The sequence below is a fragment of the Streptococcus rubneri genome, assembly GCF_004785935.1.
Lineage (GTDB): Bacteria > Bacillota > Bacilli > Lactobacillales > Streptococcaceae > Streptococcus > Streptococcus rubneri.
This window is the reverse complement of record NZ_SRRP01000003.1, coordinates 57,371-112,640: the sequence shown is the minus strand read 5'-3', so window position 1 is coordinate 112,640 and position 55,270 is coordinate 57,371. Positions and strand designations below refer to the sequence as shown.

The window sequence follows — 55,270 nt, the reverse complement described above, 5'->3', positions numbered from 1 at the left end:
TAGTTATAGTGCCCTGCACATTGGTTCGTCTTGTTCAGTTTTCAAAGGTCTTTGTCGCTCTCGCGCGACAACTATATTAGTATATCACGCATCACTCGTCTTGTCAATAACTTTTTTCTATTTTTTTTATTTTTTTAACAAATTAGAAAAAACGCTTGATATATCAGCGTTCTTCTAATTCTTCAATTATTGACTCAAGATACCATTCTTCACCTTTTTCTCTTTTTATCAACCCATTTTTTGCAATTTCTAATAGATCCTTTGAAAAGTGTTTGATTTTGATTACCTCTTCACTTGATAATGTTTTTTTAGAATACTGTTTTCTTAATTCTTTAGGGCTTTCTTTTTGAAAATCAAAATAAGGATTGTTTTTTAGGTAAGCATCTAATTGATGATTATTTTCATAAAGGCCAACATGAAAAGCTATTGGAGTGAAAGTCCGACTTAAGGGTTGAGTGCAAGTGCTCCTAAATTCAATCGTCCCTCTTGTTGTTAAGTCTTGAAAATGGTAGCTTCTATGATTGTGAAAATCATCTTCTTTCGGTTGTATTTCTTTACTGGAACCATCTAACCGATAAGCTAAGATTTTATCTTGCTTTAGGTATTCTTTGGCTCTGATTGGTTTAAAATAAAGAATCTCTTCTCCACGATAAGCATAAAACAGTGACGTTTGTAGTAAATATTCAACATAAGCTTGATCTGTCGTATAGTCTTCTGGATTTACTCCGACATTTTCTGGGTAATAACCATGCATTGATGCTTCCCAAAAAATATCTCTTGAAATCCTAGTATCCCAGTTTTCGCCTTCAAAAATTGAATTAGCAAATAGATAGGCTTTTGCAGCTTCTACTTTATTCATTGCATTAATGATCTTTAAATAATTACTTTTTGAAACATCTAATTGCACCTGGTTTCCACAAATAAAAGTTCCATAATCTGGATACCGATGGTATTTCTCCTGATTTTCATTTTCAGCCAGCTTAAGAAATTGAACCAACATCTTATAGCGATCAATTTTAACTGGGCTGTTATCATTTTCCTTCCAGTATGGATGTATTCCTCTTCCTTCAATTTGGTGCTTTCTCTCTCTTAGAAATGGCTGAATAAGGTTTAGGTAATGAGTGAATCTCTTTTCAACTTCTTGAATGGTTTTTGATTTCTCAAACGCGAATTCGATTGTATTATAAGAGAGTTCAAATACAATTTGATCCTTATTTTTATCATGACTTAATTGAACAGGATTTCCATCATCATCTTCTTTAATTATTTTAAAGTCTTCGACTTTTAGCAAGTACCTGAACAAGTCTTTAGAAACCCTTGTATCTGTTTTTCCACCCAATAGATTAATAATCGGAAATTCTAACTCGATTCCAATATACTTTTCGGGTTCTTCCTTAAGAGAGGTAAGGTATCTTTTGGTCAGCAGTGCCTCAGCACAAACTTCTTTTTTTTGTTTTTCTGTCATAACTGTTCTATTATATCAAAAAACGCCTGCTTACGAAATTGTTTTAAATTAAAGCAATTTCGTAAACAAGCGTCTACCATTTACCTCAATATGATGAGTGTTACCGCTAGGATAAATCCTAGCGGCAGACCAGAGCTAGACTAAGAAGAACCGTTTAGTCCTTCCAACATCATAACACTCAACAAAATTGATGATTTTATACTAATTCGATAATTGCCATTGGCGCAGCATCCCCACGGCGTGGTTCAGTTTTAAGGATACGAGTATATCCACCATTGCGCTCAGCATAACGTGGTGCAAGTTCAGAGAACAATTTTTGAAGTGCAGTTGTTTCTGAGTATTTACCAGTTTCTTCATCAAAGTTTTGTGATGCAACTTCGTTACGTACGTAAGCAGCTGCTTGACGACGTGCGTGCAAGTCACCACGTTTACCTAAAGTAATCATTTTTTCAACTGATTTACGGATTTCTTTTGCACGTGCTTCAGTTGTTACGATTGCTTCATTGATGATAAGATCAGTTGTCAAATCACGAAGCATTGCTTTACGTTGTGAGCTAGTGCGTCCTAGTTTACGGTAAGCCATGTATTCCTCCTCTATTTATCGTTTTTTAGCCCAAGGCCTAAATCGGCAAGCTTAACTTTAACTTCTTCGAGACTCTTACGTCCAAGGTTACGAACCTTCATCATTTCTGGTTCAGACTTTTCTGTTAAATCGTACACCGTATTGATACCGGCACGTTTCAAGCAGTTGTATGAACGAACAGAAAGATCCAATTCTTCGATGGTGCGTTCTAGTACTCGATCGTCTGATGCTGTATCCGCTTCCTTCATAACATCTGTCGCAATTGCGATTTCTGTAAGGTTTGTAAAGAGGTTAAGGTGTTCTGTCAAAATGCGAGCAGAAAGACCTAGAGCATCTTCTGGAATAATTGTTCCATTTGTTAAGATTTCAAGGGTTAGTTTGTCAAAACCATCGTTGCTACCAACGCGTGCTGGTTCAACTTGGTAATTAACTTTTGTCACTGGCGTATAGATTGAATCTACAGCAAGTGTACCTACTGGTGCATCATCTTTTTTATTCTGATCAGCTGGGACATAACCACGACCGCTATTCACTGTCAAAGTTGCTTTAAAGCTTGATCCTTCACCGATTGTAAAAAGATAATGATCAGGGTTTACAATTTCAATGTCACTATCTGTAAGAATATCTCCAGCAGTTACTTCTGCAGGACCTTCTACATCAAGTTCAATAATCTTTTCGTCTTGGACGTAAGATTTTACAGCGATTCCTTTAACGTTAAGAATGATTTGCATAACGTCTTCACGGACACCTGGAACTGTATCAAATTCGTGCAATACACCTTCAATGTTAATTGAAGTAACAGCAGCACCTGGAAGTGAAGCTAATAATACGCGACGAAGAGAGTTCCCCAGTGTTGTACCATAACCGCGTTCAAGCGGTTCTACTACAAATACACCGTAATCTTTATTTTCATCAATTTTTGTTATATTTGGTTTTTCAAACTCAATCATTTGCTATACTCCCTCTGAAACGAAAAGCTGTGTAATTGTTGATGATTATACACGGCGACGTTTTGGAGGACGAGCACCATTGTGTGGCACAGGAGTCACATCGCGGATCGCAGTAACTTCAAGACCAGCAGCAGCAAGCGCACGAATAGCAGACTCACGACCAGATCCAGGACCTTTAACAGTAACTTCTACTGATTTAAGACCATGTTCTTGAGCAGATTTTGCAGCAGCTTCTGAAGCCATTTGTGCAGCAAATGGTGTAGATTTACGAGAACCTTTGAAACCAAGAGCACCTGCAGATGACCATGCAATTGCGTTACCATGCACATCAGTAATCATAACAATTGTGTTATTAAATGTTGCGTGAATATGAGCAATACCTGATTCGATATTCTTTTTCACACGACGTTTACGTGTTGGTTTAGCCAAGATTTTTACCTCCTTATTTTATTTTCTTATTTTTTCTTACCTGCAATCGCAACAGCTTTACCTTTACGAGTGCGAGCATTGTTTTTAGTGTTTTGTCCACGAACAGGAAGTCCACGACGATGACGGATACCACGGTATGAACCGATTTCCATCAAACGTTTAATGTTCAAGTTCACTTCACGACGAAGGTCACCTTCTACTTTAATTGCGTCAACTTCACGACGGATAGCATCTTCTTGATCTGGTGTAAGGTCACGAACACGAATATCTTCAGAAACACCTGCAGCAGCAAGAATTTTCTTAGATGTTGGAAGTCCAATACCGTATACATAAGTCAATGAAATTACTACACGTTTGTCATTTGGAATGTCAACTCCAGCAATACGAGCCATGTTTTCTCCTTTCTATCTTATCCTTGACGTTGTTTGTGTTTTGGATTTGCTGGGCAAATTACCATAACACGACCATTACGACGAATTACTTTACAGTATTCGCAAATTGGTTTGACCGATGGTCTTACTTTCATTTTTATCCCTCCAAGTTTTTCGATTATTTAAAGCGGTATGTGATACGTCCACGTGTCAAATCGTACGGACTCATCTCCACAGTAACACGATCTCCCGCTAAAATACGAATATAGTTTTTACGAATTTTACCAGAAACTGTTGCTAAAATCTGATGTCCATTTTCAAGTTCAACCGTAAACATAGCATTCGGCATGGTATCAACTACTTTGCCTTCTACTTCAATCACATCGTCTTTTGCCACGCAAAAGTACCTCCATAAATTTCGATTCATTCCTCTGAGCACAGAGGTAACAATTATAAGTCAGACTAATTCATTGTATCACTTGTTGTCAAATATTGCAAGTGACTAAAACGTTTTTATTTCAAATTCTCCAAGACTTCTTGGATATCTTTGAAGACGTCGTTAATGTCTTGATTCCCTTCAATATCATGAACCAATCCTTTAGCACGATAATGAGCAAGAATTGGCTCTCCTTGAGCAATGTTCACATCCAAACGACGTTTAACCGTTTCTGGTTTATCGTCTTCACGTTGGTAATAGTCTTCTTCCTTGTAGTCAGCCGGCGGATTGAATACTTTGTGGTAAGTTTCACCTGTTTCACGGTGAATGATGCGACCACTCAAGCGTTCAAGAAGGCAAGATGGATCTACTACGATGTTAATTACTCCCTCAAGGTCAAGACCAAGGTCTACCAAAATTTGATCCAAAGCGTGTGCTTGTTCAATGGTACGAGGGAAACCGTCTAAGAGGAACCCTTTTTCCTTAATATCATCTTGAGCTAGGCGTTCTTTTACGATTCCATTGGTTACATCATCAGGTACTAATTCACCTTTGTCAATGTAGGACTTCGCTAAAACACCCATTTCTGTTTGGTTAGCCATTGCAGCACGGAACATATCCCCTGTTGAGATGTGCGCAACTTGAAATTGTTCCACAATCTTAGCCGCTTGTGTTCCCTTACCTGCTCCAGGTAATCCCATGATTAATAAATTCATAATCATTTGCTCCTTATTTTGTTTTTAAATAAGTCTGTTACGAACTAACAAACTTATTCAAAAACAAAATAGAAGGTTGACAATGTCAACCTAATTCTATTCTGTTGTTCTATCCATGAAACCAACGTATTTGCGTTTCAACAAGTAACCTTCTAGTTGTTTCATTCCTTCAATACCTGTCGAGATAATGATCAAGAGACTAGTTCCTCCAAGAGCAACTGTATCTGTTAGACCGAAGACATCACGAGCAAGAATTGGGATGATGGTGATAAATCCGAGGAAGAGAGAACCAACAGTTGCCAATCGTCTAAGCAGACGAGACATGTATTCTTCCGTTCCTTTCCCTGGACGAACACCTGGGATGTAAGCTCCACTCTTTTGTAGATTTTCCGCAGTTTTTTCTGGGTTAATCTGCACAAAAGTATAGAAGAATGTAAATAGAATGATCAACAAGGCATACATCGCTACACCAGTAGGTGTATTGGTTGCTAGCATAGATTGAGCCGTTCGAACCCACCCAGCATTATAGCCCATAGCGCTAATAACTTGGAAAATCGCTGCTGGGGCAGCAGTAATCGAACTTGCAAAGATGACCGGAATAACCCCGGCTGGGTTTACCTTCAATGGAAGGTATGAACTAGACGGTGCACCCTGAGCAATCTTTGTGTATTGAATTGGAATTTTGTACTGTGCTTGTTCTACAAAGGTTGTAAAGTAGATAATCACTAAAATAGCTAGAATTAAAACACCTACAAAAGTTAAGGAATTGGTCAGCTGACCCGACCGAACGTTTACAAATGAATTTTCGTAAACTTCTTTGATCATTTCTGGGATAGATGAAACAATCCCTGCGAAGATGATCATGGATACACCATTCCCGTATCCCTTATCTGAAATTTGCTCTCCCAACCAAGTCACAATCATCGAACCAGTTGTTAAAATCGCACCAATCAAGATGTAAGTTTCAACATTTGGTGTAGCTACTAATTTAGCTTGTGACAGTGTGTGGAATGTTGCAGTAATCCCAATTGACTGGACAAAAGCAAGAACCAGGGCTATATAGCGAGTCGCTTGATTCAACTTTCTCCGTCCAACTTCACCTTGTTTCCCCCATTCAACAAACTTCGGAAGCAAATCCATTTGAAGTAACTGAACAACGATGGAAGCTGTGATGTAAGGACTTACCCCAAGGGCGAATACAGAGAAGTTTCTCATAGCATTCCCTGACACCAAGCTCATCATATTCAAGAAGGAAACATCTTGTAAGTTGTTAAGGATTTTCGCATTCACACCAGGAACCGTAATAGTTGTCCCGATTCGGAAGACAAGTATGATAAAAATAGTAAATAAAATTTTTGATCGTACTTGTTTTACCTTAAATGCATCTTTTAATAATTTAAAGAACATAGGTCACCCCTCTTAGATGACTTCTACTGAACCACCTTTAGCAGTGATAGCTTCTTCAGCTGATTTAGAGAATTTAGCTGCCTTAACAGACAGTTTCTTTGTCAATTCTCCGTTACCAAGAATTTTAATTCCTGATTTTTCAGCTTTTACAATACCTGCTTCTACAAGTACTACTGGTGTTACTTCAGCACCATCTTCGAAGACGTTCAACTGATCAAGGTTTACAATCGCATATTCTTTAGCGTTGATGTTTGTAAATCCACGTTTTGGAAGACGACGGAACAATGGAGTTTGTCCACCTTCAAAGCCAAGACGTACACCGCCACCGCTACGAGCTTTTTGACCTTTTTGACCACGGCCAGAAGTTTTACCATTACCAGATGAAGTACCACGACCAACACGGTTGCGGACTTTACGTGAACCTGTAGCAGGTTGTAATTCATGAAGTTTCATTATTTAATTTCTCCTCTTTTGTAAATTGCTAACGCATGCAATCAGGAAAAGGTGTCCCGACTACAAACTCGCCTATACTTATATTTAGTTTTAGGGGTTGAGAAACTTCCCATACCCCTGAAAACTTTTTTCTATTATAAATAGATTATTTTACTTCTTCAACTGTTACCAAGTGAGATACTGCAGTGATCATTCCACGTACCGCTGGGTTATCTTCTTTAATAACAGAGCTGTTCAATTTGCCAAGTCCAAGTGCTACAACAGTTTTACGTTGTGACGGGATGCGTCCGATTGGAGACTTAGTCAAAGTAATTTTAATTTGAGCCATTTGAATCTCCTTTCTTAAGCCAAGTCAGAAACTGAAATACCACGAAGGGCAGCAACTTCTTCAGCACGTTTCAATTGAGCTAATCCTTCCACTGTTGCACGAACAATGTTGATTGGAGTGTTTGATCCAAGTGATTTAGATGTTACATCTGCAATACCTGCCAATTCGACAACGGCACGAACTGCACCACCTGCAGCAACCCCCGCCCCTTCGATAGCTGGTTTCAACAATACACGAGCTCCACCAAATACTGATGTTACTTCGTGAGGAATTGTTGTTCCAACCATTGGAACTTCAATCAATTTTTTCTTAGCATCTTCTACTGCTTTACGGATTGCTTCTGGTACTTCTTGAGCTTTACCTGTACCAAAACCAACACGTCCGTTACGGTCACCAACAACTACAAGAGCCGCAAAGCGAAGACGACGTCCACCTTTAACAACTTTTGTAACACGGTTGATGGCAACTACACGTTCTTCAAGTTCAACTGCATTGTCTTTAAATGCCATTTTCTAGTGTCCTCCTATTAGAATTTCAATCCGTTTTCACGAGCTGCATCAGCCAAAGCTTTAACACGTCCGTGATATAGATATCCACCGCGGTCGAACACCACTTCAGAAATACCTTTAGCAACTGCACGTTCAGCAACAAGTTTGCCGACAACAACGGCTTGTTCAGTTTTAGTTCCTTTTGAAACTTCTTTGTCAAGAGTTGAAGCGCTTGCGAGCGTTACACCCGCTACGTCATCAATTACTTGAGCGTAGATGCCTGTATTAGAACGGAATACGTTCAAACGTGGGCGATCAGCAGTTCCAGAGAGTTTTCCGCGAACGCGACGGTGGCGTTTTTGACGGATTTTATTTTTATCTGGTTTCGAAATCACAATTTTCACCTCTTAATTTTAAAATCATGTGCTAAGCACTGAGTTGGAAAATAGGTGGGTGGTTGACATACAACCACTCAACATTATTTACCTGTTTTACCTTCTTTACGGCGAACGAATTCACCAACATAACGGATCCCTTTACCTTTGTAAGGTTCTGGTGAACGAAGGCTACGTACATAAGCAGCTGTTTGACCAACTACTTCTTTTGAAATTCCGCTGATAACGATAGTCGTTGGGTTTGGAAGTTCAAAAGTAATTCCTTCTGGAGCTTCAACTTCGTCTGGATGAGATTTACCTACAGCCAAAACAAGTTTTGATCCTTGAAGTTGTGCACGGTAACCAACCCCGCGCATTTCAAGTTCTTTCTTGAATCCTTCTGAAACACCAACAACCATGTTGTTCAAAAGGGCACGAGTAGTTCCGTGGATAGTTTTCATTTCTTTTGAATCGTTTGGACGGTGAAGTGTTACTTCAGTTCCTTCCACACGGATTTCAATATCCTTTGAGAACTCACGAGTAAGTTCTCCTTTAGGTCCTTTTACAGTTACAACGTTGCCATTGTTAGTGAGTTCAACACCAGCAGGCAACACGATAACTTTATTACCAATACGTGACATGTTTTTATTCTCCTGTTAAATTGTCAGGCCTTTGAAGGCCAGTTTTCACGGGGTTTAAATCTTTTTGATTTAAAAGTTAATGTTTAGGTCTCAATTTCTAAGTGAATCGAGGCATTGTCTCGCAGACATAACTTTGGGTTAGGCAAGAGACAATAACGAAGAGTCACAACGAAATTGGGAGCTAAATATTACCAAACGTAAGCGATAACTTCCCCACCAACGTTCTTTTGGCGTGCTTCCTTATCGGTAAGCAAACCTTCAGAAGTTGAAAGGATAGCAATTCCAAGTCCGTTAAGAACTTTTGGAAGATCTTCACGTTTTTTGTAAACACGCAAACCTGGTTTAGAAACACGTTTCAAGTTTGTGATAACTTTTTCACCGTTTGTTCCGTATTTCAAGAACACGCGGATGATTCCTTGTTTGTCATCTTCGATTACTTCAACGTTTTTTACAAAACCTTCGCGTTTAAGGATTTCAGCAATCCCTTTTTTGATATTTGATGCAGGTACTTCAAGTACTTCGTGTTTTGCTTGGTTAGCATTACGAATACGAGTTAGGAAGTCTGCGATTGGGTCAGTCATAACCATTTTTATTTCTCCTCTTACTAGTAGTTTGAATGTTTCACTTGCTAGTTAATGATTGAGCTGGGCTCAGAAAGTTTTGATACCTACAAATGAGAATGTTTCATTTGAACACGAGCTACAACCTATGCAAAAAAGATAGATTTGTTTTGGAGCGACGCCCCTGCACCAAATCTCCTATTTTTACTGTGGTTGTTACGCTCTTTGTATCATGATATTACCAAGATGCTTTAGTGACACCAGGGATTTGTCCTTTGTATGCCAATTCACGGAAGCAAACACGGCAAAGTTTAAACTTGCGGTAAACTGAGTGTGGACGTCCACAACGTTCACAGCGAGTGTATGCTTGAGTAGAGAACTTCGCTGGGCGTTTGTTCTTAGCAATCATAGATTTTTTAGCCATTAGTTTTACCTCCTATATTATTTTGCAAACGGCATACCAAGGCCAGTAAGCAATGCACGTGATTCTTCGTCTGTGTTCGCAGTAGTTACGATTACGATATCCAAACCACGAGTTTTATCAACATCATCAAAGTTGATTTCTGGGAAGATCAATTGTTCTTTCACACCAAGTGTGTAGTTTCCGCGTCCGTCAAATGATTTTGTTGGAACACCATGGAAGTCACGAACACGTGGAAGTGAAACTGAAACCAATTTGTCCAAGAATTCGTACATACGTTCGCCACGAAGAGTTACTTTCGCACCGATCGCTACACCTTCACGAAGACGGAAGCCGGCGATTGATTTTTTAGCTTTTGTGATAAGTGGTTTTTGACCTGAGATCAATGCCAATTCTTCAGCAGCTTTCTCAAGGTTTTTAGCGTTAGAAACAGCATCTCCAACACCCATGTTCAAAACGATCTTATCAACTTTTGGCACTGCCATAACTGATGAGTAGTTAAATTGTTCAGTCAAAGCTGGAACTACTTCATTAAGGTATTTTTCTTTTAAACGATTAGCCATTATACTTCTCCTTTCCTTCGTGATTAGTCAAGCACTTCGCCTGATTTTTTGTTATAACGAACTTTTTTGCCATCTACGAATTTGTAGCCAACACGTCCAGCAACTCCGTTCTTGTCCAAGACTTGAACGTTTGATACATGGATTGGAGCTTCTTTTTCAATGATAGCACCTTGAGGGTTTTCGTTATTTGGACGTTGGTGTTTCTTAACAAGGTTTACACCTTCAACAACAACTTTATTTACTTTTGGAAGAGCAGCAACGACTTTAGCTTCAACACCTTTGTCTTTACCAGCAATTACACGAACTTTGTCGCCAGTTTTTACAAACATTTTATTCTCCTTTTATTCTTACGCCCGATGGGCACCCTGGCCGTTGAGCCAGGGGACTGTGTTTGTGATTTTTAAATTAAAGTACTTCTGGAGCAAGTGATACGATCTTCATGAAACCACCGTCACGCAATTCACGAGCAACTGGGCCGAAGATACGAGTTCCGCGAGGAGTTTTGTCGTCACGGATGATCACTGCAGCATTTTCGTCGAACTTGATGTATGAACCATCTTTACGACGAGCACCTGATTTAGTACGAACGATAACAGCTTTTACAACGTCACCTTTTTTAACCGCACCACCAGGAGTAGCTTGTTTTACAGATGCCACAATAACATCACCGATGTTTGCAAATTTACGTCCTGAACCACCAAGAACTTTGATAGTCAAGATTTCGCGAGCACCGCTGTTGTCTGCGACTTTCAAACGAGTTTCTGTTTGAATCATTTCAGTTTTCTCCTTTCAGGTTTGATTAGATGATGACCGCTTCTTCAACAACTTCTACAAGACGGAAGCGTTTTGTAGCTGAAAGCGGACGAGTTTCCATGATACGAACGATATCGCCTTCTTTGGCAACATTGTTTTCATCATGAGCTTTGTATTTCTTAGAGTAGTTAATACGTTTACCATAGACTGGGTGGTTACGTTTAGTTTCAACTACAACTGTGATTGTTTTGTCCATTTTGTCAGACACAACACGTCCAACAAGAACTTTACGATTATTGCGTTCCATTGAAATTCTCCTTCCCTAGTCTATTATTTAGCTTCTGATTGAACAGTTTTGATACGAGCGATTTGTTTTTTCACTTCTTTCAAACGTCCAGTTTGTTCCAATTGACCAGCAGCCGCTTGGAAACGAAGTTCAAACAATTCTTTCTTCAATTCATTTTCACGCTTCGCGAGTTCTTCTTGAGAAAGACCACGAAGTTCTTTAACAAATTCTTTTACTTCTGTAAGTTTCATGACCTCTCCTTATTTTGCTTCACGTTTTACGAATTTACATTTAACTGGCAATTTGTGGCTTGCAAGACGAAGCGCTTCGCGAGCAATCTCTTCAGATACACCAGCAACTTCAAACATTACTTTACCACGTTTAACTGGTGCTACCCAACCTTCAGGTGCCCCTTTACCAGATCCCATACGTACCCCGATAGCTTTAGCGGTGTATGATTTGTGTGGGAAGATCTTGATCCAAACCTTACCACCACGTTTCATGTAACGAGTCATGGCAATACGAGCAGCTTCGATTTGGCGGTTAGTGATCCAGTGGCTAGTTGTAGCCTGAAGACCGTATTCACCGAATGATACTTCTTTTCCACCTTTTGCTTCACCGCGCATTTTACCACGGAATTCGCGACGGTGTTTTACACGTTTAGGTACTAACATTGGTTATTTACCTCCTTTAGCGTCTTTACGAGCTGGAAGAACTTCACCACGGTAGATCCATACTTTAACACCAAGTTTACCGTAAGTTGTATCTGCTTCTTCCCAAGCGTAATCGATGTCTGCGCGAAGTGTGTGGAGTGGAACTGTACCTTCTGAGTATCCTTCAGCACGGGCGATATCTGCACCGTTCAAACGACCTGATACTTGTGTTTTAATTCCTTTAGCCCCAGCGCGCATAGTACGTTGAATCGCTTGTTTTTGAGCACGACGGAAAGCCACACGTTGCTCCAATTGACGAGCAATTCCTTCACCAACAAGGTGAGCGTCCAAGTCAGGACGTTTGATCTCGATAATGTTGATGTGAACTTGTTTACCTGTCAATTTGTTAAGAGCTGCACGAAGTGCATCGACGTTTGCTCCACCTTTACCGATAACCATACCTGGTTTAGCAGTGTGAAGAGAAACGTTAACTTTGTTTACTGCGCGTTCGATTTCGATAGTAGAAACCGCTGCGTCAGCCAATTCTTTTTGAATAAATTTGCGGATTGCAAGATCTTCATGAAGGTAATCCGCGTATTCTTTTTCAGCATACCATTTGGCATCCCAATCACGGATGATGCCGACACGCATTCCAATTGGATGTACTTTTTGACCCACGATGTTACCTCCTTATTTTTCTGTCACAACCACTGTGATGTGGCTAGTGCGTTTGTTGATTGGTGAAGCTGAACCTTTCGCACGTGGACGGAAACGTTTCATTGTTGGTCCTTCGTTTGCGAATGCTTCAGATACTACCAAGTTTGCTTTTTCCAAACCAAAGTTGTTTTCAGCGTTTGCTACTGCTGAGTTCAACACTTTCAAGATGATTTCAGCTGCTTTGTTTGGAGTGAATTTCAAGATTGCTACTGCATCGGCTACGCTTTTACCACGGATGTTGTCAAGAACAAGACGTGATTTACGAGGTGAAACACGCACTGTACGAGCCATTGCTTTAGCTGAAGTAATTTCTGCCATTTATGTTCTCCTTATTTTCTACGTGTCTTCTTGTCATCTGCAGCGTGACCTTTGTAAGTACGAGTTGGTGCAAATTCACCAAGCTTGTGACCTACCATGTCTTCTTGGATGTAAACCGGTACGTGTTTACGTCCATCATAAACTGCGATAGTGTAACCAATGAAACTTGGGAAGATCGTTGAACGACGTGACCAAGTTTTGATAACTTTTTTCTTTTCGTCGTTAGCTTGAGCTTCAACTTTTTTCATCAAATGCTCATCGACGAAAGGTCCTTTTTTAAGACTGCGTCCCATTTTATTATTTTCTCCTTTAAATATAGTACCACAGCGGCTTGCGCTCACAAGGAGCGCTACCGAGCTGGCGGATCATCTAGCGCTTAAGCGACTAGTTTTAAATTATTTCTCGTTGCGACGACGAACGATAAGTTTGTCAGATTTCGCTTTCTTGTTACGAGTTTTAAGACCAAGAGCAGGTTTGCCCCATGGAGTAGATGGCGCTTTACGACCAACTGGTGCTTTACCTTCACCACCACCGTGTGGGTGATCATTCGGGTTCATTACAGAACCACGAACTGTTGGGCGGATACCTTTCCAACGGCTACGTCCAGCTTTACCAAGATTTACAAGTCCATGTTGTTCGTTTCCGACAACACCAACTGTAGCACGGCAAGTACCAAGGATCATTCGAACTTCGCCTGATTGAAGACGAACAAGAACATATTTACCTTCTTGACCCAATACTTGAGCAGAAGCTCCAGCAGCACGTACCAATTCTCCACCACGACCTGGTTTCAATTCGATGTTGTGGATCAAAGTACCAACTGGGATGTTAGCAAGTGGAAGAGCGTTTCCGACTTTGATATCTGCTTCTGGACCTGAAACGATGCGTTGACCAACTTCAAGACCTTTTGGAGCGATGATATAAGCTTTCACACCATCAGTGTAGTGTACCAAAGCGATGTTTGCAGAACGGTTTGGATCGTACTCAATTGTTTTTACAACTGCTTCAACGTTATCTTTGTTACGTTTGAAGTCGATCAAACGGTAATGACGTTTGTGTCCACCACCTTGGTGACGAACTGTGATACGTCCGTTATTGTTACGACCTGCTTTGCTCTTCAATGAAACGAGCAAAGATTTCTCTGGTGTGCTTGTTGTGATTTCAGCGAAATCCAAAGAAGTCATATTACGGCGACCGTTTGTTGTTGGTTTATAAACACGAATTCCCACGATATTTCCTCCTTAGATTATTCAGCTTCAGTAGCGAACAACTCGATTGCTTTTGAATCAGCTGCAAGCGTGATGATAGCTTTTTTAGTTTTTGAAGTAAAACCAGTGTAACGTCCAACGCGTTTTGCTTTAGGTTTTACGTTTACAGTGTTCACATTCGCAACTTTTACACCTTCAAAGGCAGCTTCAACAGCTTGTTTGATTAAAAGTTTGTGAGCGCGAGTGTCAACTTCGAATACATATTTGCCTGCTTCAAGTTGAGCCATTGACTTTTCAGTGATAACAGGTTTTTTGATAACATCATACAAATTCATTATGCAAGAACCTCCTCGATTTTAGAGATAGCTGCTTGAGTAACAAGAAGTTTGTCACTATTTGCGATGTCAAGAACACTTGCAGTTGTAGCAGTCGCAACTTTCACATTTGGAAGGTTACGAGCTGAAAGAGCTGCGAATTCGTTTCCTTCTTCAAGAATAACAAGGACTTTAGAATCGATGCTCAAAGCTGCAAGAACTTTTGCAAATTCAGCAGTTTTTGGAGCTGTAAATTCAAGAGAATCAACGGCTACAAATTTGTTTTCAGCAACTTTTTCTGAGTAAACAGATTTAAGTGCAAGGCGACGAACTTTTTGAGGAAGTTTGTACGCATAGCTACGTGGAGTTGGTCCGAAGACAATTCCACCACCGCGCCATTGTGGAGAGCGGATAGAACCTTGACGAGCACGTCCAGTTCCTTTTTGACGCCATGGTTTGCGTCCGCCACCTGAAACGGCTGAACGGTTTTTAACTGCGTGAGTTCCTTGACGAAGGCTAGCACGTTGGCTGATGATCACATCAAATACAACAGCTTGGTTTGGTTCGATACCAAAGATCGCATCGTTAAGAACAACTTCGCCCGCTTGTTTACCAGTTTGGTCGAATAATGTTACATTTGCCATTTTGACTGTATTCCCCTTTCCTTATTATTTACCAGCTTTAACTGCTGACTTGATAGTGATAAGAGATTTCTTAGCACCTGGTACGTTACCTTTAATAAGGATAACGTTCTTTTCTGGAACAACTTGTACAACTTCAAGATTTTGAATCGTTACACGATCGCCACCCATGCGTCCTGCAAGGTTTTTACCTTTGAATACACGGTTTGGCGCAACAGGTCCCATAGAACCTGGACGACGGTGGTAACGAGAACCGTGAGCCATAGGTCCACGTGATTGTCCGTGGCGTTTGATAACACCTTGGAAGCCTTTACCTTTAGAAGTACCAGTTACATCAACGATGTCTCCAGCTTCGAAAGTGTCAACTGTGATTTCAGCACCAACTTCCAAGCCTTCAACGTTTTTGAATTCACGAATGAAGCGCTTAGGAGCCGTGTTAGCTTTTGCTACATGTCCTTTAGCAGGTTTGTTGCTCAATACTTCGCGTTTGTCATCGAAACCGACTTGGATAGCGTTGTAACCATCTGTTTCAACAGTTTTAACTTGAAGAACAACGTTTGGAGTTGCTTCGATAACTGTTACAGGGATCAATTCGCCAGCTTCAGTGAAGATTTGAGTCATTCCCACTTTTTTCCCTAAGATTCCTTTTGTCATGAGAAAATAGTTCCTTTTCTATAGTTTTTATACAAAAAGTTTTTAACGAGCGTTTTTTATGCTCAAGGTATCAAGCTTTAGATTAAAGTTTGATTTCTACGTTTACACCACTTGGAAGATCCAATTTCATCAAAGCATCAACTGTTTTTTGAGTTGGGTTGATGATATCGATCAAACGTTTGTGTGTACGCATTTCGAATTGTTCGCGAGAATCTTTGTACTTGTGAGTCGCACGAATGATTGTGTAGAGGCTACGCTCAGTTGGAAGTGGGATTGGACCCGCAACTTGTGCACCTGTACGAGTAGCTGATTCTACGATTTTTGCAGCCGCTGTGTCAAGTGTACGGTGCTCGTACGCTTTCAAACGGATGCGGATTTTTTTGTTTGCCATCTTTTTCTCCTTTTCGTCTATTTAAGATAATAGGCTAGCTCCACAAGAAAACCGACGCGCGTTGCGTGGCAATGCAACCGAGCGTGTCGCAACCTCTTGCATCAAAGCTAATAGCTGTTTTTCACAGCACCATAGTAGTTTAACACAATGGAAGCCCCAATGCAAGGGATTTGAGCAGTTTTTTTCGTTTTTTTTGATGAAAGTGTTTTCGAAAGAAAAAGCGTACTAAAAAAGTCGCTATTATATAGAAAAAAGGGAGTGGGACAGAACGAATTTTGAATAAAAATCGTTCGTTGTCCCACCCCCGCAAGGCTGATTAGGTCATCTTTGGAGCTTAAAAGGCGAACAAAGATGCCAATCAGCTACTGCGTCTTGCAGTTATAACTATCATATATAAGAGACTGGACACTTTATGCCCAGCCTCTTTTCAGAATACAGACAAAGTTATCTTAGAAACTCTCCTTAGGTGAGGACGGACGTCAGCGAACTTCGAAGAAGTTCCATGACTTAGTTAAGATACAAAGGGCGTCTGCGGATAAAGTCAAAATAGGAAGTTTGACGCAGAATCTTTTGATTCTAGGAGAACTTATCTTTTTGACACGATCCGCAGCCCATGTTCAATTAGTTTTGGATCTAAGGCTCCAAAACTCCCGAGTGAGAGTGGGACAGAAATCGATAATTCGTTAGAATTCGATTTCGTCGTCCCACCTCCGCATAGTTGAGTAGGGCTGTAAAAGCTGATGAAATCAGCGTAGTAGAGCCCACTCAACCACTGCGTCTTGCTCGACAATCCAAAGACAATTGAGAGACCGGACTTTTGTCCCAGCCTCACTTTTCTCACAGCGGAAAGTTTCAGTATTTGTTTAAATGAACCTACTAGTCTATTATTTAAACTTTTTTCAGCTTCACTTAAATTATTTTTGATAAAGAAATTGTTTGTCAACGTTCTGAATACTGCTCCCCTGTAGAACTTTTCATTCTTTTTCAATATGAAACTGATCTTGTGATGTCTTGAAAAGACTGTCTACTTCATCTTTTTTTCCAAGATGGTCTATAATCTTTCGTGATCCATCCTAGAAATTCCGGCCTGACTTGTTATAGCCGTATTTTTCGACGAAATGTTCCCGGAATTCTAAAAGATTGTCGTCCATAATGGCTTGACGGACCTGCTTCATGAGGTTAATCAAGAAATAGAGGTTGTGATAACTGGTCAAACGAATGCCGAAGGTCTCATCTGCCTTAAGGAGGTGGCGAAGATAAGCCCGGGTGTAATTCTTACAAGTGTAGCAATCACATTCGTGATCTAGTGGCGTAAAGTCTTCAGCAAATTGTGCATTTTTTACCACCAGGCGTCCTTGACTAGTCATACAGGTACCGTTTCGCGCAATCCGCGTCGGCAAGACACAGTCAAACATATCCACTCCACGAATCACCCCATCAATCAGACTGTCTGGAGCTCCTACTCCCATGAGGTAGCGAGGCTTGTTTTCTGGTAGGAGAGGAGTTGTGAAGTCAAGCACGGCATTCATCTCTTCATGGCTTTCCCCAACAGCTAACCCACCAATAGAATAACCTGGGAAGTCCATGCTAACGAGATCACGCGCAGACTGACGGCGCAAGTCTTCAAAGCCAGCCCCTTGGACAATCCCGAAAAGACCTTGATCATGAGGGCGACGGTGAGCTTTTAGCCCACGTTCTGCCCAACGACTGGTCCGTTCGATTGATTTTTTTACATAATCGTAGGGTTGATAGAACTGGGGACATTCGTCAAAGGACATCATGATGTCGCTCCCTAGATTGTTTTGGATGGAAATGGCCTTTTCTGGAGAAAGGAACATTTTCGAGCCGTTGAGGTGGTTTTTAAAGGTCACCCCTTCTTCGGTGATATTGCGGGTATCTGCTAGTGAATAGACCTGGAAACCTCCACTATCCGTCAAAATGGGCTGGTCCCAGTTCATGAACTGGTGCAGACCACCTGCTTTTGCGACCAAGTCATCCCCTGGACGAAGCCAGAGATGGTAAGTATTAGCCAAGATAATGCCTGAACCCATCTCTTTAAGTTCTTCTGGTGATTGGGTCTTAACAGTTGCCTGAGTCCCTACAGGCATAAACATTGGGGTCGGGAAGGTCCCGTGGGGGGTGATAATTTCTCCCAACCGAGCTCCTGTATGCTTTTCTTTTTTAATCAATCGATATTGAATCGGTGAATCTGTCATGGTTACCTCCGTACTGGGAAATACAGTCCCAGCCTTCTTATTCCTGTCACAGGATCTCCTGTGAGCACCTGTACGATTGTACCAAATTTTACCAGCTCTGTCACGGACTTGTGTTATAATAAAGGGTACTACTACCATGAAAGAGGACATTATGAATATCAAATTGGTTCGCACTCAAGCTCGGCAACTGCAATTGCAACATCCCATGGTCTTCTCCTACTTTGCCTTGCCGACCTTCTTGACGATTTTTGCAAGTTACATTTTAACAGGTACGGATATAACAGAACTACTCACCCAAATGGAGCTCAGAGAAGCAGTCCTTTTTCTCCTTAGTCGACAGATTTTCCCCTCTATCATCGGATTTATCCTCTCTTTCCTCTATCTAGGAGCCACCTTTCGCTATTTGATCTCCGCCTCTAGTAAAGGAGAAAAAAGCTTTGGTATTTTCACCATCTTTCAGAACCAGTATTTTACTCCCGTATTTCTGACACTGTTCATCAAGCAACTGATCTTATCTTTTTGGGGCAGTCTTCTCTATGTGAGCCAACTTCTCTTAACAGTGGTCAGCTCTCAAGTACTTGCCATCAAAGAGTCAATCCCTTCGACGGCAACTCTCACAACGGATACTCCAGAAGTTCAAGCGATTCTCAAGTTAGCTCCAACCATGACCACCGGCCTCCTAATGGCCCTAGTCGGACTTCTTCTCTTTCTTCCTTTCTACTACCAGTATAGCTTGGTCGAATTGATCCTCTACAGCCGTCTCATGACGGGAACCTACGACGGTCCCTTGTCCATCCTTCGTCAAAGCAGGGAAGAGATGAAAGGTTTTAAGAGTCACCGCTTGGTACTTGATCTAAGCTTACTTGGTTGGCAAATCCTTTCTTTTTTTAGCTTAGGTGTGGCCGATTTTTATGTCAAACCTTATACAACCAGCTGCCAAATCATCTTTTACCATACTCTACTTCAGACACGGATGCAGGTAACCGGATGTTTTCGACAAAATGCACCAGATTCTCCTGATTCTGATCCACTTGCTTAAGCAAAAAATAACAAAAAACCACCTAAAGTTGGAATTCATTCTCCAAGTTACTAGGTGGATTCTTTTTTTATTTTCAGAGAGATTTGTTCGCATCTGTTCGATCAACTCTCTATTCTTCCAAATATGATGTAACTGTCCCCCAAGTTCTTAGATGAAGCTACATCAATTCATACAGCTAGACTTATTACTATCCCCGCTGATTTCCTTGAAATCAACAGTGGATTGTTACAGTTTCCTCATAGCTACGATTCATCTTGAACAAGGTCTCCCTTTTTTAAGTTACACCCCGTAGACAGATTCTCCCATGACCAAACGAGTATGCTCCCGTTTGATACAGCGGTTCATGACAATATCTTCGCGACCGGCTCCACGAAGAATATCTTCTGCTTCTTGGTTTTCCAGCTCCAATTGCGCCCAAAAAATCTTTGCATCTGTCTCGATGAAGTCACGCGCTACATCTGGCAAAAACTCACTGCGACGGTAAACATCGACGATATCTACTGGGAAAGGAATTTCCTGCAAGCCAGCGTACACCGTTTCTCCTAGGATCTGGCCACCGGCTGCACGAGGATTAACGGGAATAATCCGATAGCCCCGCTCTTGCATCTCCTTGCTGACACGATGACTGGTTGTGTCTTCACGATCAGATAATCCGACTACAGCAATGATTTTGCTTGTTTCTAAGTAATGTTTGATAACACCATCACTAGGATTGCGAAATGAATAGGCCATATGAATCTCCTTTTGTATGCGTTTCCTTTCTTTAAATAGTATAACAATACGGAGAGCATTGCAAGTGTTTGTCGTTAAAAGCGGTAGGAAACTTAAAAGTCTCCCACCGCTTTCTGTTTTGAACAAACTCAATCTTATTTGGCTTCATACCATGTTTTGCCTTCATTCTCATCGGCTTCCAGTGGTACCGCAAGTTCAATAGCAGATTCCATGGTCTCTTTGACGAGTTCTTTGATCGTTGCAAGTTCATCAGTTGGTACTTGCAGAACAATTTCATCGTGAACCTGAAGAAGCATCTTGGTCTGATAGCCACCCGCCACCAGTGCTTGGTCCAGTTGGATCATAGCAATTTTCAAGATATCGGCTGCGGATCCTTGAATCGGTGAGTTGATAGCCGTCCGCTCCGCAAAGCCTCGAACATTGAAGTTGCGAGAATTGATATCTGGAATCTCCCGACGACGCTTGAAGAGAGTCTCCACATAGCCTTTGTCACGCGCTTCCCGCACCACTCTCTCCATATAGTCCTTGATGCCAGGGTAGCGTTCGAAGTAAGTCTCAATGTAGGCCTTAGCTTCTTTTCGGCTGATCCCTAGGTTGTTAGACAGTCCAAAGTCGGAAATCCCATAAACCACACCGAAGTTTACTGCTTTTGCATTGCGACGGTCATTCGGCGTCAAATCTTCTGGTTTTTCAATATTGAAGACCCGCATAGCAGTCGATGTATGGATATCTGCCCCATGATTAAAGGCGTCAATCAAATGTTCATCTCCTGAAATATGGGCTAAAACGCGCAGTTCGATCTGTGAGTAATCCGAACTGAGCAAGACACTGTTTTCCTCTTCCGGGACAAAGGCTTTGCGAATGAGACGGCCTTGTTCCAAACGGACAGGGATGTTTTGCAGGTTAGGATCCACACTGGACAGGCGACCTGTCTGCGTCAAATCCTGTACATAGCGGGTATGGATTTTCCCATCTTCCAAAATCCAGTCTTGAAGACCGATGACATAGGTTGACTGGATTTTTGCGATCTGGCGGTATTCAAGAATCTTAGACACGATTGGTGCGATGGGAGCTAGGCGTTCCAAGACATCAACAGCTGTTGAATAGCCAGTTTTGGTCTTTTTTGTATATTCAAGAGGGAGTTCCAATTTTTCAAAAAGGATGACGCCCAATTGTTTTGGAGAATTGATGTTAAATTCTTCTCCTGCCAACTCGTAGATTTCTTGAGTCAGGCGCTCCAAGACTGCTTCGTTTTCAACCTGCATGTCTTGGAGGGTCTGGCGTTCCACCTTAATCCCTGCGATTTCCATCTTGGCCAAAACAGCTGCTAGTGGTTGCTCCATATCATAGAGCAGATCTAGTTGGTCGTGAGCTTTTAGTTGCTCCGTCATAGGCTCTTCAGTGTCTAGTAAAACAGCGACTTTTCGTGCCAAATGCTCTAATAGGACCGCCTTTTCTGGAATGGCTTTTTTGGCTCCCTTGCCATAAACAACTTCGTCCAGCGGTAGTGCAATCTGACTATAGAGACTCGCAATGGTGGAAATTTCATTGTCCTCTACGGTCGACAAGAGATACTTGGCCAAACGACTGTCAAAAGCTGGATTTTGCAAGGTAATATCCAAGTGGCTAAGCAAGACCTTGGCCCGCTTGAAGTCATAGACCTTGAGGGACGTTTTTTCGAGGAATTCTTTAAAAACTGGCGTTTGTAACAAACTGGTATCTGTGCTAGTGTAGAGCTTACCTTTTGTTCCCCAGGCAAAGCCGATGATCGGTTCTGTATGGTAATTGTCCCCAAAAATCTCAAAATGGAAAAAACTATCATCCGTGAGCATATCCGAGGTAACCTGCTCTACTTCTGTGTAGTCAATGGCTACCGGAGCTGCTGCTTCCCCACTCAAATCCAAAGCTTGGCGGAGTTGCTTGAAGCCCATCTCCTCATAAAACTTAGCCAGATTTTCAAGATGGGGACCAGTATAGATGATATCGTCCAGGCCGATCTCGATTGGCGCATTGGTATCGATGGTCGCGAGAGTCTTAGATAGGTAGGCCTGCTCCTTATCGCTGATAAGATTTTCCTTCATCTTAGAAGCCTTCATCTCATCGATATGCTCGTAAATACCATCGAGAGACCCGTACTCTAGGAGTAGTTTGATTCCGGTCTTTTCTCCAATCTTGGTAACACCTGGGATATTATCCGACTTATCTCCCATCAAGGCCTTGAGGTCGATAAACTGCTCTGGTGTCAGTCCCATCTTTTCTTTCAAATAGACTGGAGTGAATTCTTCAAACTCTGCCACTCCTTTTTTGGAGATTTCAACCACCGTATTGTCATCTGTCAGCTGGATCAAATCTTTATCCCCAGAAACGATGGTGACATCAAAAGGAACAGAAGTTGATTCTGCCAACTTGTCCAGCGTTCCAATAATATCATCTGCTTCATATTGAGCTAGCTCATAGTGGCGGATTCCCATATGATCCAGTTGCTCACGAATGAAAGGAAACTGCTCACGGAACTCATCTGGTGTTTTTGCCCGCCCCCCCTTGTAATCGGCATACATCTCTGTGCGGAAAGTGGTCTTTCCTGCATCAAAAGCAACTAGGACATGAGTCGGTTGAACCCGCTCCAAGAGATGACTCAACATGAGGTTAAAACCATAGATGGCATTGGTATGAAGTCCATTGGCATTTTTAAAGCGGTCGATTTGATTATAAAGTGCAAAAAAAGCACGAAAAGCGACGGACGACCCGTCGATGAGTAATAATTTGTTCTTATTTTCCATGCCTCTATTATATCATGAATCCAACGTAAAAGAGTTAGGCAGGCATAGAAAAAGAAGCGGGACCTGGATCCTTCTAATCCAAGTCCGCTTCTTCTTTAGGAGATTGTTATGAAAAAAGTGATGATGCTATTGGTCACCGTAACAGGTTCCGTTTTTGGCGTCTGGCTTAAATTCTTTTGGATAGTTTACTGAGATTTTCATTTGCTGTACCTCATTTTTTATTTGATGAATTTAGTATACAGCTCAAACCTAAACCATTCCTTATAGAAAGCTTCAAGAAAACTAAAAGCTGAATGCAAAAGGCATAGTTATTTTTTTACGGCAAACTGGCAACTGAAGATGGAGCCCTTTTCATCGCAGCTCCAAGGATAGGAATGAAAAACTCTTCCCAATCTGGAAGAGCTGATCCTTATCCAAGCAGAAGAAGGCTGGCTAAAGCGACTATTGCTGGTCCACCCTGAGTCAAGATAATTTTTTTATTAGAAGTTACAGCCCCATAAACTGCGACACCAATAATAAAAAGCAGAAAAATCGTGACAATTTCACTATTTCTAGCTATAAAGAGGGCATAGAGGAGGAAGACACCAACCAGAGCATTATAAATGCCTTGGTTTTTGAAGAGGACAGTCACAGATGGACGATGCAATTCTTCCTGATCCATATTAAAGACACGACTAGTCGATGCCGAGTGGGTTGCTAAACTCTCAAGATAAAAAATATAGAAATGTTCGAAAGCAGCAAGGCTTGCTAAAAAAACGGTTAAGACAGACATACTATTCTCCTTTTAAAATGTAATTTGTTCAAGACCAGACACCAACTTTTCGAATAAGTGACTCAACTGATCCTGCTCTTTTTCAGATAGAATCTGATCCATCTGGGCTTTTACCTGTAAGTGATGCGCTGGAGGATGGACCAACAACCGATCTCTGGCAAATTCCGTAAGTTCTACCACAACCTCCCGTTGATTTTCTGGATTGCGACTACGAGTAACATAGCCTCCAGCTTCTAAGACTTTGAAGTGGCGGGTTAAGGCTGCAGGGTCAATCGCTAGTTTCTCCTGGAGGGCCGCTTGGCTACACGGCGCCTCTACTAATAACAACTGGAGCATCTGATAACGGGTCAGACCAATGCCCAATTGTTTTTCAAATAATTGGGTTGATGCCTGATCAGCTAGCTTCAACCGATAAAGCAAGTCATGCATTTCTGTCATTCCTTCTCTCCAAACTTTTTATTGACTTGTCAATAATTGATTTATCAAGTGTATCATTTTTAAAAAGTCGAGGCAAGAAATTTGCTCGCCTCAAACGAAATGATCTCCTCCTAAGAAAAGCAAAGTAAAAGACCACCGGATTTGGTGGTCTTTTAGGGAGATTATTATGAAAAAGAAAAGTTTTAGGATTTCATAAACAAAGTTAGGAGGTCTTTGTTTATGGTTTTATTATATCGGATTTATCTTAAAGATTTCTTAAGGAATTATTTCATTTTCAAAACAAATTGTTTACGGATTCTTTTCATAGCGCCATTCCAGCAACAAAGAAGCCTTGCTTTGTTAAATAAGTTAACTTTTTTCTTCTTCAAAATAGAGGCGAATATCATCCAAATGACGAATCGCATGATTGACATCCGGCTTGTAATCTAAAAAATTAATACTCCCGATTCCTGCATTGTCTGCCAGATCAACATCCAAGGTTCGATCACCAATATAATAAGTCTCACTCGGATCCAGTTGATACTTATCCACTAGATAATCGACTCCTTCTGGATCTGGTTTTCTCCTAAAACCATTGTCCGTTGTGACAATCTCTTGGAAATAGGATAGGATCCCTAAATCTTCCAGAATTGGGTAAGCATTCTTCCCCTTGTGGGTATAGACAAATTGGGCAATCCCTTCCTCTTTACCCCAAGTTAGAATGTCTCTAGCCCCCTGCATCAGATGCACTTGGGCGTTTTTCTCACGCAAGCTAGAAGCACGATAACGATTCATCTCCTCCGCATCCAAGCCATGTTCTCTAGCAACGTCTTCAAGCAAAGACTGGACGGATTGTTGAAGAATAAAAGCATGGACCGCTTCCCGGTCAAAGTCCAGAGAGTAATAGGCATAAGTCTCAGCAATCCCATCTAAAATCGCTTCATAAGAATCCAAAAGAGTTCCATCCAAATCCCAAATAAAAGCTCGTGTCATAAGTTTTATTCCTTCCATTTCCGATGATAGAGCGTTTTTAAGAAAAACCAGCGAAAACCATTATCCAAGAGGGTACCTGCCCAAATACCTGGCAAGCCCCAACCGAGGATGACCCCCATCAGATAACCTGAGCCAATCCGAATCACCCACATGCCGATCGTGGTCGCATAAAAAGGAAGGCGGGCGTTACCCAGACCTTGCCAGACAGCCGTATAGATGACCGTTCCAGCTGTCAGAGGCGTTCCAAGCAAGGAGAACAAAATGACGGATAAGGAAGCGGCAATAGCTCCTGAATCCTTGGTGTAAAGGGCTGTTAAAGGACTTCCAAATAAGAAAATAGTAAGGGCGAGGGGAAACATGGAGAGAAAGGAGAGCCAGAAACTCCGACTGGTGATTTGCTTGATCCCTTGCCAATCATTCTGTCCCAAACTTTTGGCGACCAACATGACTGTCGCTGTCGCAATCCCAAAAGCCGGCATATAGTTGAACTGGGTCAAGACTTCCCCAATAGCATTCCCAGCTACTGCTCTTGTACCAAAAACAGCGACCATAGCAATGATAACAATATCCCCTGCTCGCATCATGAGGCGTTCACCAGCAGCAGGTAAGGCAAGGGATAACAAGTCTCGATCCAATCCCCAACGAAAAGGAGCGAAGGGAAGTTGAACCTGACGCCAGAGCAAGTAAGTTCCTAATAGGCGAGAGAGAACCGTTCCTAATGCAGCCCCAGCGATGCCTAGCCCAAAAACAAATATCAAGATGCTCGATAACAGAGCATTTAAAACATTGGTCAACAAACTGACATACATAGGTACTCGCGGATTGTGGGCCACACGGACTAGGGCTCCAAAAGTCGTCATCAGCCCCAAAAGCAAAATACTTCCTCCGACAAGGGCTAGATAGAGGCCCCCAGCTGCTGCAACCGCTGTTTCAACCCCCAAGAGGGCAATCAATTCCTTGCCAAAGCAGAGGGATAAAGTCCCCAAAACAAGACTCAATAAAACCGTTACCTTGATAGACTCAGTGGCTTGACGAGCTATGGCTTTCTGATCTTTTTGTCCCATACTTTTGGACAAGAGACTCACAACCGCTGCTCCAAGAGCGATAAAAATAGCTTGGTAAATCGTAATGATATTGCCTGCGACGGATACACCCGAGACAGCGACTAAACCCAACTGAGCAACCAAGTAGCTATCTACCATCCCCATGAGCATTTGGAGAAAGTTTTCTCCGATAGCAGGGAGGGCAATCCTTAAAATTTGTCGATCCACTTGTTGTTGACGAGACACACTTTCCTCCTGATGAAAAGAAACTCAGTTAGTTTCCCAACCGAGTTTACTTCCTCTCTTTTAAAGTCCTAAATAAGATTCTACTGCTGCCTGCATATCTGCCGCTGCAACAGTTGTCTTGTGACGAACTGGAGCTGTTTCAAGGCCATCCACTGCTGGTGGCACTGCCACTCCTGAAATTTCGTGCAACTGAGCCAAAGCTTCAAAGTCGGTCAAGTCTGATTTCCCTGTTACAGCTTCTACTGCAACGACTGGGAACTTGTATGGACTAGCTGTTGAAGCAATCACCGTCTTAGCCGCATCGCCTGTAGCTGCTTGGTATTTTTTATATACGGCTGAGGCAACTGCTGTATGAGGGTCCTCAATATATGCATCTGACTCATAAACACGCTTAATTTCTGTTGCTGTTTCTGCTTCCGTCGCATACTCAGCTGCAAAGAGATCCAGAATCTCTGCATCAAAATCTGTCAATTCATACTGACCTTGCGTATTCAAGGCAGTCATGAGTTCAGCTGTCTTCACCGCATCATTTCCCAAAAGATGGAAAATCAAACGCTCCAAGTTTGAAGATACTAAGATATCCATAGATGGACTAGTGGTTACCTTGAACTCACGCTTCTTGTCATAGACACGAGTTTTAAAGAAGTCTGTCAAGACATTGTTGTCATTTGAAGCACAGATCAACTTGCCGACTGGTAGGCCGATTTGTTTTGCGTAAAAGGCAGCTAAGATATTTCCAAAGTTTCCTGTTGGAACAGTGAAATTGACTTTTTCTCCAGCTGTGATTTGACCTGTCTTCACCAATTGAGCGTAGGCATAAACATAATAGACAATCTGTGGGACCAAACGGCCGATATTCATAGAGTTGGCTGATGAGAACTGGAGCTTGTTAGCTGCTAATTTTTCACGGAGGGCCACATCATTGAACATATGTTTCACATTGGTTTGGGCATCATCAAAGTTCCCGTCAATGGCAATCACATGGGTATTTTCACCCGTTTGAGTAGTCATTTGCAACTCTTGTACCTTGCTGACACCGTCTTTTGGATAAAAGACGATGATTTCAGTTCCTGGTACATCCGCAAAGCCTGCCATGGCAGCCTTCCCAGTATCTCCAGACGTCGCTGTCAAGATGACAATCTTGTTTTCCAAACCATGCTTCTTAGCAGCAGTTGTCATAAAGTATGGCAAGATAGACAAGGCCATATCTTTAAAGGCAATGGTTGAGCCATGGAAGAGTTCCAAGTTGTATTGCCCATCGAGTTTGACAAGAGGGGCAATGGCTGGAGTATCAAACTTGCTATCGTAGGCGTTGGTGATACAGTAGTCCAACTCTTCTGGTGTAAAGTCGTCCAAAAATGCTGACAAGACAAGCTTCGCCACCTCTTGGTAAGAAGCGTCTTTCAATTTGTCAAAGTCCAGATCTACCTGGGGATAAGAGACAGGTGTGAACAAACCACCATCTGTTGCCAAACCTTGCAAAATCGCCTGGCTAGCTGTTACGGTATTTTGGGCATCACGTGTCGATTGGTATACTAATGTCATGTACATTTCCTCATTCTGTTCCTTAAATGTACGAGTTGGATCACTCTAACTTTCGTACAATCTATTCCATTATACCATGAATCCTTGTGAATTTTGTCAGTGAGAATGAAATTGTCTGAAAAAAGAAGCCATTTCTTGCAAACTGAAAATCTACGAAAACCTCTCTTCATAGATTTATCTGTCCTCCGACTCTTGCTACTCTCTTTTCACTTGCTCATAGGAGTCCTTGCCGTCATTGAGCTTGTCCCAGATAACGACTTTTCCTTCTTTCAATGATTTTTGAACATCGATGATTCGCTGGTTGGAAGAGCCACGAAACTGCAACATAAGGTTGCGTTTGCTCTTATCATAGCGTCCATCCACCAGAATATCAATCAGCGAAAGCAATTCCAGTTTGTCCGGCGTCTCCAACATCATTTCTTCCCAGGTGTAGCCGGTCCAAGACCAAATATCTTTGTCGGGGAGTTCTCTTTTCACGCGCTTAACCAAGGGCAGCAGGATACCGGTATTGAGAAAAGGCTCTCCTCCTAGCAAGGTCAATCCTTGAACGTAGGGCTGGGCTAAGTCTGCCATGATTTGTTCTTCCAATTCTGACGTATAAGGAATACCTGCATTGAAAGACCAGGTCGCCACATTGTAACAACCCTCACAGTGAAACATGCAACCTGCCACATAAAGGGAGTTGCGGACCCCTTCGCCATCGACAAAGTTAAAAGCCTTGTAGTCGATAATCCGACCTTGGCTCAGTTCTTCACTCTTCCATTCGCCTGGTTTTGGTGTATTCCATGTCATGCTTCTACTCCACCTCTATCCAATAGCGCTCCGTGCCATTACGAACATCCTCATAGACACCGCCGTTAGCTAAGATAACAGCTCTGCTGGTAGGATTTTCTGTGCTACAAGTCACTAAAGCTTGTTTGATATTCTTTCCCTTAGCAACTTTTAAGCCTTGGCGGAGGGACTCTTTTGCGTAGCCCTTGCCTCTTTCAGACGGTCGGATGGAATAGCCAATGTGGCCACCTTTCTCTCGGAGATAGTCGCTCAGACGTAATCGGAGGTTGAGAAAGCCAAGCGCTTGACCGTCTCTAGCAAAAGCGACTAACTGAACAGCAGGTACCCATCCATCAGGGATTCCTAGCCCCATTTCCATATCACGATTACTTTCCAACCAGTCTTCATAAACAAAAGCTTCCGCATCCCAAAAGCCGCCGTCATGGGCTGATTGGGTCTCTTCGAACTCTGCCATCATGTTTAGAATAGATTCTTTATCTGCTAAAGTCGGTCTGCGTAATTCCATCTTTACCTCCCAATAAGAGAAAAGCGAGAGCGGACTCTCACTTTTATTTTTTCTTAGCCTTTTTTAAAAATTGCTCTCTAAGGCTGGCTACCCGGTCTTTTTTATTGATACCACCTGTCGAATGCTTTTCGTGGAATCGTTGTACCTGAGCCTTGCCCTTATCGTCTAGTTGGTATTTTCCCATAATCTTCCTTTTCTAATCTGTCACTTGGTGTCCAGCTGATTTGATAGTGGATCCATTCATGTGTTTGACACGCGCAGCAATTTCCTTGTGGCGTCCATTAACCATGGGGCGAGCTTGTGGGTTTCCAAGATAGCCACAGGTCCGTTTAACAACGTCTACTGTTTTAGGATCACTATTGCCACAGTTTGGGCAAGTAAAACCACGTTCGGTTGGCGTGAAGTCCCCTTCGAAGTCACACTTATAGCAACGGTCAATTGGCGTATTGGTTCCTAGATAGCCAACCCGGTCATAGGCATAATCCCAAACCGCTTCAAGCGCTTTTGGATTTTGTTGCAAGACAGGATATTCACAATAGTGGATAAAGCCACCAGAAGCCCCAGCTTCTGGATAGACTTTTTCAAAGTCCAGCTTCTCAAATGGGGTTGGGTTCTTGCGGACATCGTAGTGAAAACTGTTGGTGTAGTATTCCTTGTCTGTGATATCCGGAACCTTCCCAAATTTCTCCGTATCCAGGCGACAGAAGCGGTCTGTCAAGCTTTCTGATGGCGTCGAATAAATGGAGAAGTGGTAGCCGTATTGGTCAGACCATTCTTCGACCCGTTTCTTCATGTCCTTGATGATAGCAACTGTAAATTGTTTAGCTTCTGGATTCTGTTCCCAGTCAGGTCCATAGAAGACTGTAGCCACTTCATACAATCCGATATAGCCGAGTGAAATAGTCGCTCTGCGGTTGCGGAAAAGCTGGTCTACCTGATCATATTTTCCTAAACGTTTCCCAAAAGCCCCATATTGGTAGAGAATTGGCGCATTAGCTGGGGTCGCTTCCTTGGTCCGCTCTACCCGATAGACCAAAGCATCTTCAGCGATGTTCATCTGCTCATTGAAGATTTCCCAGAACTTTTCTTTGTTCCCTTCTGACTCCAAGGCAATCCGAGGTAGATTGACTGTCACAACCCCAAGATTCATCCGGCCAGAATTGACTTCTAGGCCATTTTCATCCTTCCACCCTTGAAGGAAAGAACGACAACCCATGGGTACCTTGAAGGAGCCCGTCAATTCAACAATCTTGTCATAAGAGAGGACATCCGGATACATGCGTTTGGTTGCACATTCCAAGGCCAACTGTTTGATGTCATAGTTGGGACTCCCTGGTTCTAAGTTGAGGCCTCTTTTCAAGGTGAAAATCAACTTAGGGAAAATTGCGGTCCGGTGTTCCGAACCGAGCCCCTTGATTCGAATCTCCAGAATAGCTTTTTGGATTTCGCGTTCAAAACGGTTAGACCCTAGCCCGAAGCCCAGCGAGGTGAAAGGAGTTTGCCCATTGGAGGTAAAGAGGGTATTGATTTCATACTCCAATGATTGCATGGCATCGTAGATGTCTTTTTTCGTTTTTTGCCAAGCATAGTCCTCACGTTTTTCAGGGAGAACCCACTCCTCAGCTTCCTTCAAATGTTTGTCATAATTCTTCTCTGCATAAGGAGCCAGGACTTCATCAATCCGATCTGCTGAACAGCCACCGTACTGGCTAGAGGCCACATTGGCAATGATTTGCGAGATTTGAGCCGTTGCAGTTTGGATCGACTTGGGACTTTCTACTTCTGCATTCCCAATCTTAAAGCCATTTTTTAACATACCTTCAAAATCGATTAAGCAACAGTTAGTCATTGGAGTATAAGGACTATAGTCTAAATCATGGTAGTGGATATCCCCTTTTTGATGAGCATTGGCCACGTGTTTAGGTAACATGGTCAAACCAATAGACTTGCCGACGATCCCTGCAGTCAAATCCCGTTGGGTGTTGAAGACATCGCTGTCCTTATTGGCGTTCTCATTAACCACTGCTTGGTCCTTGTTGAGGAGCTTGCCGATGGTAAAGTTGATGTCCGTCGCTTTTGAGCGCTCAAAATCTCGTTGCGTCCGATACGTGATGTAACTTTCTGCGATAGCATACTCATTGGCTTGCAACAACTCGTGCTCGACGACATTTTGAATCTCATAAATTTTGACCCCGCGTGGAAAACGCTCCAAAATCTCGGCCACAATCCGATCTGTCACAGCCTCTAACTTCGCTTCAAGGACCGGAGTGAGGCCTGTCACTTCTTCTGTCGCCTTGACCAAAGCTCGGTAGATCTTATCGACATCAAACTTGACCTTCCGCCCATCTCTCTTTTCCACAAAGAGTTGGGGGAGACTTTGGATATGCTCTTCTCGTAACGTTATCATACACTCGCCCACTTTCATTTCTATTCAATACAGTTCAATGAATATTATAACACTCAAAAATAAAAAATCAATATCTTGTGGAAAAAAATGTCATTTCATTTAAAAACCACAAGATATTGATTCGTTATTTCCGTTGATACAAGGTATAGTGCGACCCTTTTTGATCCACTTTTTGATAATTTTTAGTCAAGAATTTCTGAACAGCAGCTGTCACATCAACGCTTCGATTTACCGCTATAAACTTTGGTTTCGCTTCTTCAATCTGATTGGTCAGATTCGTGCGATTTTCACCTGTCCCCATATAACTGGTTGGAGTTAAAAGGGCTGAGGCTGCTAAACGACCACTTTCTTGGTAGAGATGCGCCGTCTGATCCCAGGCATAGATGGTATCGTTGGAGTCACTATGACTCTGGATATAGCGGGCAATTGTAGCCCGTTCACTCACTAGACCATATTGGAGAGCCAGCACGTTCACAATCGGATAACCGATTAAATAAGCCATCGCTAAGACGGGCAGGAAGGCTTGGCCTGCGAAATACAGGGACCAAATAGCGCTTCTCTTGCTCTTGCGTCTGTGAGAATCTCCCTCTTCAGCTCCCTCAAACCACAGTGCCAACAAAGGCAAGATGAAGGGCAAGAGACCCAAGAATTGATAAGCCCCCTGCTCAGGTGTTCCTACAAGTACCGTTACGATAATGAGAGTCCCAAACCAAGACATGAAACGAACGATCCGCTGACCACTCGTAGAGACCTTGCGAAAAGACATGACAAAGGCGGAGGCAAAGCCAAGACTCAAAAGTAAAAGTCCGTAAAAGATTAGATTACCAAAGAACTGAACAGATGTGTATTTCAAGGCCCGTAGGCTATACAAGGCTTGGTGAGCCGCATAACCGAAGGAACCGTTCCATACAGTGATGTATCCTAGAGGGTAAAAGAGCAGGGAGAACCCTAACAAGCTCGCTAACAATTGATAAAAACCATGAGCAAACTTCTTTTGTTTTACATGGTAGGCTGTCAACCCTAAAAAGGCTAGGAAATAGAAGACCAAACTGAGCCAAGGCGAAATCATGAAGGCCAAACAGGCGAAAATACCATAAATGATAAAAGATTCATCTTTTTTATTCCCCTCTAAGTAGCTCAGAATGAAGTTCATAGACGCAAAGAGGAAGGGCAAAACATAGAAACCTGCATAGCCTCCACCAAAACCAAGCGTTCCAGCCAAGAGGTAAAACAGAACTTGCACTTGGCCGGCAATCTTTTCACTCGAAACCAAACTTCTCACTAGACGGTAAATGCCTGTTCCAGCAAAGAAGAGGGCCAAAACTTGGAAGAGCGCTAGGAAGGCTTGACTTCCTAGCAAACTTCCCAAACCATTCAAACCATAATAGAGAAGGCCGTTAATCCCAAAGAAATGACCATAAGGAACCTGCCCCTGGGCAATCGCCCAGCCTGCATAGAGATCTTGCGATTGTTGACTGGTCGCAAGTAAATTTACATAGGGAAGGGCAACATGGACTAAGCTGATGAGAACACTCAAAGCAATCGGAACTGACAATGGAACGGGACGCTTCGTTGCATAGCGATTGGGAACTTCGGGTCTTTCTATTTGCTCCGGCGTCTCCTGCACTTCTTCATCATTGGCTTCTAGGACTGACAAATCTACTTTCCGACGGGCAGCAGTCCTAGAAAGACGACTGAGAGGTGCCGTATCGATTGTTGCATCTGCCACAGTTTCTTCTAGTTCCTTAGCCTCCTCATGTATCTTTTGAATTTCTTTAGAATCCTCTACAGACTCCAAGGACTGGTTAGCTGTCAATACTTCCTCTGCTCTACTGATGGACTGGTCCAAGACTTGTCTCACCTCTTGGGTATCTTGAAAGTTGGATCCCACCTGAAGACCAATCTTATGTGATTCTTGTTCTTTTTCACTCATATCTTGTTTTTTCCTTTACTAGACTTGCAAGTGCTAAAGGGCACATGCACACCCTACTAGTATATCAAAAATGGAGCCAACTGTCAGCTTTCTCCACAAGGAGAAAATAGAGGACATGCAAAAAAGACAGACTATTTTTTACTTAAAATAGCTAAATAATTTTTCAAAAAAATGACTTCTATTACTTTGAGTCATTTAAGAATCTCTGAAACTTTCCGCTGTGAGAAAAATGCTTGAAACATTGATGTTTCAAGCATTCGGGGGTTTTGAAACCTTAGGTTCAAAACTAAGTCATGGAACTTCTACGAAGTTCGCTGACGTCCGTACTCACCTAAGGAAAGTTTCTAAGAATTTTTTCTTCAATCTGAGACCGATACCCTCTAGGCACCCGTCTTTTCTTTTTAAAGTTGATTCAAGATAGTCTGAAAATCGTTTTTTACGTCTTCGATGGAAGTGGTCACTTCCTGACGAGTCTGGTTATTTTTGATGGTGATTTGGCCACTTTCAACCTCGCTACCACCTAAGGCAATGATGGTTTTTGCCCCAAAGACGTCAGCTGACTTGAACTGAGCCTTCAACTTACGTCCTAGGTAATCACGTTCTGCGATAAAGCCTTGACGACGAAGCGCTTGAACCACTTCCAAGGCTACTACTTCTGCTTCTGGTCCAAGGACAGCGACATAAACATCCAAAGAAGTCTCCAGAGGCAGTTCAATCCCTTGCTTGTCCAAGATGATAATCAGGCGCTCCAAGCCCATACCAAAACCAAATGCCGGAGTTGCTGGTCCATCAAAATACTCTACAAGACCGTCGTAACGACCACCTGCACAAACGGTTAATTCATTTCCTTCTACTTCTGTCACGAACTCGAAGATGGTGTGGTTGTAGTAATCCAACCCCCGCACCATGTTGGTATCAATCATGTACTCAATGCCTAAGCTGTCCAGCATGGTCCGAACAGCATCGAAGTGGGCTTGGCTTTCCTCGTCTAAATAGTCTAGGATAGAAGGAGCATTCTCGACCGCCTGCTTGTCTTCTTTTTCTTTTGAGTCCAAGACGCGGAGCGGATTTTCTTCTAGACGACGTTGGCTATCTTTTGATAGTTGGTCCTTCATTGGAAGCAAGTAATCAATTAAGGCTTGGCGATAAGCTGCCCGACTAGCTGTGCTACCAAGGGTATTTAAGTGGAGGACGACATTTTCAATCCCGATCTCTTTGAAGAAGTGGTCAGCCATGGCAATCGTCTCTACATCCGTAGCAGGATTGCTAGATCCAAAACATTCTACGCCAATCTGGTGGAACTGACGCAAGCGACCGGCCTGCGGACGCTCATAACGGAACATGGGACCGATGTAGTAAACCTTATTTGGTTTTTGAACTTCTGGTGCAAAGAGTTTGTTTTCAACATAGGAGCGCACAACAGGTGCTGTCCCTTCGGGACGCAAGGTGATGTGACGATCTCCTTTATCATAGAAATCATACATTTCCTTGGTCACAATATCAGTCGTATCTCCCACCGAGCGGCTAATGACTTCATAATGCTCAAATATCGGCGTGCGGATTTCCGCATAATTGTATTTTTTAAAGGTCTCGCGAGCAAATCCTTCTACATATTGCCACTTAGCGGACTCCTGTGGCAGGATATCTTGGGTTCCTTTTGGTTTTTGTAATTTCATAGACACCACTCCTTTGCTTGCTTGGTACACTTATTCTATCATAAATTCTCCGTTCATACAGCTGTCTACCGAGAAAATCAAGTAGAAATTCAGGTTTAAGCGCTACCCCTATCTTTCCATTCCCGCAAAAAAATAAAGCCAACCTCGAAAGCTGGCTTTATTTACATCCGGATTCTATTTATATCTTTCTGAAAAATTACAAAATATTTTCATATTGTTCGCGAACTTCTTGAGGCCAAACACTGGTTTGAACTTCCCCGATATGTTTCTTACGAAGCAAGAACATAGCCATACGAGATTGCCCAATCCCACCTCCAATGGTCAGTGGGAAGAGACCGTTCAAGAGAGCCCGATGCCATTCTAATTCCAGACGATCTTCATCTCCAGTAATCGCAACTTGGCGCTTGAGGGTGTCTTCATCGACCCGGATCCCCATGGAAGAAAGTTCAAAGGCTCCACCAAGATTCTCATTCCAAACCAAAATATCCCCGTTTAAGCCCTTGTAGCCATTTTCGGTCTCCGTTGTCCAGTCATCATAGTCCGGCGCCCGTCCGTCGTGCGGTTTGCCATCTGATAAGACGCCACCAATCCCTATCAAAAAGACTGCTCCATATTCTTTGGTGACGGCATTTTCCCGTTCTTTTGGTGTCAAATCAGGATAACGCTCTACCAACTCTTCTGTGTGGATAAAGGTGATTTGCTTAGGCAGGATAGATTCAATATCATAGCGGGCTTCAACAGCCAACTCCGTCAAACGAATGGCCTTGTAGATTTTTTCAACCGTTTCTTTTAAGTAGGCTAGATTACGATTGCCATTTGGAATGACCTTCTCCCAGTCCCACTGATCGACATAGACCGAGTGAGTCGCATCCAAAGAATCCTCATCCGGACGAAGGGCCTTCATATGGACGAAGAGACCTTCCCCTTCCCCAAAACCAAATCGAGCTAAGGTATGGCGTTTCCACTTCGCTAGAGAGTGAACGACTTCATAGGTTTCATTGGGAATTTGTAAGACCTTTACAGAGACAGGATTTTCTACTCCGGATAGATTGTCCTGCATCCCATCTCCTACCTTACTCAAGATAGGTCCTTGAACTTCGACAACTTCTAGCTTGTCTTTCAAATACTGGGTAAATGTTGTTTTAACGAATGAAATTTCTTCTTGTTGGTGAATAAAACTCTTCTTCATAGAGACTCCCTTTAGATAGTATGAATTTGATTATACGCTTTTTTCTAGAAAAATCAATACTTGTCGCTTGTATCAAGGGGGAGGGAAGAGCTTTTCAACAAAGTAGATTGTTGTCAAGCAGTTTTCTAAAACTATTTAGATTTTTTTCTAAATAGAGTTGACAATCTTTATTTAAAGTACTAGAATCTATTTAGAAAGAAATCTAAATAGATTAGAGGAGATAGAGAATGAATTTTGCGCAAACATTTAAAGCTTTATCAAATCCGATAAGAAGAAGTATCTTAGAACTGCTAAAGGCGGGGAAATTATCTGCTGGAGATATCGCTGGTCACTTTGATGTGGCAGGAGCGACCATTTCCCATCATTTAAGCCTCCTCAAGCAGGCAGATTTAATTCGAGAGGAAAAAGAGAAGAATTTTATCTACTATGAACTCAATACTTCTGTCTTGGAAGATTTGATGGTCTGGCTCGTTGATTTGAAAGGAGATTCTACTGATGAAAACGAATAAAAAACTATTGCTATTGACTTCTATGGTGATACTCTTCCCCATACTTTGGGGGCTGATAATTTGGCCGCAATTGCCTAACCAAATCCCGATTCACTTCAACCTTGCAGGTCAGGCCAATAATTTCCAATCGAAGCCACTGGCCGTGTTTGGTCTTCCTCTTTTCCTTCTCTTGGTGCATCTGTTTGTGATCTTTATGATCGGACGTGATCCTAAGAATCGCACGATGAATGAGAAAATGGTCAAAGTGATCTACTGGTTGATTCCAATCGTCTCCTTAAGTGTCTTCTATCTCATCTATAGTAAGGCGCTAGGCTCTACGACCAATCCTTCTATTGTTGTTTCTGCTTTGTTAGGCCTCATCTTTGTGATCATGGGCAATTACATGCCGAAGCTAAAAGTGAACCATACGGTTGGAATCCGTCTGCCTTGGACCTTGCAGAGTGAAGATAACTGGCACAAAACCCATCGCTTGGCAGGGAAGTTGTGGGTCCTCGGAGGATTGATCCTTCTTCTTGAAGCAGGCCTTCAATTCGCGCTTTCTTATGTACTGGTGCTGGTCATCCTCACCATTGTTCTCATTCCGATCCTATATTCTTATCAACTAAGTCGGAAAGATTGTTAGTATAAAAAACAACCAGAGAAGAAGGAGTTGGCAACTGTTTCTTCTCCGGTTGTTTTTGATTGTTCATCGTTTCAAATTCAAAACTTTCAGGAAAACACTAATTTTTCGGAAAGCTTATAGTATATTCTTTACACTTAGCTACTATATTCTAATTTCAGACAGAATAGTATCTTTCTGGATAGTTGACTCAGTTTTCTTCCATTATATACTATTATTGAAGGAAAACCATTGATAAATTATAATTGTAAATAAAATATTTAAAGCAATTCCCCTATTTCGCTTAAACTTATTCAAGTTTTATGAAATTAATCAGTAAATATCGTTCTGAAAAGACTTGGTATTACGCTATTTTTAGTCCAACTGAAACTCATACTTTCCAAACCAGGTCTTAAGAAAGCTCGTAAAGCATCACAATTATCAAAACGTTAATCAACACGCTTATATCAACGTTTACAGACATTTAAGAAATTTCTCTTGGATGTCTTTTTTTGTCTAGCTAAATTTTACAAATTGGGCAATTTAGGTTACTCAATAATATAAAAAAGATAAAAATTTAAAGTTCGAATTTTAATTTTAAAAAAAGTAATTATTATTGAATATCTGTTCAAACATTTTTTCTTTTCTAAGGTTAATATAAGTATATATACTTTAAAAAAGGAAGTCAAACATCTTGCTCATAGATTTTTGCATTTTTAAAAAATACATTTTGTCATATAATAATGTGGAAAATTGACGGATTCCTTACATAATCATATAATATGAATATGTAAGCCCTTACATACTATTCTACTTATACTTGATAAAATGCAAGTTCTTGAGGATCTATAAATATATAGACACTCTTCTATTTATAAAGTGAAATAAAGAATCACGGAGAAAGTTTATGGATATTAAAGAGACATTCAACCAGCTAGACAATACAAAATTTAATGATTTCAATAATCGCCTTGAAGGTTTTGAGAAACTTTTTAAAGACAAATATTATTTTACCCATCCCGAAGATTTTAGCTCAATCTTTAGCATTTTGGTAAAGTATGGAAAAAGTACAAGTAAATATATTTTATCGAAAGGAGAGATATATGAGTGAAATAGTTATTAATGCTCAGAATTTATCTAAAAATTTTTATAATTTTGATTCAAGACTCCCATTTATCAAGAGATTTTTGAAACGTAATCAAATAACGATTCGAGCTGTTCAAGATATTAGTTTTACGATTAAGAGAGGGAGTATAGTTGGCTTTATTGGGAGTAATGGAGCTGGTAAATCCACAACGATTAAAATGTTGACTGGGACTCTTTATCCTAGTTCCGGAAAATTAGAAGTGAATGGAGAAATTCCATTTAAAAGAAGTATAAATTTTAGAAAAAAAATTTCAATAGTAGTAGGAAATAAATTACAGTTATTTCAAGATGTTTCGGCTATGGATTATTTTCAATTGATTGGTACTTTATATGAGGTAGAACCGGCGATTTTACAAGAACGAATTCAGGAATTAAGCAATTTGTTGAATGTAAAAGATCAGCTTTACCAGCAGGTCCGGACCCTCTCTCTTGGACAAAAAATGAAAATGGAGTTTATCGCGGCATCTTTAACAAGTCCGGAAATATTATTTTTAGACGAGCCTACTATAGGGTTAGATATACAGTCTAAAAAAGATATCAGAACATTTTTAAAGAAAATGAATGAAGAATGTCATACTACTATTATTTTAACGAGTCATGATATGGATGATATTTCGTCTGTTTGTGACGAATTAATCGTCATTGACAAAGGAAAAATTATTTTGCAGGAGTCAATGGATGTTATTTTATCTAAATTTTCTGATTTTAAATATTTAAAGATAAAAATGACATTAGATTTGGTACCAGAGTTATGCTCTGTTAAAGGAGTAGTAGTCATTTCTCAAACAAAATCGGAATGTATACTAAAAATACCTAGAGATTTTGTCTTTGAGACATTAGAATCAATCAATAAGCTTGTAGATATAGAAGATTTTGAAATATCAAATCTTTCTTTAGAAGAAATTATTTTACAAAACTATTTTACAAAAAAGGAGCACAATTGAAAAAAGAAATGTCTATTATTCTGATATCATTTCGATCTATTTTGAACTATAAATCAAGTGTACTATTGTTAATGTTACAGGCAAGTATACAAATTATGATATCAGTATTTTTATGGACGTATATATATCAGAGTAACCAGATAAATATAGCAGGATATGATTTTACCTCAATGGTTCAATACTATTTGGGGACTATAATTTTTTCATATTTTGTTTTTTATCCAGTTGATTGGGAAATCAATGACGATGTTCATTCAGGAAATTTTTTTAGCATATTAATAAAACCTGTTACTTTTTATAAGTATTATTTTTGTAAAATGCTTGGAGATAGGCTTGCTCATTTATTATTTATCATCATTCCTGTCATTTTATTCTCCAGTGTTTATTACAAGAATGAGTTATTAACCATTGAAATTCTTATTTTAGGAAGTATTGCAATTATTCTATCTATGGTTCTATGGTTTTTAATATCATGTTGTGTAGGTATGCTTTCTTTTTGGTTAGAAAATATATTTTTTGTCCTTACTGTTAAAGAAATAGTAATTCAGTTTTTATCAGGAATATTATTGCCTTTAAGTTTTTTTTCAAATAATTTTCGTCTGTTTTTAGATGTATTACCTTTTAAATACTTAGTATATGAACCGCTTCAGATGTTTAGTAATGATACATATAAATTAATAGACTATTTGAGAATTATTTGTATTCAATTGATTTGGTGCATCATTTTTTATATTATATCAAGATTCATATTGAGAAAAGGAGTGGAGCACTTCTCAAATGTGGGAGGATAAAATGTTTAGAATAAAAGTAATTTTTAGGCTACTTCATTTTGGTTTTAAATCTGATATGAATTTTCATTTTGACTTCTTTTGTGGTCTATTTTCGTCGATACTGTGGATTGGTTTACCTATTGTATTTTTTAGATTGATTTTCTTAAACATAGACTCTTTTAATGGTTGGGACTATTATCAAATTTTATTTTTGGTAGGTTCCTACACTATTGTAGATGGAGTTATGATGGGATTGTTAATTAGAAGTATGGGAATTTTAGAATCAGATATTTTGAGTGGTAACTTGGATCAAATTTTATTGAGGCCGTTTGATACTCAGTTGTTCTATATTTTTAGATCATTTAATTTAGTTCAATTCGTGAATACTTTTTTTGGTCTTGCGATCATTTTTATAAGTTATGGAAATTTAAATGTACATTTAAATTCATTAAAAATATTATTTTATATCCTTTCTTTAATGTGTGGTTGTATTATATATTATTCAATTTGGTTTCTAATAACGATTAGTTCATTTTGGTTCCCAACTAAATTTTCAAAAGTAGATGTATTTTTGAATTATATTGGAATTTCTAAGTATCCATATAATATTTTTACAGGTATTAACAGATTGATCACTATGTTATTTGTTCCCAATTTATTAATTGCCAATCCTGCAGTATTAATATTTTTAGGGAAAGATACATTGAACCTATTTTTCTATCAAATAGTTTTTACAGTTTTTTTGATTATTATCAGTCGTACAATTTTTAGAAAAGGATTGAAAAAATATGAAAGTGCAGGAAGATAAACAATGTTGTTCAGTTATATGTTTGACTAAAGGAAGTGATTCGCTGTACTTTGTTTTGTGGTCATTGAAACATCAGATAATTATAAACTATAATTTAAAGAATAGTATTATTAACTTATAGGTGCTAAGAAAAAATTTAAAGAAATTCCCTCATTCAATCAAACTTATTCATATTTTTTAAAATAAGAAAATAGTTGGATTTTGATGATGGTTGATATAAAGCTAAACTGAAAGTACCTGAAATCCAACTGTGTCAAACCAGGTCATACGATCTGTGAGAAAAAGAACACATAACAAAAAGAGGAGCTTCACAATAAAGTTCCTCTTCTTTTATATATCCGAATCATTATTCTTATTTCAAAAAAGGTAGTGAAAAAGGTAGTGATTCGGTTGATTTATATTGCAATGTAGTGAAATTTAGAATTTCAAGAATCGCTTAAAATCAAGGTTTCTAACATCTATTGACGTGTATTGAACCCCTACTTCACTTCTGTAAACACAACGTGTTTGCGAAGTTTTGGTGAGTATTTCTTCAATTGAAGACGGTCTGGAGTGTTACGTTTGTTTTTAGAAGTAAGGTACAAGCGTTCACCAGATTCTTTGTGTTCAAGTGTAATATTTACGCGCATGGTATCTCCCTTCTATTATTCAGCTGATGCAGCTTTAGCGATCTTACGTCCTTTGTAGTATCCTTTAAGTGATACACGGTGTGAACGTGAGTAATCTCCAGTTGCTTCGTCAAAGTTTACAGATGGAGCTGTTACTTTGTAGTGCGTACGACGTTTGTTTTTCTTCGCTTTTGATGTGCGACGTGCAGGTACTGCCATTTCGTTTTTCTCCTTTTAAGATATAAATTCAATTAGGTTTGATTTTCATCAACTTTAACAGTATAACAAAACTTTTTTGTAAAGTAAAGTTACTTGACAAAAAATTATTAAAAAAATCTCCTGCCTCATCAAATGGGACAGGAGTTCTCCTTAAAGGTCTATTTCAAATGGCTCATCAATCGTTTCCGAAACGTATTTGCCATCCTTTTTTCGTTGCTTGACACATTCTGTCAGCAGGTACTCGATCTGACCATTGACCGATCGAAAGTCATCTTCTGCCCATGATGCGATAGCAGCATATAACTTGGCTGACAATCTAAGTGGAATTTGTTTTTTCTTTTGGTCAGCCATTCTTAATAGAGACTTCCCGTATTGACAATTGGTTGTGCATCATGATTGCCACAGAGAACGACAAGAAGGTTCGAAACCATGGCAGCCTTCCGTTCTTCGTCTAGCTCTACAATCTCTCCTTCGCTCAGGCGTTCAAGGGCCATTTCAACCATCCCAACTGCTCCGTCGACAATCATCTTCCGCGCATCGATAATGGCAGAAGCTTGTTGGCGTTGAAGCATGACAGCTGCGATTTCTGGAGCATAGGCCAAGTAGGTAATACGAGCTTCTAGAATTTCGAGCCCAGCATCTTTTACACGTGCTTGAATCTCTTCTCGAATACGACTGGCCACAATTTCACTGGAGCCTCTTAGGCTACCCTCATCTGCCTGGCCGTCTCCTGTCGTATCGACATTAGGAGCTACATCATAAGGATAGATGCGGACAATATTACGAAGAGCACTATCACACTGCAATGAGAGATATTCTTTGTAGTTATCCACATTGAAGACTGCTTTAGCTGTATCCACTACACGCCAAGTGACTGCAATACCGATTTCTACAGGATTTCCCAAACAGTCATTAATCTTCTGACGAGAGTTATTCAAGGTCATCACTTTTAAGGAAATATTCTTTTTACCTGTCTCGATAGAAATATTGTTACCTTCTGCTGTTTTACTGACAGACATGGGTGACTTGGTGGTGACATCACCACTTTGGCCCAAGCGGGTGTTATTGGCAGGATTGACAGCGACACAGAAGGGATTGACAAAGTAAATACCCGCTTCTCGAATGGTTCCAATATAGTTCCCAAACAAGGTCAAAACCAAGGCCTCTTGCGGTTTAATAATTTTGATCCCCGCATAGCACACCAGACTAGCAATAAAGAGAAAAATACAGGTAATAACTGCAATCGCAAGTGGAAAACCTTCTGGTAGACTAGCAATCGCACTAATAAAAGCTAAAACTAAGACAAGATCCCCAACTAGCAAGCCTATAAGGGCAGCTAAGCCGTTTTTCTTTTGGGTTAAAATTTTTTCTTCCATGGGACGAACCCTTCTTTCTTTGTGATATCTAAATGATATCACTTTGCTTACAAAAGTCAAGATATAACTGTAAATTATTTTAGCAAGAAACCGAGCAAGCTGAATTGTCTGAAAATTCAAGAATTTTCTTCTATCGTTGAAGCTTGAATTGTGCTATAATAATAAAAAATACGATGAGAGGGAATCAGATGACAGAATTAGATACACGCCATCGCAGTAGCGTCTACGACAGCATGGTTAAATCCCCTAACCGGGCTATGCTTCGGGCAACTGGGATGACAGATGAAAACTTTGAAAAGCCAATCGTAGGGGTAATCTCTACTTGGGCTGAAAACACACCGTGTAACATGCACCTGCATGATTTTGGGAAATTGGCCAAAGAAGGTGTAAAAGATGCGGGAGCTTGGCCGGTTCAATTTGGAACCATTACGGTTGCGGATGGGATCGCTATGGGGACACCAGGGATGCGCTTCTCCTTGACTTCTCGTGATATCATTGCGGACTCTATCGAAGCGGCTATGGGGGGGCACAACGTGGATGCCTTTGTGGCCATCGGTGGCTGTGATAAGAATATGCCTGGATCGATGATTGCCATTGCCAACATGGATATTCCGGCTATTTTTGCCTACGGAGGAACCATTGCTCCAGGTAATCTGAACGGTAAGGATATCGACTTGGTTTCTGTTTTCGAAGGGATTGGGAAATGGAACCATGGTGACATGACTGCTGAAGAAGTGAAAGATCTTGAGTGTAATGCCTGCCCTGGCCCTGGTGGCTGTGGTGGAATGTACACTGCCAACACCATGGCGACAGCGATCGAGGTCCTTGGTATGAGCTTGCCAGGTTCCTCTTCTCACCCTGCTGAATCAGCAGATAAAAAAGCTGATATCGAAGAAGCGGGTCGTGCAGTTGTGAAAATGCTTGAAATGGGACTCAAGCCATCTAACATCTTGACCCGTGAAGCCTTTGAAGATGCTATTACGGTGACCATGGCGCTGGGTGGCTCAACCAATGCGACCCTTCACTTGCTCGCGATTGCTCACGCAGCCAATGTGGACTTGACCCTTGAAGACTTCAATGATTTCCAAGAGCGCGTGCCTCACTTGGCAGACTTAAAACCTTCTGGTCAATACGTCTTCCAAGACCTTTACAATGTCGGTGGTGTGCCTGCCGTCATGAAATATCTTCTTAAGAATGGGTTCCTTCATGGAGATCGCATCACATGTACTGGTAAAACAGTAGCTGAGAACTTGGAAGCCTTCGCTGATTTGACACCGGGTCAAAAAGTCATCATGCCACTTGAAAATCCGAAACGTGCGGATGGTCCATTGATCATCTTGAAAGGGAACTTGGCTCCAGAAGGGGCGGTTGCTAAAGTATCAGGTGTGAAAGTTCGTAACATCACGGGTCCTGCTAAGGTCTTTGACTCCGAAGAAGCTGCCATTGAAGCGGTTCTTTCGGATGAAATCGTGGATGGCGACGTTGTTGTTGTCCGCTTCGTAGGTCCTAAGGGTGGTCCTGGTATGCCAGAAATGCTATCCTTGTCATCCATGATCGTTGGGAAAGGTCAAGGGGACAAGGTGGCCCTCTTGACAGACGGACGCTTCTCTGGTGGTACTTATGGTCTCGTTGTTGGACATATCGCGCCTGAAGCTCAGGTCGGTGGCCCAATCGCCTACCTCCACACAGGGGATTTGGTGACAGTTGACCAAGATACCAAAGAAATCACCATGCATGTCTCAGACGAAGAATTGGCGAAACGGAAGGCTGAGACAACCTTGCCACCACTCTATAGCCGCGGGGTTCTCGGTAAGTATGCCCACACGGTATCCTCTGCTTCACGCGGTGCCGTGACCGACTTCTGGAATATGGAACAGTCTGGTAAACAATAAGATATGAAAAAACTCACTTTACGAATTCGTAAAATGAGTTTTAATTTTTTAACGTGGGGGTAATCCGAGGGCAATGCGCCCGTAGCGACTGATCCGAGTAATTTTCCAAGCCGGCGACCAAGTTACTTCTACTTTGACATCCTCAATCCCCTCAATCTCCTTCAGGCGAGCGACGATTTCGATAGGAAGACTCTCGGCACAGCTACAGGCAGTATCGGTAAAGGTCATAACCACCTTACAGGTTCCTTCTTCGTCCAGATCCAACTCGTAAATCAAACCGAGGTTGTAGACATCCAATTCAACATCTGTATCAAACACAAGCTCTAACTTTTCAATCAATTGTTTCTCCAGTGCTAGGGCACGGTCGTTAATCTTGATATCCTCTCTCATCTCGCTATCCTTTCCCTCATTTGATGACAACTATTTTCTCACAATTCTGACAATAATGCAAGTTAACCTAAAATGAGATCAGATTCCAGTCACAATCAAACCATCCGTCTTAAGACTGATTTAAAATTACAGGAACTTATCTTAAGTTTTCTTTAAGTTTTCCGATTTATACTAATATCATCAAATGAAGACCTCCTAACTTTGTTTGATAGAAAATCCTAAACTTTTTCATAATAATCTCCCATAAAGGCCACCAAATCAGGTGGCTTTTTTTCTACGTACCTTTACGAGGATCGGCAAGTTTAGATACGTTGACGCAGTTTGAGCGAAGCGAAAACGACGTTCCTATAAACATATGTGCGAAAAAAGTTTTAAAACCTTCAAAAAATTTTTTCAGTTCGATCTTTCTATTGTTTACTATATTTATAAGCAAAACAGCTATTTTACAAGCTTTATCCCCCGATAATTCCTTTTGCCTCCTCCAAGTTCTTGTGCTATAATGATACGGATGCTGTTCATGTTTGAATAAGGAGGTACATTATGAAACGAAACCATTCACGTTTTCTCATTCCAGGGATCCTTTTACTAGGAGTGGTCTTGCGGGCCCCATTTACGACCCTATCCACTGTCTTATCAGATATTGCTACTAGCTTTGGGGTCGAAGTCAGCTCTCTCGGTCTCTTGACGAGTCTGCCACTCTTGACCTTCGCTATTTTCTCTCCTTTTGCTACTAGCTGGGCGAGACGCTTTGGGATTGAGCGACTTTTTCTCGGAGTTTTGATCCTGATGACGATTGGATCTGCTCTTCGTACCATTAATCTGCCTCTCCTCTATGTGGGAACTCTTTTGATTGGTGCTGCTATTGCCTTTATCAATGTCCTTCTACCTAGCTTAATCCAAGCCAATGAGCCAAAACGTCTTGGCTTCTTGACAACCCTCTATATCACTGCAATGGGCTTGTCTACTGCGGTAGCTTCTTCTGTCGCTGTTCCTATTACTCAAGCTACCTCCTGGCAAGGCCTGGTCTGGGTGTTGACCCTTGTCTGTGCGGTTGCTCTTGTGATCTGGCTCCCTAATACTCGTCACAATCATTATTTGAAACAAAGCTCTTCGCCACACGACAAGAAAGAGAGCTGGTATAAGAATAGCAAGGTTTGGGCTATCATGTTTTTCTGTGGTCTACAGTCTCTCTTGTTCTATACCACGATGACCTGGCTTCCTACTATGGCGACCCAGGCCGGTATCAGTCAAGCCAATGCCGGAATTTTAGCATCTGTATTCACCCTGATGAGTATTCCCTTCTCTGTGACCATTCCAAGTCTCACCACTAGCCTTTCTGCACGAAACCGTCACATCATGCTGATAACGACTGTTTTAGCTGGTTTTACCGGAATTGCCATGCTTTTGGTCAAGACAGACAATTTCGTATACTGGTTAATCCTCAATCTCCTAATTGGAAGTTTTACTAGTATCTTATTCCCTTACCTCATGGTCACCTTCTCCATGAAGTCTAGCTCTCCTGAGAAAACTGCTCAACTCTCTGGACTAGCTCAAACAGGAGGATATATCTTTGCTGCTCTCGGACCTGTCTTGTTTGGTTCAAGCCAACAAGTCTTCCACTCTTGGACACCTGGTATTTTAATTCTTCTTGTCATTGTTTTATTCATGAGTACTGCTCTCTATCAAGTAGAGAAATCTGATGTTATCCTATAATCCAATAAATCCCATTGATCAAATGGGGTTTATTTTTATACAAAAAAAGAATCAGGATAATCCTGATTCTTTTGTATGACTTAATTATTCGTAGAATGACACGTGTACGTGGTCGTAGTGATTTTCTGTTACGCTACCACGGTCTGGCATTTCATTCCATGTATTTGCTGGTCCATAAATGTTATTTACCGGAGCATAGAAACGTTGTTTCCAGATGATATAAGAAATTCCATTTTCTTGCATATGATCGATTGCATATTGAGCAACTTGGTCTCCGATTGCTGAGCTTTCTGGAACCATGACGTCAACCGCAAGTCCTTTACCGTGATCTTCTGGATCACCAGGACGGTAACCACCGATATCAGTCAAGCCAAGTTCATTTATTACTTGTTCTTTGAATTTAATCGCTTGAGGTTGAAGACCTTCATTTGAAGTAGGTGTCGCGGTTGAAGCCGTTGTATCCACCAACGCTGCTGGTGCTCCGTATTGTGGAGTTGATGCAACACTTGCTACTTCTGGCTCAGCAGGAGTTTCAACGACTGGCGCTGGTTCAGCTACTGGCTCAGCTGGTGCCTCTGGAGCTGCTGCTGGGGTTGCTACTACTTCTTCAGCAGGTTGTGCAGGAGCTTCTGCCACAGGAGCCGGTGCCTCTTCTGCTACAGGCGCTACTTCTGCTGGAGTTTCAGATACTGGAGCCGCCTCCGGAGCAACAGATGCAGCTACGTTATCTGCTACTGATGCTACAATTGCAGGGGCATCAGAAACTTCTACAGCTTGGTTGTCTGCAACAGCAACTGGTTTTGTCAAATCGCCAACTGCAACCGTTTGGTTATCCACTTTGATTTGGTTATTGGTCAAGTCAGCTGAAGTTGTCACGGATGCATCCGCATTTCCTGCTGTAGGTGTTTGGATTTCTACACCTGTCACTTGATTTTGATCATTGACAGTAGTTGTCAAAACAGTACCTGGGAAAATCAAGTCCATGTTGCTGATTTGGTTCAAGTTTGCCAAAACAGTTACATCAACATTCAAAGCTTGCGCAATCGTGCTTAAGGTATCTCCATATTTGATGGTATAGGTTTGTTTGTTTTCTGAAGTTGAAATATCAGCACGAATTTCATCTACTGAACGAGCAATCCAATCGCCGTTTGTTTCTGCTTTACTAGTGGTAAAAGGCAAAACTGCCATTGCAACGGTTGAAGCAATTAAAGCTTTTTTATTTACGTTTTTCATACATTCTTTCCTTATTTTTTATTTATTGGAGAGATTTCTCCAAATGAATACGTCTACTATTTTACCACAATTTTTCTCCAAAAAATAAGCTCCACCCTCTTTTAATCGAACTGTCCCTAACTTGTAACATTTCTCTTTTCTTGTCATATTTCTTTAACATCTATTAAAAACTAGTGCTATTTGGTAAATCAAATGAATTTGTACATTTATCATAGGCTATCCTTTGCCCATAAATAACCTTTAGCAGACTCATTTAGAGCGATACATAGGTTGAGAGCTAATAGAAAATAGCACCCCAAGGTCATGTCCTGTAGACATCACTTGGGGTGCTGTTTTTAACGGCTTTGTATCTTATAACTGAACACGCCTACAACTCTTTGGAAAAAGATAAATCCAACTAGAAGCGGTCGCTTCGTCGTTGGATTTCCTATTTTCCTTTGAGTTGCTTAACGGCTTTGTATCTTATAACTGAACACGCCTACAACTCTTTGGAAAAAGATAAATCCAACTAGAAGCGGTCGCTTCGTCGTTGGATTTCCTATTTTCCTTTGAGTTGCTTAACGGCTTTGTATCTTATTTGACCTTCATCATTCTGACGAGGTTAGCTCGTTCGGCTTCTTCGAGTTTCATTTCGATATAATAGATGGTTTCCTTGAGGTCTGGAATGGTCGCATACTCCAGTCCATTGACCCGACGGCGCGTTTTTTCAATCTCATCCGCCATGAGCTGACAGGTCTTTTCAATCTCTGCTAAGCGCAACAGGTCTGGAAGGAGCTCTTCCATTTCTTGAATGGTACTATCCATCTGACTATTGGAAGCCACGTAGCTGTAAACCACGTCTCCCTCATCGTCTCCATACGGATTATCGATATGAGCATGCATCTTGGGCACGCGCACACTCATGATGTTCTCCGTCTCGATATGCAGGCTGACCTCCCGCGTCGGAACTGCAAAGATTTCCTGAACCATGAGGTCATTCTCCAGACATTTAGCGAGGACAAATTCTTGCATATTGCCAATGAGAGCTGCCTCAACCTTCTGGCGGAGGCGGTCATTTTCACGGACCGATTCGATGAAGCGTCGCATGAGTTCATCCCGCTTGTCCTTGAGAAGTTTATGTCCTCTAGTTGCTGTCTTCAGACGCTCTTTGAGGGTATTTAACTCCATCCGGGTGGGTTTGACATTTAATCGTGCCATTTGACTTCCTCCTTTCTACTCCTAGGCTTGTGCTTCCTTGGAAGTTTTTGGGAGGTATTCATCAATCATATCATCCTTGATCCGCTTGAGCTCTGTCCGTGGCAAGATAGACAGCAATTCCCAACCTAGATCCAGACTTTCTTGAATGGTCCGATTGGTAGTAAAGCCTTGGTTGATGTATTCTTTCTCAAAACGATCGGTAAATTTGACATAGAGCTTGTCTGTATCTGACAAGGCAGACTCTCCAAGAACCACAGCTAACTCTTTTGCTTGTTTCCCTTGAGCATAGGCCGCAAAGAGCTGGTTCATGGTCGCCGCATGGTCTTTCCGAGTCTTACCTTCACCAGAACCCTTGTCTTTCAAACGAGAAAGGGAAGGAAGGACATTGATCGGTGGACGGTAACCACTATTGTAGAGATCACGAGACAGAATAATCTGACCTTCGGTGATGTAGCCTGTCAAGTCAGGGATTGGGTGGGTGATGTCATCCTCCGGCATGGAAAGGATTGGAATCTGAGTCACAGATCCCTTCTTCCCAACCAAGCGTCCCGCACGTTCGTAGAGGGTCGAGAGGTTGGTATAAAGATACCCTGGATATCCCCGACGTCCTGGAACCTCCCGGCGAGCAGCGGAGACTTCCCGAAGGGCTTCACAGTAGTTGGTCATGTCAGTCATGATAACCAAGACGTGCATGTCTTTTTCATAGGCCAAATATTCTGCCGCGGTCAAGGCGATCCGAGGGGTCGCAATCCGCTCGATAGCTGGGTCATTAGCTAGGTTGATGAAGAGGACAGAGCGGTCAATGGCTCCTGTCTCCCGCAGATCGTTCATAAAGAACTCCGCTTCTTCAAAGGTAATCCCCATGGCTGCAAAGACCACGGCGAAATTTTCTTCGGAATTGAGAACTGTCGCCTGGCGAGCAATTTGAGCAGCCAATTCTTTATGAGGAAGCCCTGATCCAGAGAATACCGGAAGCTTTTGCCCCCGAACCAAGGTGTTCAAGTGGTCAATGGCCGAGATTCCTGTCTGGATAAATTCATCTGGATAGTCCCGTGATACTGGGTTGATGGCTTGACCGTCAATGTCCAAGTACTTCTCTGGGATAATCTCTGGACCACCATCGATCGGTTTGCCCATCCCGTTAAAGATCCGGCCCACCATGTCTTCGGACACTGGAAGTTCTAGGGGACGTCCGGTAAAGCGAACCTTGGCTTTTTCCAAGTTGATCCCGCTAGATCCTTCAAAGAGTTGGACCATGGCCTTGTCTTCTTGGACTTCGAGGACTTGTCCCTGACGGGTTGTTCCGTCATGGAGCTTGATTTCTACGAGTTCATTGTAGTGAACCCCTTGAACCTGATCGACAATCATCAAGGGGCCAACAACTTCGCTGACAGTACGGTATTCTTTAATCACGCTCATTGTCTACTCCTCCTTGGGCTACGATTTGGTGTAGGGATTCTACGATTTCTTCTTTCAAGGCTTGGATGGTGCCCAACTGATCCTCATGGATGAACTTGCTACGGGCAATGCGGTCCCGAAGGTCTACCGTTCCTTCCATGATTTCTGTGAAGTAGGCCCCTAATTCTAGCGCTTTCTGACTTTCTTGGTCAAAGGTCAAAATGTTGGTCAACAAGGCAACCTGCTTGCTAAAGGAAGTATAGGTATCGACCTCATCAAAGGCATTTTGTTGCAAGTAGTCTTCACGGATCATCTTGGCCGCATTCATAGTTAAGCGGTCTTTTTCAGACAAGGAATCCAGACCAACCAAACGCACGATTTCTTGCAATTCACTCTCTTTTTGCAACAGGTTCATGGCGCGGGTCACTTTTTCTGCCCAGCTAATCTGCTCATGCTGATCGATATATTGGCCCACCTCATCCTGGTAAAGGGAATAAGAACTCAACCAGTTGATGGCTGGGAAATGGCGACGCTGCGCCAACTGAGCATCTAGTCCCCAGAAGACCTTGACGATCCGCAGGGTGTTTTGGGTCACCGGCTCTGAGATATCTCCACCCGGAGGAGAAACGGCACCGATCGCCGTAATAGAGCCTTCACGCGCAGTGGTTCCAAGTGTCTTGACTCGACCGGCCCGTTCGTAGTACTCAGCAATCCGGCTACCAAGGTAGGCCGGGTAACCTTCATCCCCTGGCATTTCTTCTAGACGACCAGACATTTCACGAAGAGCTTCTGCCCAGCGCGATGTAGAATCGGCCATGATGGCAACGGAATAGCCCATATCACGGAAATATTCGGCAATGGTGATCCCTGTGTAGATGGAAGCTTCACGCGCTGCCACCGGCATATTCGAAGTGTTGGCGATCAGAACCGTCCGTTGCATGATGGATTGGCCGGTTGTTGGATCAATCAATTCTGGAAATTCATTCAGAACGTCCGTCATTTCATTTCCACGTTCCCCACAACCGACATAAATCACGATGTCTACATTGGCAAACTTGGCCACCTGGTGTTGCACAACTGTTTTTCCAGCTCCGAAAGGACCAGGAACAGCTGCAGCTCCACCTTTAGTAACAGGGAAGAAGGTATCAATAACCCGTTGACCTGTGACTAAAGGCTCTACCGGAATCAGTTTTTGTGCAAAGGGACGGCCTCGACGAACTGGCCATTTTTGCATCAAGGTTCCGGTAAAGAGACTGCCATCTGCCTGCTCGATCTCATAAACCGGCTCTTCTACTGTGTAAGAACCTGCTGCGATCTTGGTCACACGTCCACTGACTCCAAATGGTATCATGATGCGGTGTTCCACCATATTGGTCTCCTGAACGGTACCAACGATGTCTCCTGCGACTACCTCAGTTCCTTCTGCTACACTTGGTTCGAAGGTCCATTTGGTGTCACGATCGAGATTAGGAACTTGCACCCCACGAACCAAAAAATCGCTGGCGGTGACTTCTTGGAAACGTTCCAAGGGACGTTGGATCCCGTCAAACATCTGAGAAATCAAGCCTGGTCCCAACTCGACAGAAAGGGGAGCTCCAGTTGTTACCACTGGTTCTCCTGGACCGACTCCAGACGTTTCTTCATATACTTGGATAGATGCTTCATCCCGACGCATCTCAATAATTTCACCAATCAAACCAAGATCGCCGACCCGGCAAATGTCTTGGATATTGGCCTCCTGCATCCCTGATGCAACCACCAAGGGACCGGAAACTTTAATAATTTTTCCTTGAGTCATGTATTCCTCCTGGGAATCCTTTGTTTCTTTGTTTTACTTTTGTGCTATCTCTCTTAGAGATTGCTTTTGTTGACCATTGGCCTCGAAATTGCTTGGATCCAACCAAGCTTCGAAACGCTCTTTGATAGCTGGCCATTCTTGGTCAATGATAGACAACCAATCTGTGTCTCGAGTCCGACCTTTATAAACAACAGCCTGACGGAAACACCCTTCGTAGGTGAAACCCAGGCGCTCAGCTGCTTTGCGAGAAGCTTGGTTTAAGGCATCGCATTTCCACTCATAGCGGCGGTAGCCTAACTCCTCAAACACATAGCGTGCTAACAGATACTGGGCTTCGGTTGCCATGCGAGTCTTCTGGAGCGCTGGTGAGTAGGTCACTGCTCCGACTTCGATCACCCGGTTGGCTGGATCGATCCGCATGAGAGAAAAAGTCCCTAATGCCTTGCCCGAATCTTTGTCTACAATCGCATAGTAAAAGCGACCTTGGGCTGCCATGAGATCATCTAATAAGCGGTCCCACTCCTCTTCATTTCGGGCAGGGCCTTTGAACAGATAGGTCCACATAGATGCTGGGGAGGCTGGCCCGTAGACCTGATAAAGATCCGCCCCGTGTTTTTCTTTTGACAGGCGCTCAATTACGGTATAGCGACCCTCAATCCGCTCAATAGCTGGCAAGCGCCCCGGTGTAAAATCCGGCAGTGCATCTCCAATCGCTTGACCAAATTCATTTGTTCTCATAAAATATCCTGTCCTACTGCTTTTTCGACATTATCGCGAATGCGTTGCCGTCCCAGTCCAGTCGAGCCCTTATGAGTAGGAATCAAGATGACGGCTGGGGTTACTTGCCGATCGTAGTGGGCAATGGTATCTGGGATTTCCTGAGCCATATCCTCCGTCAGATAGATGATGCCAAAATCTTCTTGGCTCAAGTGACGTAAGGTGTTGATGGTTTCTTGAGCTTCTGCTACGGGAAAGGTCTGAAAGCCAATCATTTGAAAAGGAAGGATAGCATCACGATTTCCTACAACGGCAATTTTTTGCGTTTTACTGGCCATAGATCGGTCTCATCCTTTCTTTTATTTTGTCAATTGGAAGCTGATTATCTAGCCCCGTTAAGACCAAACGAAGATTCTTCACCTCCAGCTCTTTTCCGAAAAGATAGCGAGCTAAGGGTAAGGGACCGTCTGTCTCAAAGGAAGCTTGTTCTAAAATCCGGTACTTGATCACATGCTCCAGGTATTCCACTGTCTCAGCGGTCACTCTGCCTGCTCGCATCTGCTCTTCATACCGAGTCAATTCCACATCATAAGGCAGGGGATTGACTTGTTGGAACCAACTGATGAGATGCCCCTGCTCCACATGCTGGATGACTTCTCCTGCTGACAGGGTACCTGCATCAGACAAGAGTTGCTTCATAAAGCTGCGTGGCTTTTTCAAGCTGAGAGCCCGCTCAACTGTGATGACATTGTAACAATCAATGGTCAAGGTGACTAGGGATTCTAAAAGCGGATGCCCGAGATCTTTCGCCAAGCGTTTGAGATGATCAAAGTAAGCTAGATCCATACCAATCTCCAAAACCCGAATATCCTGATAGTCGACATATTCCTGCCAGGTCGCTGCTACTTCTTGAGCCATAAACTCTGGGCAGTTCTCTGAAGAAAAGGTCTTGGATACTTGTTCAAGAACCGCTAAGGAATAGGGACCTGCATCCAATAACAAGAAATTCAACTCCCGCCCCGTTGCTCGCTCTTTCAAGAAGACCTTGAGATTGTGATAGGTGTACTTGAGGGCAAAGAGGTCGACCACTGCTGGGTTTGGAGCTACCTGATAAGCCCAATCGTACTCAGCTAGAAGGTGCTTCATCAAGGCTTGCTCGACCACTTGGACTTGACGCAGTTGATCTGCCTCCAAGGCATAGGCCGTCCCTTGCAAGAGATTAGCACGCGCTTCTGCATCGGAACTGTTCAGAAGGGCATCAAACTGAGCTGGGCTCAAAAAACTAGCTTCACGTACACTAATCCCGGTATTTACTTGAGAATACGTCCGTTCACTCATAGGCCCTCCTAGTTCTTTTCTTCTTTAAAAATGCTGGCTGCCATATGGAAGCTCTGCTCCTCCCGTACAGCATCAACCAAATCACGGTAGAGGTAGCTGGCATCTACTTTGCCAAAGGAAAGGATAAAACCAGCCTCTTGGGCAAGAGTTTCTGTCGCTAATTGAAGTTGTGGATAGGCCTCTATCAAATCCTGACGATCTTGATCTGTCA

67 protein-coding genes (1 of these 67 only partly in view) are annotated in these 55,270 nt (G+C 42.0%); 9 read left to right on the top strand and 58 right to left on the bottom strand.

The genetic code is table 11. From position 1 onward, the window contains the following. Positions 1-163: 163 nt before the first annotated feature. The 31 genes from E5S68_RS10485 to tgt form a co-directional block, all read right to left on the bottom strand. Positions 164-1,465: a glutamate-cysteine ligase family protein gene (locus E5S68_RS10485; RefSeq protein ID WP_135783487.1), complete on the bottom strand. Its 1,302-nt coding sequence runs from the start codon at positions 1,463-1,465 to the stop codon at positions 164-166. A gap of 196 nt (positions 1,466-1,661) precedes the next feature. Continuing rightward, the gene (rplQ, locus tag E5S68_RS10480; protein ID WP_006595176.1) at positions 1,662-2,048 is read right to left on the bottom strand and encodes a 50S ribosomal protein L17; all 387 of its coding nucleotides are present in this window, start codon (positions 2,046-2,048) and stop codon (positions 1,662-1,664) included. 11 nt (positions 2,049-2,059) lie between these two features. Beyond that, positions 2,060-2,998, bottom strand: a complete 939-nt coding sequence (locus E5S68_RS10475) for a DNA-directed RNA polymerase subunit alpha (RefSeq protein WP_135783486.1) — start codon at positions 2,996-2,998, stop codon at positions 2,060-2,062. Positions 2,999-3,043: 45 nt separating this feature from the next. Continuing rightward, the gene (rpsK, locus tag E5S68_RS10470; protein ID WP_001118385.1) at positions 3,044-3,427 is read right to left on the bottom strand and encodes a 30S ribosomal protein S11; all 384 of its coding nucleotides are present in this window, start codon (positions 3,425-3,427) and stop codon (positions 3,044-3,046) included. Between the two features lie 26 nt (positions 3,428-3,453). Then, the gene (rpsM, locus tag E5S68_RS10465; RefSeq protein WP_003009631.1) at positions 3,454-3,819 is read right to left on the bottom strand and encodes a 30S ribosomal protein S13; all 366 of its coding nucleotides are present in this window, start codon (positions 3,817-3,819) and stop codon (positions 3,454-3,456) included. A gap of 17 nt (positions 3,820-3,836) precedes the next feature. Then, positions 3,837-3,953 (bottom strand): 50S ribosomal protein L36, encoded by a 117-nt coding sequence (gene rpmJ / locus E5S68_RS10460; protein WP_001808836.1) that lies wholly within the window; start codon positions 3,951-3,953, stop codon positions 3,837-3,839. A 23-nt stretch (positions 3,954-3,976) separates the two neighbouring features. Continuing rightward, positions 3,977-4,195 (bottom strand): translation initiation factor IF-1, encoded by a 219-nt coding sequence (gene infA / locus E5S68_RS10455; RefSeq protein ID WP_001029883.1) that lies wholly within the window; start codon positions 4,193-4,195, stop codon positions 3,977-3,979. Positions 4,196-4,311: 116 nt separating this feature from the next. Next, positions 4,312-4,950: an adenylate kinase gene (locus E5S68_RS10450; RefSeq protein ID WP_135783485.1), complete on the bottom strand. Its 639-nt coding sequence runs from the start codon at positions 4,948-4,950 to the stop codon at positions 4,312-4,314. A 96-nt stretch (positions 4,951-5,046) separates the two neighbouring features. Then, positions 5,047-6,357: a preprotein translocase subunit SecY gene (gene secY / locus E5S68_RS10445; protein WP_135783484.1), complete on the bottom strand. Its 1,311-nt coding sequence runs from the start codon at positions 6,355-6,357 to the stop codon at positions 5,047-5,049. 12 nt (positions 6,358-6,369) lie between these two features. Further along, positions 6,370-6,810, bottom strand: a complete 441-nt coding sequence (gene rplO / locus E5S68_RS10440; RefSeq protein WP_135783483.1) for a 50S ribosomal protein L15 — start codon at positions 6,808-6,810, stop codon at positions 6,370-6,372. Positions 6,811-6,955: 145 nt separating this feature from the next. Further along, on the bottom strand, positions 6,956-7,138 hold the full coding sequence (gene rpmD / locus E5S68_RS10435; protein ID WP_002894509.1) for a 50S ribosomal protein L30: 183 nt from the start codon (positions 7,136-7,138) through the stop codon (positions 6,956-6,958). A 14-nt stretch (positions 7,139-7,152) separates the two neighbouring features. Further along, positions 7,153-7,647, bottom strand: coding sequence for a 30S ribosomal protein S5 (rpsE, locus tag E5S68_RS10430; RefSeq protein WP_135783482.1), 495 nt, complete (start codon positions 7,645-7,647; stop codon positions 7,153-7,155). A 17-nt stretch (positions 7,648-7,664) separates the two neighbouring features. Further along, positions 7,665-8,021 carry a 50S ribosomal protein L18 gene (rplR, locus tag E5S68_RS10425; RefSeq protein ID WP_003010871.1) on the bottom strand — a complete coding sequence of 119 codons (357 nt, stop codon included), beginning with the start codon at positions 8,019-8,021 and terminating at the stop codon, positions 7,665-7,667. Between the two features lie 83 nt (positions 8,022-8,104). After that, entirely contained in the window at positions 8,105-8,641 is a 537-nt protein-coding gene (gene rplF / locus E5S68_RS10420) for a 50S ribosomal protein L6 (RefSeq protein WP_135783481.1), read from the bottom strand. Positions 8,642-8,829: 188 nt separating this feature from the next. Further along, positions 8,830-9,228: a 30S ribosomal protein S8 gene (gene rpsH, locus E5S68_RS10415; protein ID WP_126403631.1), complete on the bottom strand. Its 399-nt coding sequence runs from the start codon at positions 9,226-9,228 to the stop codon at positions 8,830-8,832. 211 nt (positions 9,229-9,439) lie between these two features. Beyond that, positions 9,440-9,625, bottom strand: coding sequence for a type Z 30S ribosomal protein S14 (locus E5S68_RS10410; RefSeq protein WP_001085699.1), 186 nt, complete (start codon positions 9,623-9,625; stop codon positions 9,440-9,442). A gap of 17 nt (positions 9,626-9,642) precedes the next feature. Continuing rightward, entirely contained in the window at positions 9,643-10,185 is a 543-nt protein-coding gene (rplE, locus tag E5S68_RS10405; protein ID WP_006595184.1) for a 50S ribosomal protein L5, read from the bottom strand. Positions 10,186-10,208: 23 nt separating this feature from the next. Beyond that, a complete protein-coding gene (gene rplX / locus E5S68_RS10400; protein WP_006595185.1) occupies positions 10,209-10,514 on the bottom strand; it encodes a 50S ribosomal protein L24 in 306 nt (101 codons plus the stop codon). Positions 10,515-10,590: 76 nt separating this feature from the next. Continuing rightward, on the bottom strand, positions 10,591-10,959 hold the full coding sequence (rplN, locus tag E5S68_RS10395) for a 50S ribosomal protein L14 (RefSeq protein WP_123159678.1): 369 nt from the start codon (positions 10,957-10,959) through the stop codon (positions 10,591-10,593). Positions 10,960-10,984: 25 nt separating this feature from the next. Further along, entirely contained in the window at positions 10,985-11,245 is a 261-nt protein-coding gene (gene rpsQ, locus E5S68_RS10390; protein ID WP_000440801.1) for a 30S ribosomal protein S17, read from the bottom strand. A 23-nt stretch (positions 11,246-11,268) separates the two neighbouring features. Continuing rightward, positions 11,269-11,475 carry a 50S ribosomal protein L29 gene (gene rpmC / locus E5S68_RS10385; RefSeq protein WP_003002350.1) on the bottom strand — a complete coding sequence of 69 codons (207 nt, stop codon included), beginning with the start codon at positions 11,473-11,475 and terminating at the stop codon, positions 11,269-11,271. 9 nt (positions 11,476-11,484) lie between these two features. Continuing rightward, positions 11,485-11,898: a 50S ribosomal protein L16 gene (rplP, locus tag E5S68_RS10380; protein WP_023024998.1), complete on the bottom strand. Its 414-nt coding sequence runs from the start codon at positions 11,896-11,898 to the stop codon at positions 11,485-11,487. Positions 11,899-11,901: 3 nt separating this feature from the next. After that, positions 11,902-12,555 (bottom strand): 30S ribosomal protein S3, encoded by a 654-nt coding sequence (gene rpsC, locus E5S68_RS10375; protein ID WP_006595187.1) that lies wholly within the window; start codon positions 12,553-12,555, stop codon positions 11,902-11,904. Positions 12,556-12,567: 12 nt separating this feature from the next. Then, on the bottom strand, positions 12,568-12,912 hold the full coding sequence (rplV, locus tag E5S68_RS10370; RefSeq protein WP_006595188.1) for a 50S ribosomal protein L22: 345 nt from the start codon (positions 12,910-12,912) through the stop codon (positions 12,568-12,570). 11 nt (positions 12,913-12,923) lie between these two features. Further along, positions 12,924-13,205, bottom strand: coding sequence for a 30S ribosomal protein S19 (gene rpsS / locus E5S68_RS10365; RefSeq protein ID WP_000533766.1), 282 nt, complete (start codon positions 13,203-13,205; stop codon positions 12,924-12,926). Positions 13,206-13,307: 102 nt separating this feature from the next. After that, positions 13,308-14,141, bottom strand: coding sequence for a 50S ribosomal protein L2 (rplB, locus tag E5S68_RS10360; RefSeq protein ID WP_061564620.1), 834 nt, complete (start codon positions 14,139-14,141; stop codon positions 13,308-13,310). 17 nt (positions 14,142-14,158) lie between these two features. Then, positions 14,159-14,455, bottom strand: a complete 297-nt coding sequence (locus E5S68_RS10355) for a 50S ribosomal protein L23 (RefSeq protein WP_003009593.1) — start codon at positions 14,453-14,455, stop codon at positions 14,159-14,161. Continuing rightward, complete coding sequence (gene rplD / locus E5S68_RS10350) at positions 14,455-15,078, bottom strand: 50S ribosomal protein L4 (protein ID WP_003009591.1); 624 nt, start codon at positions 15,076-15,078, stop codon at positions 14,455-14,457. Before rplD ends, E5S68_RS10355 begins: the two co-directional genes overlap by 1 nt. A 24-nt stretch (positions 15,079-15,102) precedes the next feature. After that, entirely contained in the window at positions 15,103-15,729 is a 627-nt protein-coding gene (gene rplC / locus E5S68_RS10345) for a 50S ribosomal protein L3 (RefSeq protein WP_003010846.1), read from the bottom strand. Positions 15,730-15,811: 82 nt separating this feature from the next. After that, positions 15,812-16,120, bottom strand: a complete 309-nt coding sequence (gene rpsJ / locus E5S68_RS10340) for a 30S ribosomal protein S10 (protein ID WP_003009585.1) — start codon at positions 16,118-16,120, stop codon at positions 15,812-15,814. A 1,073-nt stretch (positions 16,121-17,193) separates the two neighbouring features. Beyond that, positions 17,194-18,336, bottom strand: a complete 1,143-nt coding sequence (tgt, locus tag E5S68_RS10330) for a tRNA guanosine(34) transglycosylase Tgt (protein ID WP_023024993.1) — start codon at positions 18,334-18,336, stop codon at positions 17,194-17,196. A 151-nt stretch (positions 18,337-18,487) separates the two neighbouring features. On the opposite strand from tgt, the gene E5S68_RS10325 reads away from it, so the two are divergent. Next, complete coding sequence (locus E5S68_RS10325; protein ID WP_234697679.1) at positions 18,488-19,375, top strand: DUF975 family protein; 888 nt, start codon at positions 18,488-18,490, stop codon at positions 19,373-19,375. Between the two features lie 279 nt (positions 19,376-19,654). On the opposite strand, the gene E5S68_RS10320 is transcribed toward E5S68_RS10325, so the two are convergent. From E5S68_RS10320 to asnA, 14 genes are all read right to left on the bottom strand, one after another. After that, positions 19,655-20,107: a CoA-binding protein gene (locus E5S68_RS10320; RefSeq protein ID WP_135783479.1), complete on the bottom strand. Its 453-nt coding sequence runs from the start codon at positions 20,105-20,107 to the stop codon at positions 19,655-19,657. 134 nt (positions 20,108-20,241) lie between these two features. Next, positions 20,242-22,887 (bottom strand): DNA polymerase I, encoded by a 2,646-nt coding sequence (gene polA, locus E5S68_RS10315; RefSeq protein ID WP_135783478.1) that lies wholly within the window; start codon positions 22,885-22,887, stop codon positions 20,242-20,244. A 409-nt stretch (positions 22,888-23,296) separates the two neighbouring features. Next, complete coding sequence (locus E5S68_RS10310) at positions 23,297-23,659, bottom strand: DUF1304 domain-containing protein (RefSeq protein ID WP_135783477.1); 363 nt, start codon at positions 23,657-23,659, stop codon at positions 23,297-23,299. A 12-nt stretch (positions 23,660-23,671) separates the two neighbouring features. Beyond that, positions 23,672-24,097: a MarR family winged helix-turn-helix transcriptional regulator gene (locus E5S68_RS10305; RefSeq protein ID WP_135783476.1), complete on the bottom strand. Its 426-nt coding sequence runs from the start codon at positions 24,095-24,097 to the stop codon at positions 23,672-23,674. A 348-nt stretch (positions 24,098-24,445) separates the two neighbouring features. Further along, positions 24,446-25,069, bottom strand: a complete 624-nt coding sequence (locus E5S68_RS10300) for an HAD-IA family hydrolase (protein ID WP_135783475.1) — start codon at positions 25,067-25,069, stop codon at positions 24,446-24,448. A gap of 5 nt (positions 25,070-25,074) precedes the next feature. After that, positions 25,075-26,358 carry an MATE family efflux transporter gene (locus E5S68_RS10295; protein WP_135783474.1) on the bottom strand — a complete coding sequence of 428 codons (1,284 nt, stop codon included), beginning with the start codon at positions 26,356-26,358 and terminating at the stop codon, positions 25,075-25,077. A 60-nt stretch (positions 26,359-26,418) separates the two neighbouring features. After that, positions 26,419-27,903, bottom strand: a complete 1,485-nt coding sequence (gene thrC / locus E5S68_RS10290) for a threonine synthase (RefSeq protein WP_135783473.1) — start codon at positions 27,901-27,903, stop codon at positions 26,419-26,421. 195 nt (positions 27,904-28,098) lie between these two features. Continuing rightward, positions 28,099-28,695, bottom strand: coding sequence for an anaerobic ribonucleoside-triphosphate reductase activating protein (gene nrdG, locus E5S68_RS10285; RefSeq protein WP_135783472.1), 597 nt, complete (start codon positions 28,693-28,695; stop codon positions 28,099-28,101). A 4-nt stretch (positions 28,696-28,699) separates the two neighbouring features. Continuing rightward, a complete protein-coding gene (locus tag E5S68_RS10280) occupies positions 28,700-29,200 on the bottom strand; it encodes a GNAT family N-acetyltransferase (RefSeq protein WP_135783471.1) in 501 nt (166 codons plus the stop codon). Positions 29,201-29,243: 43 nt separating this feature from the next. Next, positions 29,244-29,384, bottom strand: a complete 141-nt coding sequence (locus E5S68_RS10275) for a hypothetical protein (RefSeq protein ID WP_006595204.1) — start codon at positions 29,382-29,384, stop codon at positions 29,244-29,246. Positions 29,385-29,396: 12 nt separating this feature from the next. Continuing rightward, the gene (gene nrdD / locus E5S68_RS10270) at positions 29,397-31,607 is read right to left on the bottom strand and encodes an anaerobic ribonucleoside-triphosphate reductase (protein WP_135783470.1); all 2,211 of its coding nucleotides are present in this window, start codon (positions 31,605-31,607) and stop codon (positions 29,397-29,399) included. 124 nt (positions 31,608-31,731) lie between these two features. Beyond that, a complete protein-coding gene (locus E5S68_RS10265; protein WP_135783469.1) occupies positions 31,732-33,540 on the bottom strand; it encodes a glycosyltransferase family protein in 1,809 nt (602 codons plus the stop codon). 401 nt (positions 33,541-33,941) lie between these two features. Beyond that, entirely contained in the window at positions 33,942-35,216 is a 1,275-nt protein-coding gene (gene hisS / locus E5S68_RS10260) for a histidine--tRNA ligase (RefSeq protein WP_135783468.1), read from the bottom strand. Between the two features lie 196 nt (positions 35,217-35,412). Beyond that, the gene (gene asnA, locus E5S68_RS10255) at positions 35,413-36,405 is read right to left on the bottom strand and encodes an aspartate--ammonia ligase (RefSeq protein WP_135783467.1); all 993 of its coding nucleotides are present in this window, start codon (positions 36,403-36,405) and stop codon (positions 35,413-35,415) included. Between the two features lie 227 nt (positions 36,406-36,632). On the opposite strand from asnA, the gene E5S68_RS10250 reads away from it, so the two are divergent. From E5S68_RS10250 to E5S68_RS10220, 6 genes are all read left to right on the top strand, one after another. Then, entirely contained in the window at positions 36,633-36,914 is a 282-nt protein-coding gene (locus E5S68_RS10250; protein ID WP_003009465.1) for an autorepressor SdpR family transcription factor, read from the top strand. Beyond that, positions 36,901-37,536: an SdpI family protein gene (locus tag E5S68_RS10245; protein ID WP_135783466.1), complete on the top strand. Its 636-nt coding sequence runs from the start codon at positions 36,901-36,903 to the stop codon at positions 37,534-37,536. The genes E5S68_RS10250 and E5S68_RS10245 overlap by 14 nt, the downstream gene beginning before the upstream one ends. A gap of 883 nt (positions 37,537-38,419) precedes the next feature. Next, entirely contained in the window at positions 38,420-38,623 is a 204-nt protein-coding gene (locus E5S68_RS10235) for a hypothetical protein (protein ID WP_003010127.1), read from the top strand. After that, a complete protein-coding gene (locus E5S68_RS10230; protein ID WP_003010129.1) occupies positions 38,616-39,602 on the top strand; it encodes an ABC transporter ATP-binding protein in 987 nt (328 codons plus the stop codon). Before E5S68_RS10235 ends, E5S68_RS10230 begins: the two co-directional genes overlap by 8 nt. Continuing rightward, a complete protein-coding gene (locus E5S68_RS10225) occupies positions 39,599-40,393 on the top strand; it encodes an ABC transporter permease (protein ID WP_003013825.1) in 795 nt (264 codons plus the stop codon). The genes E5S68_RS10230 and E5S68_RS10225 overlap by 4 nt, the downstream gene beginning before the upstream one ends. Position 40,394: 1 nt before the next feature. Next, a complete protein-coding gene (locus E5S68_RS10220) occupies positions 40,395-41,180 on the top strand; it encodes an ABC transporter permease (RefSeq protein ID WP_003013947.1) in 786 nt (261 codons plus the stop codon). A gap of 479 nt (positions 41,181-41,659) precedes the next feature. Here E5S68_RS10220 and rpmG read toward each other — a convergent pair whose 3' ends face one another. The 4 genes from rpmG to E5S68_RS10200 all read right to left on the bottom strand — a co-directional run bounded on the left by rpmG (position 41,660) and on the right by E5S68_RS10200 (position 43,383). After that, entirely contained in the window at positions 41,660-41,809 is a 150-nt protein-coding gene (rpmG, locus tag E5S68_RS10215) for a 50S ribosomal protein L33 (protein ID WP_001265622.1), read from the bottom strand. A 15-nt stretch (positions 41,810-41,824) separates the two neighbouring features. Further along, the gene (rpmF, locus tag E5S68_RS10210) at positions 41,825-42,007 is read right to left on the bottom strand and encodes a 50S ribosomal protein L32 (RefSeq protein ID WP_003009516.1); all 183 of its coding nucleotides are present in this window, start codon (positions 42,005-42,007) and stop codon (positions 41,825-41,827) included. Between the two features lie 150 nt (positions 42,008-42,157). Beyond that, positions 42,158-42,358 (bottom strand): type II toxin-antitoxin system antitoxin, encoded by a 201-nt coding sequence (locus tag E5S68_RS10205; protein ID WP_003011522.1) that lies wholly within the window; start codon positions 42,356-42,358, stop codon positions 42,158-42,160. A gap of 2 nt (positions 42,359-42,360) precedes the next feature. Then, positions 42,361-43,383: an SPFH domain-containing protein gene (locus E5S68_RS10200; protein WP_006595243.1), complete on the bottom strand. Its 1,023-nt coding sequence runs from the start codon at positions 43,381-43,383 to the stop codon at positions 42,361-42,363. A 188-nt stretch (positions 43,384-43,571) separates the two neighbouring features. On the opposite strand from E5S68_RS10200, the gene ilvD reads away from it, so the two are divergent. Then, positions 43,572-45,275 carry a dihydroxy-acid dehydratase gene (ilvD, locus tag E5S68_RS10195; protein WP_135783465.1) on the top strand — a complete coding sequence of 568 codons (1,704 nt, stop codon included), beginning with the start codon at positions 43,572-43,574 and terminating at the stop codon, positions 45,273-45,275. A 48-nt stretch (positions 45,276-45,323) separates the two neighbouring features. Here the strand turns inward: ilvD and E5S68_RS10190 are convergent, their stop codons facing one another. After that, the gene (locus E5S68_RS10190) at positions 45,324-45,665 is read right to left on the bottom strand and encodes a metal-sulfur cluster assembly factor (protein ID WP_135783464.1); all 342 of its coding nucleotides are present in this window, start codon (positions 45,663-45,665) and stop codon (positions 45,324-45,326) included. A 540-nt stretch (positions 45,666-46,205) separates the two neighbouring features. On the opposite strand from E5S68_RS10190, the gene E5S68_RS10185 reads away from it, so the two are divergent. Further along, positions 46,206-47,378, top strand: a complete 1,173-nt coding sequence (locus E5S68_RS10185; RefSeq protein ID WP_135783463.1) for a CynX/NimT family MFS transporter — start codon at positions 46,206-46,208, stop codon at positions 47,376-47,378. A gap of 84 nt (positions 47,379-47,462) precedes the next feature. On the opposite strand, the gene E5S68_RS10180 is transcribed toward E5S68_RS10185, so the two are convergent. The 8 genes from E5S68_RS10180 to E5S68_RS10140 form a co-directional block, all read right to left on the bottom strand. Then, entirely contained in the window at positions 47,463-48,611 is a 1,149-nt protein-coding gene (locus tag E5S68_RS10180; RefSeq protein ID WP_135783462.1) for a LysM peptidoglycan-binding domain-containing protein, read from the bottom strand. Between the two features lie 573 nt (positions 48,612-49,184). Further along, positions 49,185-49,808 carry a V-type ATP synthase subunit D gene (locus E5S68_RS10170; protein WP_006595248.1) on the bottom strand — a complete coding sequence of 208 codons (624 nt, stop codon included), beginning with the start codon at positions 49,806-49,808 and terminating at the stop codon, positions 49,185-49,187. 21 nt (positions 49,809-49,829) lie between these two features. Continuing rightward, on the bottom strand, positions 49,830-51,227 hold the full coding sequence (locus E5S68_RS10165) for a V-type ATP synthase subunit B (RefSeq protein WP_135783461.1): 1,398 nt from the start codon (positions 51,225-51,227) through the stop codon (positions 49,830-49,832). Beyond that, on the bottom strand, positions 51,214-53,004 hold the full coding sequence (locus E5S68_RS10160) for a V-type ATP synthase subunit A (RefSeq protein WP_135783460.1): 1,791 nt from the start codon (positions 53,002-53,004) through the stop codon (positions 51,214-51,216). Before E5S68_RS10160 ends, E5S68_RS10165 begins: the two co-directional genes overlap by 14 nt. 33 nt (positions 53,005-53,037) lie before the next feature. Continuing rightward, positions 53,038-53,742, bottom strand: coding sequence for a GNAT family N-acetyltransferase (locus tag E5S68_RS10155; RefSeq protein WP_135783459.1), 705 nt, complete (start codon positions 53,740-53,742; stop codon positions 53,038-53,040). After that, positions 53,739-54,059 (bottom strand): V-type ATP synthase subunit F, encoded by a 321-nt coding sequence (locus tag E5S68_RS10150; protein ID WP_023027501.1) that lies wholly within the window; start codon positions 54,057-54,059, stop codon positions 53,739-53,741. The genes E5S68_RS10155 and E5S68_RS10150 overlap by 4 nt, the downstream gene beginning before the upstream one ends. Then, positions 54,049-55,059 carry a V-type ATPase subunit gene (locus tag E5S68_RS10145; RefSeq protein WP_135783458.1) on the bottom strand — a complete coding sequence of 337 codons (1,011 nt, stop codon included), beginning with the start codon at positions 55,057-55,059 and terminating at the stop codon, positions 54,049-54,051. The genes E5S68_RS10150 and E5S68_RS10145 overlap by 11 nt, the downstream gene beginning before the upstream one ends. An 8-nt stretch (positions 55,060-55,067) precedes the next feature. Then, positions 55,068-55,270, bottom strand: the 3' portion of a protein-coding gene (locus tag E5S68_RS10140) for a hypothetical protein (RefSeq protein WP_135783457.1). It continues 388 nt past the right edge of the window; the window shows 203 of its 591 coding nt (coding positions 389-591); the start codon falls outside the window, past its right edge; the stop codon is at positions 55,068-55,070.

Bases quoted from the DNA above. Each gene is read 5' to 3' on its own strand.
- E5S68_RS10485 (WP_135783487.1), bottom strand. From the start codon at position 1,465: ATGACAGAAAAACAAAAAAAAGAAGTTTGTGCTGAGGCACTGCTGACC.
- rplQ (WP_006595176.1), bottom strand. From the start codon at position 2,048: ATGGCTTACCGTAAACTAGGACGCACTAGCTCACAACGTAAAGCAATG.
- E5S68_RS10475 (WP_135783486.1), bottom strand. From the start codon at position 2,998: ATGATTGAGTTTGAAAAACCAAATATAACAAAAATTGATGAAAATAAA.
- rpsM (WP_003009631.1), bottom strand. From the start codon at position 3,819: ATGGCTCGTATTGCTGGAGTTGACATTCCAAATGACAAACGTGTAGTA.
- rpmJ (WP_001808836.1), bottom strand. From the start codon at position 3,953: ATGAAAGTAAGACCATCGGTCAAACCAATTTGCGAATACTGTAAAGTA.
- E5S68_RS10450 (WP_135783485.1), bottom strand. From the start codon at position 4,950: ATGAATTTATTAATCATGGGATTACCTGGAGCAGGTAAGGGAACACAA.
- secY (WP_135783484.1), bottom strand. From the start codon at position 6,357: ATGTTCTTTAAATTATTAAAAGATGCATTTAAGGTAAAACAAGTACGA.
- rplO (WP_135783483.1), bottom strand. From the start codon at position 6,810: ATGAAACTTCATGAATTACAACCTGCTACAGGTTCACGTAAAGTCCGC.
- rpmD (WP_002894509.1), bottom strand. From the start codon at position 7,138: ATGGCTCAAATTAAAATTACTTTGACTAAGTCTCCAATCGGACGCATC.
- rpsE (WP_135783482.1), bottom strand. From the start codon at position 7,647: ATGGCATTTAAAGACAATGCAGTTGAACTTGAAGAACGTGTAGTTGCC.
- rplF (WP_135783481.1), bottom strand. From the start codon at position 8,641: ATGTCACGTATTGGTAATAAAGTTATCGTGTTGCCTGCTGGTGTTGAA.
- rpsH (WP_126403631.1), bottom strand. From the start codon at position 9,228: ATGGTTATGACTGACCCAATCGCAGACTTCCTAACTCGTATTCGTAAT.
- E5S68_RS10410 (WP_001085699.1), bottom strand. From the start codon at position 9,625: ATGGCTAAAAAATCTATGATTGCTAAGAACAAACGCCCAGCGAAGTTC.
- rplE (WP_006595184.1), bottom strand. From the start codon at position 10,185: ATGGCTAATCGTTTAAAAGAAAAATACCTTAATGAAGTAGTTCCAGCT.
- rplX (WP_006595185.1), bottom strand. From the start codon at position 10,514: ATGTTTGTAAAAACTGGCGACAAAGTTCGTGTAATTGCTGGTAAAGAC.
- rplN (WP_123159678.1), bottom strand. From the start codon at position 10,959: ATGATTCAAACAGAAACTCGTTTGAAAGTCGCAGACAACAGCGGTGCT.
- rpsQ (WP_000440801.1), bottom strand. From the start codon at position 11,245: ATGGAACGCAATAATCGTAAAGTTCTTGTTGGACGTGTTGTGTCTGAC.
- rpmC (WP_003002350.1), bottom strand. From the start codon at position 11,475: ATGAAACTTACAGAAGTAAAAGAATTTGTTAAAGAACTTCGTGGTCTT.
- rplP (WP_023024998.1), bottom strand. From the start codon at position 11,898: ATGTTAGTACCTAAACGTGTAAAACACCGTCGCGAATTCCGTGGTAAA.
- rplV (WP_006595188.1), bottom strand. From the start codon at position 12,912: ATGGCAGAAATTACTTCAGCTAAAGCAATGGCTCGTACAGTGCGTGTT.
- rpsS (WP_000533766.1), bottom strand. From the start codon at position 13,205: ATGGGACGCAGTCTTAAAAAAGGACCTTTCGTCGATGAGCATTTGATG.
- E5S68_RS10355 (WP_003009593.1), bottom strand. From the start codon at position 14,455: ATGAATTTGTATGATGTTATCAAAAAACCTGTTATCACTGAAAAGTCA.
- rplD (WP_003009591.1), bottom strand. From the start codon at position 15,078: ATGGCAAATGTAACATTATTCGACCAAACTGGTAAACAAGCGGGCGAA.
- rplC (WP_003010846.1), bottom strand. From the start codon at position 15,729: ATGACAAAAGGAATCTTAGGGAAAAAAGTGGGAATGACTCAAATCTTC.
- rpsJ (WP_003009585.1), bottom strand. From the start codon at position 16,120: ATGGCAAACAAAAAAATCCGCATCCGTTTGAAAGCGTACGAGCACCGT.
- tgt (WP_023024993.1), bottom strand. From the start codon at position 18,336: ATGACAGATTCACCGATTCAATATCGATTGATTAAAAAAGAAAAGCAT.
- E5S68_RS10325 (WP_234697679.1), top strand. From the start codon at position 18,488: ATGAATATCAAATTGGTTCGCACTCAAGCTCGGCAACTGCAATTGCAA.
- E5S68_RS10320 (WP_135783479.1), bottom strand. From the start codon at position 20,107: ATGGCCTATTCATTTCGCAATCCTAGTGATGGTGTTATCAAACATTAC.
- polA (WP_135783478.1), bottom strand. From the start codon at position 22,887: ATGGAAAATAAGAACAAATTATTACTCATCGACGGGTCGTCCGTCGCT.
- E5S68_RS10310 (WP_135783477.1), bottom strand. From the start codon at position 23,659: ATGTCTGTCTTAACCGTTTTTTTAGCAAGCCTTGCTGCTTTCGAACAT.
- E5S68_RS10305 (WP_135783476.1), bottom strand. From the start codon at position 24,097: ATGACAGAAATGCATGACTTGCTTTATCGGTTGAAGCTAGCTGATCAG.
- E5S68_RS10300 (WP_135783475.1), bottom strand. From the start codon at position 25,069: ATGACACGAGCTTTTATTTGGGATTTGGATGGAACTCTTTTGGATTCT.
- thrC (WP_135783473.1), bottom strand. From the start codon at position 27,903: ATGACATTAGTATACCAATCGACACGTGATGCCCAAAATACCGTAACA.
- nrdG (WP_135783472.1), bottom strand. From the start codon at position 28,695: ATGACATGGAATACACCAAAACCAGGCGAATGGAAGAGTGAAGAACTG.
- E5S68_RS10280 (WP_135783471.1), bottom strand. From the start codon at position 29,200: ATGGAATTACGCAGACCGACTTTAGCAGATAAAGAATCTATTCTAAAC.
- E5S68_RS10275 (WP_006595204.1), bottom strand. From the start codon at position 29,384: ATGGGAAAATACCAACTAGACGATAAGGGCAAGGCTCAGGTACAACGA.
- nrdD (WP_135783470.1), bottom strand. From the start codon at position 31,607: ATGATAACGTTACGAGAAGAGCATATCCAAAGTCTCCCCCAACTCTTT.
- E5S68_RS10265 (WP_135783469.1), bottom strand. From the start codon at position 33,540: ATGAGTGAAAAAGAACAAGAATCACATAAGATTGGTCTTCAGGTGGGA.
- hisS (WP_135783468.1), bottom strand. From the start codon at position 35,216: ATGAAATTACAAAAACCAAAAGGAACCCAAGATATCCTGCCACAGGAG.
- asnA (WP_135783467.1), bottom strand. From the start codon at position 36,405: ATGAAGAAGAGTTTTATTCACCAACAAGAAGAAATTTCATTCGTTAAA.
- E5S68_RS10250 (WP_003009465.1), top strand. From the start codon at position 36,633: ATGAATTTTGCGCAAACATTTAAAGCTTTATCAAATCCGATAAGAAGA.
- E5S68_RS10245 (WP_135783466.1), top strand. From the start codon at position 36,901: ATGAAAACGAATAAAAAACTATTGCTATTGACTTCTATGGTGATACTC.
- E5S68_RS10235 (WP_003010127.1), top strand. From the start codon at position 38,420: ATGGATATTAAAGAGACATTCAACCAGCTAGACAATACAAAATTTAAT.
- E5S68_RS10230 (WP_003010129.1), top strand. From the start codon at position 38,616: ATGAGTGAAATAGTTATTAATGCTCAGAATTTATCTAAAAATTTTTAT.
- E5S68_RS10220 (WP_003013947.1), top strand. From the start codon at position 40,395: ATGTTTAGAATAAAAGTAATTTTTAGGCTACTTCATTTTGGTTTTAAA.
- rpmG (WP_001265622.1), bottom strand. From the start codon at position 41,809: ATGCGCGTAAATATTACACTTGAACACAAAGAATCTGGTGAACGCTTG.
- rpmF (WP_003009516.1), bottom strand. From the start codon at position 42,007: ATGGCAGTACCTGCACGTCGCACATCAAAAGCGAAGAAAAACAAACGT.
- E5S68_RS10205 (WP_003011522.1), bottom strand. From the start codon at position 42,358: ATGGCTGACCAAAAGAAAAAACAAATTCCACTTAGATTGTCAGCCAAG.
- E5S68_RS10200 (WP_006595243.1), bottom strand. From the start codon at position 43,383: ATGGAAGAAAAAATTTTAACCCAAAAGAAAAACGGCTTAGCTGCCCTT.
- ilvD (WP_135783465.1), top strand. From the start codon at position 43,572: ATGACAGAATTAGATACACGCCATCGCAGTAGCGTCTACGACAGCATG.
- E5S68_RS10190 (WP_135783464.1), bottom strand. From the start codon at position 45,665: ATGAGAGAGGATATCAAGATTAACGACCGTGCCCTAGCACTGGAGAAA.
- E5S68_RS10185 (WP_135783463.1), top strand. From the start codon at position 46,206: ATGAAACGAAACCATTCACGTTTTCTCATTCCAGGGATCCTTTTACTA.
- E5S68_RS10180 (WP_135783462.1), bottom strand. From the start codon at position 48,611: ATGAAAAACGTAAATAAAAAAGCTTTAATTGCTTCAACCGTTGCAATG.
- E5S68_RS10170 (WP_006595248.1), bottom strand. From the start codon at position 49,808: ATGGCACGATTAAATGTCAAACCCACCCGGATGGAGTTAAATACCCTC.
- E5S68_RS10165 (WP_135783461.1), bottom strand. From the start codon at position 51,227: ATGAGCGTGATTAAAGAATACCGTACTGTCAGCGAAGTTGTTGGCCCC.
- E5S68_RS10160 (WP_135783460.1), bottom strand. From the start codon at position 53,004: ATGACTCAAGGAAAAATTATTAAAGTTTCCGGTCCCTTGGTGGTTGCA.
- E5S68_RS10155 (WP_135783459.1), bottom strand. From the start codon at position 53,742: ATGAGAACAAATGAATTTGGTCAAGCGATTGGAGATGCACTGCCGGAT.
- E5S68_RS10150 (WP_023027501.1), bottom strand. From the start codon at position 54,059: ATGGCCAGTAAAACGCAAAAAATTGCCGTTGTAGGAAATCGTGATGCT.
- E5S68_RS10145 (WP_135783458.1), bottom strand. From the start codon at position 55,059: ATGAGTGAACGGACGTATTCTCAAGTAAATACCGGGATTAGTGTACGT.